Annotated in this window: 49 protein-coding genes (2 of these 49 running past the window's edge); 25 read left to right on the top strand and 24 right to left on the bottom strand. The window is 68.4% G+C overall.

Going from position 1 to position 56,819, the window contains the following annotated elements:
• Together DFO65_RS03765 and DFO65_RS03760 are read left to right on the top strand one after the other, a co-directional pair.
• Nucleotides 1-701 carry the 3' portion of an aromatic ring-hydroxylating oxygenase subunit alpha gene (locus DFO65_RS03765; RefSeq protein ID WP_245940471.1) on the top strand. It extends 613 nt beyond the left edge of the window, so 701 of the gene's 1,314 nt are visible here — the last part of the coding sequence; its start codon lies off the left edge, out of view; the stop codon is at nucleotides 699-701.
• Nucleotides 702-719: 18 nt separating this feature from the next.
• Nucleotides 720-2,138, top strand: a complete 1,419-nt coding sequence (locus DFO65_RS03760) for an FAD-binding oxidoreductase (protein WP_245940455.1) — start codon at nucleotides 720-722, stop codon at nucleotides 2,136-2,138.
• Between the two features lie 109 nt (nucleotides 2,139-2,247).
• Here the strand turns inward: DFO65_RS03760 and DFO65_RS03755 are convergent, their stop codons facing one another.
• Both DFO65_RS03755 and DFO65_RS03750 read right to left on the bottom strand, forming a co-directional pair.
• A complete protein-coding gene (locus tag DFO65_RS03755) occupies nucleotides 2,248-3,300 on the bottom strand; it encodes a proline racemase family protein (RefSeq protein WP_113903083.1) in 1,053 nt (350 codons plus the stop codon).
• Between the two features lie 57 nt (nucleotides 3,301-3,357).
• Entirely contained in the window at nucleotides 3,358-5,568 is a 2,211-nt protein-coding gene (locus DFO65_RS03750; RefSeq protein ID WP_113903204.1) for an oxidoreductase, read from the bottom strand.
• A gap of 170 nt (nucleotides 5,569-5,738) precedes the next feature.
• On the opposite strand from DFO65_RS03750, the gene DFO65_RS03745 reads away from it, so the two are divergent.
• Nucleotides 5,739-6,416 carry a GntR family transcriptional regulator gene (locus DFO65_RS03745; RefSeq protein ID WP_113903082.1) on the top strand — a complete coding sequence of 226 codons (678 nt, stop codon included), beginning with the start codon at nucleotides 5,739-5,741 and terminating at the stop codon, nucleotides 6,414-6,416.
• 18 nt (nucleotides 6,417-6,434) lie between these two features.
• Here DFO65_RS03745 and DFO65_RS03740 read toward each other — a convergent pair whose 3' ends face one another.
• The 4 genes from DFO65_RS03740 to DFO65_RS03725 form a co-directional block, all read right to left on the bottom strand.
• Nucleotides 6,435-7,967, bottom strand: a complete 1,533-nt coding sequence (locus DFO65_RS03740) for an MFS transporter (RefSeq protein ID WP_113903081.1) — start codon at nucleotides 7,965-7,967, stop codon at nucleotides 6,435-6,437.
• A gap of 135 nt (nucleotides 7,968-8,102) precedes the next feature.
• Nucleotides 8,103-9,872: a sigma factor-like helix-turn-helix DNA-binding protein gene (locus DFO65_RS03735; protein ID WP_113903080.1), complete on the bottom strand. Its 1,770-nt coding sequence runs from the start codon at nucleotides 9,870-9,872 to the stop codon at nucleotides 8,103-8,105.
• Nucleotides 9,873-10,057: 185 nt separating this feature from the next.
• Nucleotides 10,058-11,566, bottom strand: coding sequence for an MFS transporter (locus DFO65_RS03730; RefSeq protein ID WP_245940454.1), 1,509 nt, complete (start codon nucleotides 11,564-11,566; stop codon nucleotides 10,058-10,060).
• A 239-nt stretch (nucleotides 11,567-11,805) separates the two neighbouring features.
• A complete protein-coding gene (locus tag DFO65_RS03725) occupies nucleotides 11,806-13,380 on the bottom strand; it encodes an aminotransferase class I/II-fold pyridoxal phosphate-dependent enzyme (protein WP_245940453.1) in 1,575 nt (524 codons plus the stop codon).
• A 115-nt stretch (nucleotides 13,381-13,495) separates the two neighbouring features.
• Here DFO65_RS03725 and DFO65_RS03720 point away from each other — a divergent pair, with 115 nt between their 5' ends.
• Nucleotides 13,496-14,503 (top strand): LysR family transcriptional regulator, encoded by a 1,008-nt coding sequence (locus DFO65_RS03720; protein WP_113903079.1) that lies wholly within the window; start codon nucleotides 13,496-13,498, stop codon nucleotides 14,501-14,503.
• 147 nt (nucleotides 14,504-14,650) lie between these two features.
• Here the strand turns inward: DFO65_RS03720 and DFO65_RS03715 are convergent, their stop codons facing one another.
• From DFO65_RS03715 to DFO65_RS03700, 4 genes are all read right to left on the bottom strand, one after another.
• Nucleotides 14,651-15,109 (bottom strand): RrF2 family transcriptional regulator, encoded by a 459-nt coding sequence (locus DFO65_RS03715; protein WP_113903078.1) that lies wholly within the window; start codon nucleotides 15,107-15,109, stop codon nucleotides 14,651-14,653.
• 52 nt (nucleotides 15,110-15,161) lie between these two features.
• Entirely contained in the window at nucleotides 15,162-16,070 is a 909-nt protein-coding gene (locus DFO65_RS03710; protein ID WP_113903077.1) for a sulfite exporter TauE/SafE family protein, read from the bottom strand.
• Nucleotides 16,071-16,315: 245 nt separating this feature from the next.
• A complete protein-coding gene (locus DFO65_RS03705) occupies nucleotides 16,316-17,566 on the bottom strand; it encodes a pyridoxal phosphate-dependent aminotransferase (protein WP_113903076.1) in 1,251 nt (416 codons plus the stop codon).
• A 195-nt stretch (nucleotides 17,567-17,761) separates the two neighbouring features.
• A complete protein-coding gene (locus DFO65_RS03700) occupies nucleotides 17,762-18,223 on the bottom strand; it encodes a MarR family winged helix-turn-helix transcriptional regulator (protein ID WP_181778605.1) in 462 nt (153 codons plus the stop codon).
• Between the two features lie 73 nt (nucleotides 18,224-18,296).
• Here DFO65_RS03700 and DFO65_RS03695 point away from each other — a divergent pair, with 73 nt between their 5' ends.
• Together DFO65_RS03695 and DFO65_RS03690 are read left to right on the top strand one after the other, a co-directional pair.
• Nucleotides 18,297-18,887 (top strand): UbiX family flavin prenyltransferase, encoded by a 591-nt coding sequence (locus DFO65_RS03695; RefSeq protein ID WP_342766909.1) that lies wholly within the window; start codon nucleotides 18,297-18,299, stop codon nucleotides 18,885-18,887.
• Between the two features lie 17 nt (nucleotides 18,888-18,904).
• A complete protein-coding gene (locus DFO65_RS03690; RefSeq protein WP_113903073.1) occupies nucleotides 18,905-20,419 on the top strand; it encodes a UbiD family decarboxylase in 1,515 nt (504 codons plus the stop codon).
• Here the strand turns inward: DFO65_RS03690 and DFO65_RS03685 are convergent.
• Nucleotides 20,380-21,045, bottom strand: coding sequence for a GNAT family N-acetyltransferase (locus DFO65_RS03685; RefSeq protein WP_113903072.1), 666 nt, complete (start codon nucleotides 21,043-21,045; stop codon nucleotides 20,380-20,382). The two genes, DFO65_RS03690 and DFO65_RS03685, sit on opposite strands and share 40 nt — an antisense overlap.
• A 577-nt stretch (nucleotides 21,046-21,622) precedes the next feature.
• On the opposite strand from DFO65_RS03685, the gene DFO65_RS17255 reads away from it, so the two are divergent.
• On the top strand, nucleotides 21,623-23,200 hold the full coding sequence (locus DFO65_RS17255) for an HNH endonuclease signature motif containing protein (protein WP_245940451.1): 1,578 nt from the start codon (nucleotides 21,623-21,625) through the stop codon (nucleotides 23,198-23,200).
• Between the two features lie 89 nt (nucleotides 23,201-23,289).
• Here DFO65_RS17255 and DFO65_RS03675 read toward each other — a convergent pair whose 3' ends face one another.
• The 5 genes from DFO65_RS03675 to DFO65_RS03655 form a co-directional block, all read right to left on the bottom strand.
• Nucleotides 23,290-24,501, bottom strand: coding sequence for an ABC transporter permease (locus DFO65_RS03675; RefSeq protein WP_245940450.1), 1,212 nt, complete (start codon nucleotides 24,499-24,501; stop codon nucleotides 23,290-23,292).
• A 104-nt stretch (nucleotides 24,502-24,605) separates the two neighbouring features.
• Nucleotides 24,606-25,493 (bottom strand): ABC transporter ATP-binding protein, encoded by an 888-nt coding sequence (locus tag DFO65_RS03670; RefSeq protein WP_113903071.1) that lies wholly within the window; start codon nucleotides 25,491-25,493, stop codon nucleotides 24,606-24,608.
• A gap of 34 nt (nucleotides 25,494-25,527) precedes the next feature.
• Complete coding sequence (locus tag DFO65_RS03665; protein WP_113903070.1) at nucleotides 25,528-26,229, bottom strand: response regulator; 702 nt, start codon at nucleotides 26,227-26,229, stop codon at nucleotides 25,528-25,530.
• Entirely contained in the window at nucleotides 26,226-27,776 is a 1,551-nt protein-coding gene (locus DFO65_RS17250) for a sensor histidine kinase (RefSeq protein WP_245940449.1), read from the bottom strand. Before DFO65_RS17250 ends, DFO65_RS03665 begins: the two co-directional genes overlap by 4 nt.
• Nucleotides 27,777-28,075: 299 nt before the next feature.
• Nucleotides 28,076-28,525 carry a MarR family winged helix-turn-helix transcriptional regulator gene (locus DFO65_RS03655; protein ID WP_113903069.1) on the bottom strand — a complete coding sequence of 150 codons (450 nt, stop codon included), beginning with the start codon at nucleotides 28,523-28,525 and terminating at the stop codon, nucleotides 28,076-28,078.
• A 187-nt stretch (nucleotides 28,526-28,712) separates the two neighbouring features.
• Between DFO65_RS03655 and DFO65_RS03650 the strand changes: the two genes are divergently transcribed.
• The gene (locus DFO65_RS03650) at nucleotides 28,713-29,201 is read left to right on the top strand and encodes a hypothetical protein (RefSeq protein WP_113903068.1); all 489 of its coding nucleotides are present in this window, start codon (nucleotides 28,713-28,715) and stop codon (nucleotides 29,199-29,201) included.
• Nucleotides 29,201-30,799: a multicopper oxidase family protein gene (locus tag DFO65_RS03645; RefSeq protein ID WP_113903067.1), complete on the top strand. Its 1,599-nt coding sequence runs from the start codon at nucleotides 29,201-29,203 to the stop codon at nucleotides 30,797-30,799. Before DFO65_RS03650 ends, DFO65_RS03645 begins: the two co-directional genes overlap by 1 nt.
• 30 nt (nucleotides 30,800-30,829) lie before the next feature.
• On the opposite strand, the gene DFO65_RS03640 is transcribed toward DFO65_RS03645, so the two are convergent.
• Nucleotides 30,830-32,788: a glycoside hydrolase family 15 protein gene (locus DFO65_RS03640; RefSeq protein ID WP_113903066.1), complete on the bottom strand. Its 1,959-nt coding sequence runs from the start codon at nucleotides 32,786-32,788 to the stop codon at nucleotides 30,830-30,832.
• A gap of 111 nt (nucleotides 32,789-32,899) precedes the next feature.
• On the opposite strand from DFO65_RS03640, the gene DFO65_RS03635 reads away from it, so the two are divergent.
• Nucleotides 32,900-34,255 (top strand): glucose-6-phosphate dehydrogenase, encoded by a 1,356-nt coding sequence (locus tag DFO65_RS03635; RefSeq protein WP_113903065.1) that lies wholly within the window; start codon nucleotides 32,900-32,902, stop codon nucleotides 34,253-34,255.
• Nucleotides 34,256-34,344: 89 nt separating this feature from the next.
• Nucleotides 34,345-34,845 carry an OsmC family protein gene (locus tag DFO65_RS03630; RefSeq protein WP_113903064.1) on the top strand — a complete coding sequence of 167 codons (501 nt, stop codon included), beginning with the start codon at nucleotides 34,345-34,347 and terminating at the stop codon, nucleotides 34,843-34,845.
• Nucleotides 34,846-34,891: 46 nt separating this feature from the next.
• On the opposite strand, the gene DFO65_RS03625 is transcribed toward DFO65_RS03630, so the two are convergent.
• Nucleotides 34,892-35,791, bottom strand: coding sequence for an alpha/beta fold hydrolase (locus DFO65_RS03625; RefSeq protein ID WP_113903063.1), 900 nt, complete (start codon nucleotides 35,789-35,791; stop codon nucleotides 34,892-34,894).
• A gap of 59 nt (nucleotides 35,792-35,850) precedes the next feature.
• On the opposite strand from DFO65_RS03625, the gene DFO65_RS03620 reads away from it, so the two are divergent.
• The 10 genes from DFO65_RS03620 (at nucleotide 35,851) to DFO65_RS03575 (ending at nucleotide 46,349) form a co-directional block, all read left to right on the top strand.
• Complete coding sequence (locus tag DFO65_RS03620) at nucleotides 35,851-36,591, top strand: trimeric intracellular cation channel family protein (protein ID WP_245940448.1); 741 nt, start codon at nucleotides 35,851-35,853, stop codon at nucleotides 36,589-36,591.
• Nucleotides 36,592-36,779: 188 nt separating this feature from the next.
• Nucleotides 36,780-37,367 (top strand): dihydrofolate reductase family protein, encoded by a 588-nt coding sequence (locus tag DFO65_RS03615; protein ID WP_113903198.1) that lies wholly within the window; start codon nucleotides 36,780-36,782, stop codon nucleotides 37,365-37,367.
• A gap of 97 nt (nucleotides 37,368-37,464) precedes the next feature.
• Nucleotides 37,465-38,154, top strand: coding sequence for a FadR/GntR family transcriptional regulator (locus DFO65_RS03610; protein ID WP_113903062.1), 690 nt, complete (start codon nucleotides 37,465-37,467; stop codon nucleotides 38,152-38,154).
• Nucleotides 38,155-38,288: 134 nt separating this feature from the next.
• Nucleotides 38,289-39,617: an MFS transporter gene (locus DFO65_RS03605; RefSeq protein WP_113903061.1), complete on the top strand. Its 1,329-nt coding sequence runs from the start codon at nucleotides 38,289-38,291 to the stop codon at nucleotides 39,615-39,617.
• A 27-nt stretch (nucleotides 39,618-39,644) separates the two neighbouring features.
• The gene (locus DFO65_RS03600; RefSeq protein WP_113903060.1) at nucleotides 39,645-40,907 is read left to right on the top strand and encodes an alpha-hydroxy acid oxidase; all 1,263 of its coding nucleotides are present in this window, start codon (nucleotides 39,645-39,647) and stop codon (nucleotides 40,905-40,907) included.
• 180 nt (nucleotides 40,908-41,087) lie between these two features.
• Nucleotides 41,088-42,761: an ATP-binding cassette domain-containing protein gene (locus DFO65_RS03595; protein ID WP_113903059.1), complete on the top strand. Its 1,674-nt coding sequence runs from the start codon at nucleotides 41,088-41,090 to the stop codon at nucleotides 42,759-42,761.
• A 4-nt stretch (nucleotides 42,762-42,765) separates the two neighbouring features.
• Nucleotides 42,766-43,371: a TetR/AcrR family transcriptional regulator gene (locus DFO65_RS03590; RefSeq protein ID WP_113903058.1), complete on the top strand. Its 606-nt coding sequence runs from the start codon at nucleotides 42,766-42,768 to the stop codon at nucleotides 43,369-43,371.
• A 132-nt stretch (nucleotides 43,372-43,503) separates the two neighbouring features.
• Entirely contained in the window at nucleotides 43,504-45,186 is a 1,683-nt protein-coding gene (locus DFO65_RS03585; RefSeq protein WP_181778603.1) for a serine hydrolase domain-containing protein, read from the top strand.
• Between the two features lie 30 nt (nucleotides 45,187-45,216).
• Nucleotides 45,217-45,357 (top strand): chorismate mutase, encoded by a 141-nt coding sequence (locus DFO65_RS03580; protein ID WP_113903056.1) that lies wholly within the window; start codon nucleotides 45,217-45,219, stop codon nucleotides 45,355-45,357.
• Between the two features lie 98 nt (nucleotides 45,358-45,455).
• A complete protein-coding gene (locus tag DFO65_RS03575; protein ID WP_113903055.1) occupies nucleotides 45,456-46,349 on the top strand; it encodes a polyphosphate kinase 2 family protein in 894 nt (297 codons plus the stop codon).
• 57 nt (nucleotides 46,350-46,406) lie between these two features.
• Here the strand turns inward: DFO65_RS03575 and DFO65_RS03570 are convergent, their stop codons facing one another.
• Nucleotides 46,407-46,826 carry an OsmC family protein gene (locus DFO65_RS03570; RefSeq protein ID WP_113903197.1) on the bottom strand — a complete coding sequence of 140 codons (420 nt, stop codon included), beginning with the start codon at nucleotides 46,824-46,826 and terminating at the stop codon, nucleotides 46,407-46,409.
• Between the two features lie 194 nt (nucleotides 46,827-47,020).
• On the opposite strand from DFO65_RS03570, the gene DFO65_RS03565 reads away from it, so the two are divergent.
• Nucleotides 47,021-47,455, top strand: coding sequence for a VOC family protein (locus tag DFO65_RS03565; RefSeq protein WP_181778602.1), 435 nt, complete (start codon nucleotides 47,021-47,023; stop codon nucleotides 47,453-47,455).
• Nucleotides 47,456-47,479: 24 nt separating this feature from the next.
• On the opposite strand, the gene recQ is transcribed toward DFO65_RS03565, so the two are convergent.
• Entirely contained in the window at nucleotides 47,480-49,312 is a 1,833-nt protein-coding gene (gene recQ / locus DFO65_RS03560; protein ID WP_113903053.1) for a DNA helicase RecQ, read from the bottom strand.
• Between the two features lie 189 nt (nucleotides 49,313-49,501).
• Between recQ and DFO65_RS03555 the strand changes: the two genes are divergently transcribed.
• Nucleotides 49,502-49,912, top strand: coding sequence for a Rieske (2Fe-2S) protein (locus DFO65_RS03555; RefSeq protein WP_113903052.1), 411 nt, complete (start codon nucleotides 49,502-49,504; stop codon nucleotides 49,910-49,912).
• 38 nt (nucleotides 49,913-49,950) lie between these two features.
• On the opposite strand, the gene DFO65_RS03550 is transcribed toward DFO65_RS03555, so the two are convergent.
• The 3 genes from DFO65_RS03550 to DFO65_RS03540 are packed head-to-tail and all read right to left on the bottom strand — an operon-like array spanning nucleotide 49,951 to nucleotide 52,063.
• On the bottom strand, nucleotides 49,951-50,319 hold the full coding sequence (locus DFO65_RS03550) for a hypothetical protein (protein ID WP_113903051.1): 369 nt from the start codon (nucleotides 50,317-50,319) through the stop codon (nucleotides 49,951-49,953).
• A complete protein-coding gene (locus DFO65_RS03545; protein ID WP_113903050.1) occupies nucleotides 50,316-51,437 on the bottom strand; it encodes a serine hydrolase domain-containing protein in 1,122 nt (373 codons plus the stop codon). The genes DFO65_RS03550 and DFO65_RS03545 overlap by 4 nt, the downstream gene beginning before the upstream one ends.
• Nucleotides 51,437-52,063: a winged helix-turn-helix domain-containing protein gene (locus DFO65_RS03540; protein ID WP_245940447.1), complete on the bottom strand. Its 627-nt coding sequence runs from the start codon at nucleotides 52,061-52,063 to the stop codon at nucleotides 51,437-51,439. The genes DFO65_RS03545 and DFO65_RS03540 overlap by 1 nt, the downstream gene beginning before the upstream one ends.
• Nucleotides 52,064-52,236: 173 nt before the next feature.
• On the opposite strand from DFO65_RS03540, the gene DFO65_RS03535 reads away from it, so the two are divergent.
• Together DFO65_RS03535 and otsB are read left to right on the top strand one after the other, a co-directional pair.
• Nucleotides 52,237-52,941 (top strand): hypothetical protein, encoded by a 705-nt coding sequence (locus DFO65_RS03535; RefSeq protein ID WP_181778601.1) that lies wholly within the window; start codon nucleotides 52,237-52,239, stop codon nucleotides 52,939-52,941.
• A 42-nt stretch (nucleotides 52,942-52,983) separates the two neighbouring features.
• The gene (gene otsB / locus DFO65_RS03530; protein ID WP_113903049.1) at nucleotides 52,984-55,629 is read left to right on the top strand and encodes a trehalose-phosphatase; all 2,646 of its coding nucleotides are present in this window, start codon (nucleotides 52,984-52,986) and stop codon (nucleotides 55,627-55,629) included.
• A gap of 109 nt (nucleotides 55,630-55,738) precedes the next feature.
• On the opposite strand, the gene DFO65_RS03525 is transcribed toward otsB, so the two are convergent.
• A protein-coding gene (locus DFO65_RS03525; protein WP_113903048.1) for a sensor histidine kinase crosses the window boundary here: on the bottom strand, nucleotides 55,739-56,819 show its 3' portion. The gene runs 200 nt beyond the window's last position; the window shows 1,081 of its 1,281 coding nt (coding positions 201-1,281); the start codon falls outside the window, past its right edge; its stop codon occupies nucleotides 55,739-55,741.

The raw sequence follows: 56,819 nt of genomic DNA, 5'->3' as shown, positions 1-56,819 counted from the left end.
TCATGGAGAACAACCGCGAGTGCTATCACTGCGAAGCCGGCCATCCCGAGCTGACCTGCACGTTCTTCCCCACCTACGGCTACCGGCCGAATGAGATCCCGAACCGGCTGCTGCCCGCCTATCAGCGATACCTCGACGCCGAGGAGGCGCTGCACGAGAACTGTCGCCGCAACGGCCTGCCCTACGCGCTGGTCGAGGAGCTCAGCGGGCGGCCCACCGGGTTCCGCATCGAGCGGGCCGCGCTCGACGGGAAGGGGGAGTCGTACACGATGGACGGCTCGGCCGCCTCGGCGAAGCTCCTCGGTGACCTCGACACCTTCGTCCTCGGCCGGGCGTCCCTCCACGTCCAGCCGAACATGTGGTTCCACGCGATGGGCGACCACGTCGTCACCTTCAGCCTGGTGCCGTTGGGACCGGACAGGACGCTGGTGCGCACCACCTGGCTCGTCGACGCCGAGGCGGCCGAGGGCGTCGACTACGACCTCGACCATCTCACCACGGTGTGGATCAGGACGAACGAACAGGATGCCGTGTTCTGCGAGCGCGGGCAGCTGGGAGTGTCCTCGCCCGCCTATGAGCCCGGACCCTACGCCCCCACGGAGAACCACCTCGAGGAGTTCTGCACGTGGTACATCGAGCGGTTGAAAGCCCACCGCGAGAGGACCGCCTCGCAGGTACGTCCGCGGACGAGTGCGGGCTGATCGGGAGCAGGAGACGCCATGGAGTACCGTCGTTCGACCCTTCCCACCTCGGTGAAGGAGCCCGAGTCGAAGTTCACGTTCCGGGTTCCCGCCCGACGGGCGCGTGCTGCTGGGGCTCCGGCCGCGGAGGAGCTTGCCGCGGCAGCGGCCGGGGTGGAAGAGCCTTCGCCGGCGGCGGCCCGAGCGCACTCAGTGCTCGCTATGCACGGGGCGCTCGCCCCGGAGCACCTGGCATCACCGGGCGCGCGCAATTCCACGGAGCCGGAGCACCTGGCATCACCGGGCGCGCTCGCCTCCGCGGAGCCGGCGCCCGACGAGCTCACCGGAATGGTCGACGAGCTCACCGGAATGGTCGACGTCGTCGGCGTCACTCAGGTGGCTCGCGACGTGAAGTCCTTCGAGCTGCGGGCGGGGTGGATGGACGCGGTCGACTTCGAGCCGGGCCAGTACGTGACGGTGCGGGTGCCCGAGCTCGGGCTCGAGCGCTGCTACTCGATCTCCTCGGCGCCCTTCGGCACCAACACCTTCACGATCACGGTCAGACGGCGGCCCGGCGGGCCGGTGTCGACGCACCTCCACGACGATGTGGCGGTGGGCAGCCGGCTCCACGTCGACGGACCGTATGGTCTGTTCAGCACGAGCGCCCACCCGGCGTCAGCGCACCTCTTCGTCGCGGGAGGGTCGGGCATCACCCCGATCATGTCGATGGTCAGGTCCCTGCTCGCCGCCCCCGGGGAGTCTCCGCCGGACATCGTCCTCATCCACAACGCCGCCACCCCGGCCGACATCGTCTTCCGCTCCGAGCTCGAGCAGCTCGCCGAGGTGCCGGGCATCCGCGTGGTGACGATGTGCTCGCGCGACTCCGCCGCCGAGGTGTGGGCGGGCAGGAGGGGGAGGATCACAGCGGAGGTCCTCGCCGAGGTGGTCCCCGGCCTGCGCGACCGTGAGGTCTTCGTCTGCGGGCCGGAGGGCTACATGGATGCGGTGCGGGACATGCTCCACCGACTGGGCGTCGCGGCGGACCGGGTGCACGAGGAGTCGTTCCGGTTCGGGAAGACACTGGTTGACCGATTGGCCGCCGCCGAGGCCGCCGGCCGGATGGGGAGGGACGTGCGCGGCACGGCCGGGCCCGGTGCGACCCGACGGGGAGCGGGCGACGCGCTCAAGGGAGCAGGCGTCGGGTTCAGCGTCGAGTTCACGCACACCGGGGTGCGCGTCGACTGCGACGGCGATACCACCGTCCTCGACGCCGCTCTCCGCGCTGGTCTGGCGATGCCCTCCTCCTGCGCGGAAGGCGCCTGCGGCACCTGCAAGTCCGTGCTGGTCAGCGGTGAGGTGGACATGAAGCACAACGGCGGCATCCGGCCGAGGGAGATCGCGGCGGGGAAGTTCCTGCCCTGCTGCTCGACACCGAAGAGCGACCTCGTCGTGGAGTGAGGGACGGCCCTCCAGCTGACTCCTGGGGCGAGGAGCGATTCTCAGGGAGGAAAGGGTCGACCTCGATGCCAGAGATCAGCCCTTTCCTCCCCGAGAAATCCAGTGTCCATCATCGGAGCACGAAGCCGGGGACCAGGGTGTCGTCGGGGTCAAGGGTGAACGTCGACCGCGCGACCTCATGGGCGGTTCCCGTGACCACCGGGACGACGGCCGCCCGGCCGAGGGCGTGGTCCTCGGCGAGGACCCGCGCGCGGAACCGCGTGCCGACGATCGAGTCGTGGATGAGCGTCTGGCCGGCCGAGAGGTGCCCCTGGGCCCACAGCGCACCGACTCGCGCCGAGGTGCCCGAACCGCAGGGGGACCGGTCCACCTGGCCGTCGGCGAAGATCGTGACATTGCGCTGATGGAGATCGCCGAGTGCCTCGGCCCCCGCTCCCGCGTGCGAATCGAGGGACTCGTGGACGATCGTGCCGTAGACCCCGCTCAGCCGCGGGTCGCCGGGGTGCTCGGTCCGACGGTCCTCGGCGAGTGCCGCCTTGACCTCGCGACCGAGGGCGATGAAGGTCGGCAGGTTCTCCGGCGTCACGGACAGTCGTCCACCGAGGGTCGCGACGTCGAGGCAGGCGTAGATCGCCCCGCCCCATGCCAGGTCGACGGTGACCGAGCCGAGTGAGGTCTCGACGGGCACAGCCTCGGCGATGAGAGTCGAGGGCACGTTGACGAAGTCCGCCGAGGTGACCCGTCCGTCGGCGTCGGTGCGGACACGGGCGGTGACGCGACCCGAGGGGACGTCGATGATGACGTCCGTGGTCCCGGAGGGGTCGACGGCGACGATCCCCGTGCGCACGGCCCAGATCCCCAGGGCGATGGTTCCGTGGCCGCAGGCAGTGGAGAAGCCGTCCTTGTGCCAGAAGAGGACACCGAAGTGCGCACCCTCGTCATCGGGCTCGGTGATGAACCCGCCGTACATATCGGCATGACCGCGGGGCTCCCAGCACAGGAAGCGGCGCAGCCCGTCGATCTCGGCCGAGGCGATCGCGGTCATCCGCTTCTCGGCGACCGTGTCGCCGGGGATGTCGAGCGGAGGCGCGGGCACGATGCGGAAGGGCTCTCCGGCCGTGTGATAGTCGACGGTGCTCACGCCTGTCGCGGAATGATCCATGTGTGCTGGGCCTTTCGAGCGGGGAGGGTGTGCTGGACTCATTCGACCGGATCGGGCTCAGAGCCCCACGCCGATGCGCAGTCCCTCGAGCACGGCTGCGTGGATGTTGCGGGAGGAGACGGCATCGCCGATCCGGAACAGCCGGAAACCGGAGTCCCATTCGGGGTCGGCGACCGGGACCAGGGCACCCGATCCGTCATACCCGAATTCCGGAGAGCCGAACGTCTGCGCTCCGTCGCGACTGGCGGCGCGCTCGCGACCGTCGGCGCTGCCGCCCTGATGCCCCGCGCCTCCGGCGCCGATCGGCACGGGTGCGCCGACGGCAGAACGGAGCACCATCGGCTGCGGGCGTCCGTCGACCCAGGCCTTGAGGTCGGTGCGTCCATGGTTGAGGGACAGCGGCTTGAGCTCGTGGTAGAGATCGTCGTTGGGAATGGTGCCGTGGTCGATGACGAGGGCGTCGGCCTCGAACTCGGTGTCGAGGTCGGAGTACTCGTTGCGCACGGTCGCCCGCACTCGCCTGCCCTCGGCGCGGGCGACGTCGATGAGCCGCTCGCCGAGGATCACTCGCACCCCGAATTCGGAGATCATCCGGAGGTAGGCGGGGGAGTTCATCGCCCCGACGTCGATGCCGATCGTCCGCTCCGGGCTGATATAGGTGACCGACTGGCCATTCCGGGCCAATCTCTCGACCGCATCGAGCGCGGGATAGGAGCCGTGGTCGTCATAGACGATGACCTCCTTCTTCTTGCGCAGCTGGTCATTCATCACGTCCCATGTGTCGTTGATCGTCGCTCGGGTGTCGAGACCGTAATCCGTGTCCGGGGTGCCGCCGGTGGCGATGATGACGACATCGGGGTCGAGTGCGGTGACGTCGTCGACATCGGCGAGCATGTCGAAGCGGAACTCGACGCCGTGCTTCTCGCACTGCTGCTGCCGCCAGTCGACGATCCCGATGAGGTCCCGGCGCCGCTCGGACCGTGCGGCGATGCGCACCTGACCTCCGGGCTGGCAGTCGGCCTCGAAGACGGTGACCCGGTGCCCGCGCACGGCCGCCACCCGAGCCGCCTCGAGCCCGGCCGGGCCGGCGCCGACGATGACGACGTGCTTGGCGCGATCGGAGGAGTCGGGGCCGATCTCCTGCGGCAGGGTCTGCTCGCGACCCGTCGCCGGGTTGTGGATGCAGGTGGCCGAGCCCGAGGTGTAGATCGAGTCGAGGCACAGGTTCGCCCCGACGCAGGGCCGGATGTCGTCCTCACGCTTCTGCTCGATCTTGCGGACGAGGTAGGGGTCGGCGAGCTGCGCACGCGTCATCCCGACGAAGTCGACGCAGCCGTCCTCGACGGCGTAGCGAGCGGTGGGGGCGTCGGCGATGCGCGCGGCGTGCATCACCGGGATGTCGATGGCCGCACGGATCCGGCGGCAGGTCTCCAGCCAGGGCGCCGAGGGGGTTCCCATGCCGGGGATCGCCTCGGCGAGGCGCCGGTCGTTGTCGATCGTGCCGACGTTGAGGTTGAGGAAGTCGATGCCGTGATCCGTGTAGTGGCCGAGCAGTTCGATCGCGTCCGCCTCGGTGATGCCTCCCTCTCGGCGATCGTCGACGCCCATCCGGGTCCCGACGGCGAAGTCCTTGGGGACGGCGGCCCTGACGGCGTCGATGACGTCGAGGAAGAACTTCGCCCGCTCCAGGAGAGCGCCGTTGTACTCGTCCGTGCGGTGGTTGAGCCAGGGTTCGAAGAACGAGTCGAAGATGTGGCCGGTGTGGAAGATCTCGAGCCCGTCGAACCCGGCGGCGACCACCCGCTGGGCCGCGGCGGCGAAGTCGCCCGTGATCCGTTCGAAATCGAACTCCTCCATCGCCTTGGTGAAAGAGCGATGAGTGGCCTCACGGTTCCGACTCGAGGAGACCAGCGGCAGCCAGTCCCCGGCGAAGTTCGACGACCGCATGCCCAGGTGGGTGATCTGGATCATGATGGCGGCGTTCTCGGCATGGGCGTCCTCGGCGATGGCGGACAGCCAGGGGACCACCTCGTCCCGACTGAGGTCGATGTTGCCGAAGGCCGCGGGCGAATCGGCCGAGACGCAGGCCGAACCGCCGATCATCGTCAGCCCGACACCGCCGCGCACCTTCTCCTTGTGGTAGAGCCGATAGCGCTCCTTGGGCATCGCGTCCTCGGTGTAGGCCGGCTCGTGGGCCGTCGAGACGATTCGGTTCTTGAGCAGCACCGGACCCAGCTGTCCGGGGCGCAGCAGAGCATCGTTGATCATGGCCTCATCCTTCATCGCATGCGGTTTCTCGTCTCACAGTCGGGTAATCGATTACCGACTATCTCTCACCATCGTCGGCCTCGGCGGCTATGCTGTCAATAGACGGCACGAACGAATTCTCTCGACGATCCCGGGCGGGGATCAGGGCAGCGTAGAACGGCAGGGATGTGATGACGATGATGACGGCGCGTCCCCAGCAGGCGCCGAGTCTGCGGGAGCATGCCCTGAGGATCATCCGCAACGCGATCACCAACGGCGACCTCGCGGAGGACAGGATCTATTCGGCGGCCGGACTCGCGAAGCAGCTGGGCGTCTCGCTCAGCCCTGTCCGCGAGGCGATGATGGCTCTCGTCGCGGAGGGAACCGTGGAAGCGGTGCCCAACCGGGGGTTCAGGCTCGTCCCCGTGACGCTCGAGGACCTCGAGGAGATCATCCGCATCCGCTCGCTGCTCGCGGGCCCTGCCGTCGAGTCGCTGTGCGAGCGCGCTCGCGCGGGACACCCTGAGGTCCGAGAGCAGCTGGACGAGCTGAGAACCATCGCCGAGGCGGCGCTCGCGGCCGCCGAGGCGGAGGACCGGTCCGAGTACATGGCCGCCGACCGCGACTTCCACGAGCGCCTGCTCGCCTACGGGCTCGGACGGAGAGCCTCGGCGATCAGCCTGCGGCTGCGCGATCAGTCGCGGATCTTCGTCACCGGCGCGCCCGAGATCGACATCGACTTCGCTTGCCAGCTCGTCGACCTCGTCGGCGTCTTCGAGGCCGGGGACTCCGAGCGGGCGAGGGAGCTCGTCGTCGAGAACCTCCACTACTTCAAACGGGTCGAGGAGAAGCTCAGCGAGACCTCGTGAAGGGTGTCGGCCCGCGATTCAGGAGCGGGTCTCGTGGACGATCGGGATGGGCATCGATTCCGTGTCGAGGTCGGGATTGGTGTCCTGAGTGCGGACCAGTTCGACCGCCTCTTCGTACGAGGACACCGTCGGCACCGAGCCGAGCAGCGGCCTGCGCGCGGTCTCCTTCATGAAGAACACGGCGACGAAGGCGAGCACCGAGAAGAACATGATGTAGAGGGCAGGCATGTAGGTGTTCCCCGTGGCATCGATGAGGAGCTGGGAGAACACCGGGGTCGTACCGCCGAAGAGTGAGACCGCGATGTTGAATGTCAGCCCCATGCCGCCGTAGCGGGAGGCGGTGGGGAACAGCGCGGGCAGCGTCGAGGCCCCGAGCGCGATGTAGATGCCGGCGGGAATCGCGACCATGACGAGCGAGACCATGACCGCCCACTGCTCGCCGATCTGCATGATCGCGAACGCCGGGTACATGAGGGCGATCGTGAGCACGGCGGCCAGTCCGTAGAGCTTCTTCCGGCCGTACTTGTCCGACAGGGCGCCGAAGTACGGCAGGCTCAGCGACATCGCGACGAGGACGGGGATCGTCGCGACCGCGGCGTGGAGGTTCGAGACGCCGACCTCCTTCTCGAGGTACGTCGGCATGTAGCTGGTCAGCGCATAGGACACCGTCATCGACGCGGCGACGAGGGCGAATCCGATGAGGATCTCGCGCCAGAAGTGGCGGATGACGCCGAGGAGGCCGTGCCGAGCCATGGGATCGTCGGCATCGAGGTGGTGCGCTTCCTCCTCGGCGTGGACGACCTCGAAGCTCGGGGTCTCGGGAATGCGGAGCCGGAACCAGATCGCGATGACGCCCAGGGGGATGGCGATGAGGAACGGGATCCTCCAACCACCGTCGATCATCGCCGTCTCTCCCCAGATGCTCGTGGTGACGATGGTTGTGACGGCGACGGTCCCGGCTCCCGCGGCGAACCCGAGGTAGGACCCGACGTCGAGCCAAGCCGCCCAGAAGCCCCGGGACTTGTCGGGTGCGAACTCCGAGACGTAGGTCGTCGCGCCGGCGTACTCACCGCCGGTGGAGAAGCCCTGGACCATCTTGAGCAGATAGAGGGGGACGATGACCCAGAGTCCGACCTGTCCGGCCGTCGGCAGCATCCCGATTAGCGCGGTGGCTGCGGCCATCGTGGCCATGGTGAAGAACAGCACCTTCTGCCGCCCGATCCTGTCTCCGAGAGGACCGAGGATCATTCCGCCGAGGGGGCGGACGAGGAATGAGATCGCGAATCCGAAGAGGGTGACGATGAGTCCCATGGATTCGTCCATGCCCTCGGTGAAAACCGCGGTCATCGTCACCGCAAGGTACCCGTAGACTCCGAAGTCGAACCACTCCATGAAGTTGCCGACCGTCGTGCCGCCGATCGCCATGCGCATGTCGCGCTTGTGGACGACGATGCACTGATCGGCTTTGAGCCGCTTCTTCCCGAGAGACTTCCATTCCCTGCGCGACAGTCTGCGGCTGCCCGTGATGTCCTTGTGCTGCTCGTCGGTCATCGTCGGTTCCCCTGATCGATCGGGCACCGTCCGCGTGTGGGCTGCACGCCGATGGATGCCGGTCGTCGATGACCGGTGACCATCGACCACGGGAGGTGCGAGGTGCCCCGATCCTATGTGACCACGGTCACCAAGTCACGCGGAAGACGACTGCGTCCCGATCTGACTCGAACCGTCTCCGCCGGTGTCTCCGCCGGGGGATGGTGACGAGGGCGGCTCCGGGGCCGGCTCGGACGGCGGTTCCGGTGCCGGTGTCGGAGCCGAGGGTTCCTCCACCGGTGTCGACGGTGCCTCCGACCCCGTGCCGTCATCGGGTCCGGGGCCGATCGAGGGCGTCTCCTCGAGCTCGCCGGGTGAGTCGTCGCGACCGGGCTCCCTCGGCGAGGGCCTGCTGCCGGACTCTCCGTTCGGGGCCTCGGGCCCGCGTTCGTCGTCGCGGGTCTCCTCGTCGCGGTCCCGATCGGAGGCATCGTGCTCGCCCGACGAGGTGCTCGGGGAGTCCTCGTCGGTGTCGACCGTCTGCGGCGGAGCCGGGTCCTCCGGTGTCGAGGTCTCCTCCTCGGGATCGCCGGGCGAGGGTTCCGGAGTGGTCGGGGCCGCGTCGCGGGGAGCGCTCTGGGCATCCTCCTCGGAGTGGTAGCCGGCCTCCTCGGTGTCGGGTGAGGAGAAGGAGAACCCGAGCAGGGTCGCCGCCAGGGCGACGGCGGCCGCGGCCGGGATGAGGATCGCTCGCTTCGGCAGGCGCTTCCGGCGAACCGGAGCGGCAGGCGCCGAGGCTGCGGCCACCTGGACCGGCACAGGCTCAGCGGCGTCGTCCGGCACAGGCTCGGCGGTCTGGAGCGGCTCTGCCGGTCCGGAGGCCGGCCCCGCAGCCTCGGTGGGTGTCGGTTCCGCCGCTGTCTGTTCCGTCGGTGCGGCAGCGCCTCCTCCGGCGGTCGATGCCGCAGCGCCACCTGCCCCGGCGCTCGCCGAAGGCCGAGGCTGTTCGGGCGCCCGCGGTGAGGGCGCCGCCGGGGCATGCGTCTTGGTCGGTTCCGGTGATGGTGCGGGCACGATCGCGGACGGCTCGGGGTCCGCGGCGACGGCGACCACGGTGTCGGCGAGGCGTTCGATGACCGTGGGAGAGACGAGCAGCCCGGGGATGAGCACGGCGCGACAGCGGACCGAGAACTCGTGGAGCTCTGCGGCGATCGCCGAGCACTCGGCACATCCCTCGAGGTGGGAGCGCACTGCGCGCCTTCGCGCCGGGCCCATCCTCCCGGATGCGAGGTCGCCGAGGCGGTCGGCGGTCGACCGGCAGTCGGAGGTCATCGCGTCACCCGAGGCACGGAGGGCGATCCAGGCGTCCTGGAGACCGCGACGTGCGCGGACCGCCAGCTGATTGACGGCGGTGGGAGTGATGTCGAGATGATCGGCGACCGCGCGAGGGGAGAGCCGCTCGACCTCCCGCAGCCACAGGATGCGCTGCCAGTTGTCGGGCAGTGCCGAGAGTGCGGCGGCCGCGAGTGCCGGGTCAACGGCCTCGTTCAGGGCCTCGGCGGGGGCAGGCGCGGTCGCGGCACCGGGCTGCGGCACCGAAGCTGTGCGGGCGGTGATCTCCTCTCGCAGGGTCTCCATCAGCCTGGTCTCGAACTCGGCTCCCTGCTTCGGAGCATCGACCTCGGCGGCGTCGACCGTGGGGTTTTCGTGGAGGAGGGTCTTGAGGAGGGTGAGGAAGGCGTCGGCGACCGCGTCCCGAGCCGCGCCGGGGTCGAGGGATTCAGCGGCGACGCGCAGCGCCTGGTCGCGGTACCGTCGGTGGAGTTCGGCGTATGCCCCGGAGGTTCCGGCGTCGATGAGCGACAGCAGATCTTCGTCTCTGAATTCGGCGAGGTTGTCCCCCGGCTGATGAAGGTGCGCGTCCATCCGGTCCTGTTTCGATCGTCATCGGCAGTGGTGTGCGGTGGCAGGGTCACTGGCCTCGAGGCCGAGAGGGGGATCGATCCTGCCGGGACAAGTGTACTCGACCCCCGTTCTGCGCCGTTCGGCCCTCCCGCGCAGGGTGCGGGAGGGCCGATGATTCGTGGGCGGCGGACGTCGGATCCGGGCGGTCACTTCTCCGCGACCAGGGGCATTGTCGCGGTGTCGATGTCGGGGTTGTCGTCCTGGGTGCGGGCGAGTTCGGTGGCTTCCTCCTGCGAGGTCACCGTGGGGAACGAGCCGAGCAACGGCCGCTGAGCGGATTCCCTCATCAGGCACACGGCCACGAACGCGATGATGGAGAAGAACATGATGTAGAACGCCGGCATGTAGGAGTTCCCGGTGAGGTCGATGAGTGCCTGGCTGAACAGGGGCGTGGTTCCGCCGAACAGCGAGACGCCGAGGTTGAAGGTCAGCCCCATGGCTCCGTAGCGTGAGGCGGTGGGGAACAGCGCCGGCAGCGTGGAGGCGAGACAGGCGATGTAGAAGGCCGCGGGGAGAGCAACCATGGACAGCGCCACGAGGACTGCCCACATCTGCCCGATCTGCATGATCGCGAATGCCGGGACGATGAGCGCGATCGTCAGCCCCGCCGCGACGAGGAACACGAACTTGCGACCGCGCCTGTCGGAGAGACGGCCGATGAGGGGCAGGCAGGCGGACATGACGACGAGAACCGGAATGGTGGCCACGGCCGCTTCGATGTTCGAGACCTTGACGGTCTCCTCGAGATAGGTGGGCATGAAGCTGGTCAGCGCGTACCCGACCGTCTGCGATCCGGCGACGATGGCGATGCCGATGAGGATCTCCCTCCAGAAGTGGCGGACCACTCCGATGAGCCCATGGCGGGCGAAGGGATCGTCGTCATCCTTCGTGACCAGCCCGCTGGCCTGTGAGGATTCGAAGCCGGGGGTCTCGGGGATCCGCATCCGGAACCAGATGGCGACGGCTCCCAGCGGGATGGCGATGAGGAACGGCACCCTCCAGCCGCCGTCGATCATCGCGTTCTCACCCCAGACGCTCGTGGCGATCACGCTGGTGATGGCGACCGTGGCGGCGCCGAAGGCGAATCCCAGGTACGAACCGACGTCGAGCCAGGAGGACCAGTAACCGCGGTCCTTGTCGGGGGAGAACTCCGAGACGTATGTGGTGGCCCCGGCGTACTCCCCACCCGTGGAGAAGCCCTGGACCATCTTGAGCAGATAGAGCGGGATGATCACCCACAGTCCGACCTGCCCGGCGGTGGGAAGCACGCCGATGAGCGCGGTCGCGGTCGCCATCGTCGCCATCGTGAAGAAGAGGACCTTCTGTCGGCCGATCTTGTCGCCGAGGGGGCCGAGCACCATTCCGCCGAGCGGACGGACGAGGAAGGAGACCGCGAACCCGAGGAGGGTGACGAGTAGTCCCATCTGCTTGTCCATTCCTTCGGTGAACACCGTCGTCATGGTGACGGCGAGGTATCCGTAGACGCCGAAGTCGAACCATTCCATGAAATTGCCGACCGTGGTGCCGCCGATCGCGGTGCGGATGGACTTCGGCTTGACGACGATGCAGTCGTCGGCCTCGAGCCGCGTTCTCCTCCTCCTGCGGCGGGAGCGTTGGGTGGTCTCTGTCGTGCGTTCGCTGTTGCCGGATGTCACTGCTGATTCCTCACGTTGACTGCGAAACACCCGCCGCCGGATCGTCCGGGCGGCGAGACAATGCCAAATATCCTTGCGTTGATCGCAAGTCATGTCAACGATGAGTGTGAACCGGAGCACACCGGCGGCAGGTGAGCGGCCCCGATCGCGGGCCGCTCAGTCGCAACGTCGGCATGGCCGGAAGCGCATTCCGACGGCAGCTGCGACTGTGAGGCAGCTCACATGGTCGAGCTCGTTCCTCAGTCGAGGGGATCCGGGTTCTTCACGACCCGGAACTTGGTGACCTGCGGATCCGCGCTGCCGCGCACATGCCCGGAGGGGCTGGCGGCCACGGCCTGGAGGAACTCGACGGTCTCGGCGGTGATCTCCTCGCCGGGGAGGACGTTCGGGATGCCGGGGGGATAGGCGGCCAGCGAGCCGGCGCTGATCCGTCCGACCGCCTCGGCGGCGGGGACGAGCTCGGACTGGGCGAAGAACGCCTCGCGCGGGAGCATGACGAGCCTCCCCGCGGACGGGAGCGGAGGAATCGTGGCGGCCTCCGCTGCGGACCGGGCGTGCCCCGCGGACCCGGCCTCCGCCGTGGACGCTGCATCCGCCGCGGGCGCGTGGACGAGGCGCAGCTGGTCGAGGGCACCGAGCAGGCGCGAGATCTCCGGGGACTTGCCGAGTCCGATGAGGACGACGATGGTCGTGGCCGTCGCCATCTCGACGAAGATCCCGAAATTCTCGGCGAGGCGCTTGCGCACCGTGTGACCGTCGAGCCCGGTCGCGGTGATGTCGATTGGCAGGCGGAATGGGTCGATGTCGACGACGTCGGAGAAGCTCATGAAGTCGCCGGAGAGCAGGTGGTAATGCTCGCTGCCCTCGATCTGCGCCCGCAGGTGGCGGATGTTCTCGAGGGAGTCCGCGATCGCCTCTCGGGAGTCGACGAGCTCGCGCCGGGCGATGTCGATCGAGGCCATGAGGTGGGCGTTCTCGCTCGTCGAGGCCGTCATCATGAACGCCCTCTCGAGAGCCGGCTCGATTCTGTCGGCGAACTCGGTGTCGCCGAGGTGGAGAAGCGCGGACTGGGTGAAGGATCCGGCGAGCTTGTGGGTGCTCATGATGACGACGTCGGCGCCCTCGGTGACGGGGGAGGCCGGCAGGTCGGGGTGGAAGCCGAAGTGAGCGCCCCACGCGGCATCGACGATGAGGAACGCGCCCGCCTCGTGGGCCACCTCGGCGAGGCCCCGGACATCGGCGACCGCGCCGAAGTAGCTCGGGGTGACGAGGTAGACGGCGGTGATCTCCTCGGGGTGGGCCGCGATCGCCGCGCGCAGGGAGTCGGGGGTGACTCCGTGCGCGATGCCGTTGACCTCGTCGACATTGGGGGAGACGAATCCCGGGTGGAGGCCGGCGAGGACGATGCCGTCGATGAAGCTCGAGTGAGCGCTGCGCTGGGTGACGACCCCGGTGCCCAGGGTGCCGACGGCGAGTGCCGCCATCCGGTTGCCCTGGGACGAGCCGTTGGTGAGGAACCAGGTCCGCCGTGCGCCCCAGGCCTCGGCGGCCAGGTGCAGGGACTCGTCCTTCGGGGTGTCGGTGCCGAGGTCGATGCCGTCGAAGAGGGGCGGGATGTCGAGGGAGAGCATGTCGTCGCCGAAGTACTCGGCGAGGCCGGCCGAGACCCCGCTGCCGGTTCCCGCGTGTCCGGGGGTGCAGAGGAACTGCGCGTCACGGTCGGCTGCGGCGCGCAGAGCGTCGGCATAGGGCGCGCGGGAGCGGCGCGTCCCGGGGGAGACGTCGGAGGCCGAGGGATCGGACGGGGAAGGCATGGGGAGATCCTGGTGCACGGTCATGTCATCAGCGTAGGGAACGGATGCCTTGTCGCAGAACACCAAGTTTTCTACAGTGTTGAATACACGCTATTCATCCAGTGTCCGGAGGACCATGGAAGCTCTTGATACTCGGGGACTGCAGGCGCTGACGGCGATCGCGGAGTCCGGGTCGGTCGCCGGCGCGGCGCTCGCTCTCGGCTGGAGCCAGCCCACCGTCAACCATCACCTCCGGAACCTCGAGCGCCGACTCGGCGGCACGCTCGTCGAGAAGAGTCCGCGCGGATCGCAGCCGACCGCGGTCGGGAACCTCGTCGTCACCCGGGCGATCGAGATCCTCGGACTGTGCGAGCGCCTCGGTGCCGAGGTCGCGCTGTGGCGCGAGACCCAGGCGGTCCCGGTGCGGATTGGGGCCGTGCCCACGGTCGGTGCGAGGGTGATCCCGAAGCTGCATCACCAGCTGCGGAGGCGGCCGCGGTGGAGGCCGCAGGACCCGGGGACGGAGGCGGGGGATCTCGTCAGCGCTGCTCTCGATGTGACGATGGACGAGCATGCGAAGCTCGTCGCCAGGCTCGAATCCGGCGCGCTCGACCTCGCCCTGCTCGTGTCGACAGATGTCGAGCGGGCATGGATCCCCGCGTCGCTGACCGCGAGCCACCTGTACTCGGAGCAGCTCTTCCTCTGCGTGCCGCGCTCCGTGGGACCGGTGGCCGTCGGCGCTCAGGGCCTGCCGGACCTCGCCGCGCTCGTCGCGCAGACCTGGGCCTTCAGCATCGACCCCGGTGACGCCATCGACGAGGTGGTGCGGTCGTTCTGCCTGGCGGCGGGATTCGAGCCGCGCATCGGCATGCGGATGGACGACTACGCGGCGATCATCCGGATGATCGCCGCCGGCCTGGCCGTGGCGATGATCCCGGAGTCGTCGCTGCCCGACGACCCGTCGATCGCCGTCATCCCCATGCCCCTGAGCGCCTGCCGCCGCGACGTGCTCCTCGTCTCCCGCGCCGAGGGTGCGCGCCCCACGCAGGCCCAGCGGCGCCGTGATCCGATCGCCGCGGCCCATGATGCCGCCATCGCCGAGGTGGTCGCCGACATCGGCACCGTCACCGCGCAGTGGCGATGACGCTCAGGCAGCGTCTGTGCAAGCGAGGCCGGCGACAGTGCAGTGATCCGCCGCGGGGGCACTTCGCGAGGCGCAATCTCGAGTGAACGGTGCGCTCTCGAGTGATCGGTGCACGTTCGTGGGATGAGGGCACTCTCGGCGGGCTGGTCAGTGCGGGTTCCAGGCGTCTTCGATGGCGACCTTCTCGGAGATCTCGTGGGGCAGGGTCTTCGCTGCCAGGTCCTTGATCGTCACATGCTCGAGGACCTCGCGCAGGGCGTACCTCGCGGCGATCCACACCTGTTGCAGCGACTCGGCCGAGGCATCGTATTCGACGGATTCGGGTCGCTGACCGTAGATGGAGACGAGAGGCCCGTCGACCGCGCGGATGACATCGGCGACGGAGACCTCGTGGGCCGGTCGGTTGAGCTTCCAGCCGCCGGCATTCCCGCGCACGGAGGCGAGGACACCGGCCCGGCGGAGGTCGGCGAGGATCGATTGGAGGAACCCTTTGGGAATGTCCTGTCGCCGTCCGAGCTCCTCGGCGCTGATGGGTCCCTCGTCGAGCACATTGGCGATTTCGATGAGCGCGCGCAATGCGTAGTCGGATTTCGTGGTGACCCGCATTCCGCCATGGTAACAGCGCACGTGCCGGGCGGAGGGGGGCTCGAGCGTTCCCTCAGCTCCCGGTGACGGCTTCGGCCGCGGGTTCCTCTGCCTGCTGGTCACGACGCGTCGCGCGCTCGATCCTCACGGCGTGGACGAGGAAGCCGATCCACACGAGCGCCAGACCGATGAGGGTGGATGACAGGGCCTCGGTCGATGCGCCGAGGGTGAGGACGATCGTCCGGGTGTTGGAGAGGATGATGATTCCTCCCGCCGCGATCGCGAGCACCCGGGCGGGCAGGATCCGCACGAGCCAGGCGGCGAAGGGCGCGGCGACGACGCCGCCGGCGAGCAGCGCACCGGCTATCGACCATTCGATTCCCTGTGAGCCGAGCGCGAAGAGGAAGCCGAGAGAGCCGCCCACGGCGACGACGAACTCACTCGTGTCGATCGAGCCGATGACCTTGCGCGGCTCGAGTCGACCGGAGCTGAGCAGGGAGGTCGTGCCGACCGGTCCCCATCCGCCTCCGCCGATGGAGTCCAATGCTCCGCCCACCAGGCCGACCGGCACGAGGAAGGCCGCGCCCGGACGGGACTTGAAGGTGGGGCGCTCACCGCCGAGGGCGAGGAACCTCCAGATGACATAGACGCCGAGGGCGAGCAGGATCCCCGAGACCCAGGGAGTGGCCGCGTCGCCGCTGAGGCTTGCGAGGAAGGTCGCTCCCGCGAAGGCGCCGATGAAGCCGGGAACGGCGAGGATCGACACGGTCTTCCAGTCGACGTTGCCGAACTTGTGGTGCGAGATGCCGGAGACGAGCGAGGTGCCGATCTCCGAGAAGTGCACGGCCGCCGAGGCGGTGGCGGGTGCGATTCCGGCGGCCAGGAGGAGTGTCGTCGAGGTGACTCCGTAGGCCATGCCGAGTGAGCCGTCGATGAGCTGGGCGAGGAGTCCGACGAGGCCGAGGACGATGAGCTGTCGCATGGAGGCGCCTTTCACGAGAAGGTGGTGTCCATACAATAGTCATTAAGTTAAGTGAATTACTAGACTATGAAGCTCTGTGACGTTCCCGGGAGCCGCGTCGAGTGACGTGGAGGGTCTCGGGCGGAGGCGCGCTCAGTCCGCGCGGCCGGGATCCCGAGATGGCGGAGCCAACCGAATCGCCCGATCGAGGGAACCGCTGTCGTGTCGTCGGCCGCTGGACGCGGCCGCGCGAGCCGCCGGGGCGTCTAACCGGCCGCGGCGGTGATCGCGCAGGAGCTCTTCGCCTGCTGGCGGTAGCCGGAGAGGAACTCGCCGAGGCGGTCGATCGCCTCGGCGAGCACCTCGGTGGACGGCAGGGTGACGAGGCGGAAGTGATCGGGACGGGACCAGTTGAAGGCGGTGCCGTGGGAGATGAGGATCTTCTGCTCGCGGAGCAGGTCGAGGGCGAACTGCTCGTCGTCGACGATCCCGAACCTCTCGATGTCGAGCTTGGCGAAGAGGTACAGGGCTCCGTCGGCGCGCTGCGCCGAGACCCCGTCGATGGCATTGAGGCCGGCATGGGCGAGTTCCATCTGGGCGCCCAGCCTTCCCTGCGGCAGGACGAGATCCTCGATCGACTGCTTCCCCCCGAGTGCGGCCTGGATGGCGTGCTGGGCCGGGACGTTCGCGCACATGCGCATGTTGGCGAGCAGGGTGATGCCCTCGATGTAGTTGCGGGCGGCGGACAGCGGGCCGGTGATCGCCAGCCAGCCCGAGCGGTAGCCGGCGATCCGATAGGCCTTCGACAGGCCCGAGAACGTCAGGCACAGGACCTCGTCGCCGGTGATGGTCGCCATGTTGACCATCTCCACGCCGTTGTAGGTGATCTTCTCGTAGATCTCGTCGGCGAAGACCATGAGGCCGTGGCGCGCGGCGATGTCGGCGATCGCCGTGAGGGTCTCGCGCGGGTACACGGCGCCGGTGGGGTTGTTCGGGTTGATGACGACGATCCCGCGGGTGCGGTCGGTGATCCGCGCCTCCAGGTCCTCGAGGTCCGGCAGCCAGCCGTTCTCGTCGTCGCAGCGGTAGTGGACCGGTGTGCCCCCGGACAGTGCCACTGAGGCGGTCCACAGGGGGTAGTCGGGGGTGGGGACGAGGATCTCGTCGCCGGGATTGCACAGGGCCTGGAGGGAGAGGGTGATGAGTTCGCTGACGCCGTTGCCGAGGAACACCTCCTGCGGGTCGAGGTTCGTGATCCCGCGCGTCTCGTAGTACTGGACGACGGCTCGCCTGGCGGAGAGGATCCCGCGGGAGTCCGAGTAGCCCTGGGCGACGGGAAGCTGCCTGACCATGTCGACGACGATCGCCTCGGGGGCCTCGAACCCGAAGGGGGCGGGATTGCCGATGTTGAGCTTGAGGATGGAATGGCCCGCGGCCTCCATGGCCTCCGCCTCTTCGAGGACGGGTCCTCGGATGTCGTAGAGGACGTTGGCCAGCTTGGAGGACTGCCTGAACATGGGGAACCCGGAACCTTTCGTGGAAGTCGTGTCCACCCCTACGCTATGTCGCGCGCCGAGGCGGACCCAAGCGCGCAGAGGCACGTTTCGGAGACCTTTCCACCGTCTCCCTCTGCCCTTTCACGGTTCCCCCGGCGCGTGCTCGGACAGCCCCCTGTCGCTGCTCGACGTCGTCGCCCTGCCAGGGCCGGTTCCCTAGTCATGGTCGATGGTGTTGTCGCCCTGTCCGTTCGCGGCGCCGTCGACGGCCTTGCGCAGCAGACGGAGCAGGTCATCCTGCTCCTTCGTCGTCAGCGCGCCGAGGAGGTCGCGGCCGACCTCCGCGGCGGCGGGGGAGAGCTCGTCGACCAGCGTGGCCCCCGCGTCCGTGATCGAGACGATCCTCCGCCGACGGTCGTGCGCGTCCGGTGAGATCGCGATGAGCCCCCGCTGCTCGAGCCGGGCCAGGAGAGGGGTGAGCGTCGACTTGTCGAGGTGGGTCAGCGAACTGAGTCGTGTGTGATCGGCGTCGGTGCGATCGAGGAGGACCGCGAGCACGCTGTACTGGGGTCCTGTCAGCTGATCGTCGACCCGAGCCGCCCACAGCCGGTTGTGGTCGTGGTGGAGCCGCCGGGCGAGCGGCCCGGCGCCCCCGAGCACTTCCGCGGGCAGTGACATCGCATCGCTCCTCGACCATTGGGATTTGACGGTTCGATTGTACGCGTGCAAACTGAAATAGTTTGTACACGGAATGATTGGACGGCGGATGCGACTGGTTGTGGGCATGACCGGGGCCACAGGGGCACCGCTGACGGTGCGGCTCCTCGGGCTGCTGGGGGAGCTGGGCGTCGAGACCCACCTCATCGTCAGCAGATGGGGACGCAGCACCCTGCGCCAGGAGACGGAGCTGAGAGTCGCAGACCTCCAGGCGCTCGCCCACACCTGCTACAAGCCGGAGGACCAGGCCGCGGCGATCTCCAGCGGATCGTTCCGCACCGATGGGATGATCGTCGTGCCCTGCAGCATGAAGACCCTGGCCGGGATCCGGATCGGGTTCGGCGAGTCTCTTATCGGACGCGCGGCCGATGTCACTCTCAAGGAGCGTCGACGGCTCGTTCTCGTCACCCGCGAGACGCCGCTGTCGACGATCCACCTCGAGAACATGCTCGAGCTCAGCCGGATGGGAGCGACGATCTTCCCTCCCACTCCGGCGTTCTACAACGATCCCCACACGATCGACGACCTCGTCGATCACCTCGCGGTGCGCATCCTCGACCAGTTCGATCTCGATGCGCCGACCGCCAGACGATGGTCGGGCCTGCGCCCGCAGGTCGACAGATGAGCCAGGAAGGGCGAGAGATGCAGCACTCAAGCGCATTGAGTTTCAGGGACTTCGTCGACGGACTCCGGGCGAGCGGAGATGCCGTCTTCATCGAGCGGGAAGTGGACTCGCACCTCGAGGCGGCGGCGATCGCTCGGCTCGCCGGTGAGCGGAGGGCCCCGGCGCCGGTGTTCGAGAACGTCAGAGGGGCCGCCGAGGGGTTCCGGCTCATGGGCGTGCCGGCGGGGATGAGCTCCCAGGGAAACGGGTTCTCCCGCATCGCCGCTCACTTCGGCCTCCATGAGGCGAGCGGTCCGTACGAGATCGTCGAACACCTCGTCGCGGCGATGCATGCGACGCCGAAGCCTCCGGTGACCGTCGAGACCGGTCCGGTGAAGGAGAACATCATCCGCGGGGACGAGGTCGACCTCGACGTCTTCGGCTCGCCGCTGCTCCATGCCCAGGACGGAGGGCGCTACTTCGGGACCTACGGCATGCACATCGTGGCCACGCCCGATGGCAAGTGGACGAGCTGGTCGATCAGCCGGCTCATGGTCAACGACTCGACGTCACTCGTGGGTCCCGCTATGCCGATGCAGCACCTCGGGATGATCCATGAGCAGTGGAAGGCGCTCGGCAAGCGCACCCCGTGGGCGTTCGTGCTCGGTGCCCCGCCCGCCGCGATCGCGGCCGCCGGGATGCCGCTGCCGGCCGAGGTCAACGAGGACGGCTACATCGGCGCGCTCACCGGAGAGGCCGTCGAGGTGGTGCGCACCGAGATGCACGACCTCTCCGTCCCCGCCAATGCCGAGATCGTCGTCGAGGGGTGGATCGATCCCGAGCGCACGGCGATCGAGGGACCGATGGGCGAGTACCACGGCTACCAGTTCGCCGAGGGCTCCCCGAAGCCGGTGTTCGAGGTCGAGGTCATCACGCACCGGGATGATCCCATCCTCCCGTTCTGCGTCGCCGGGATGCCGCCGGAGGAGAACCACACGATCTGGGGGACGATGATCTCCGCCTCGGCGCTCGACCTTCTCCGCTCAGCAGATCTGCCGGTGTCGTTCGCCTGGTGCAGCTACGAGGCGGCGACCTGCTGGATCGCGGTGTCGATCGATCTCGACGAGCTCGCGCGAAGCCCCTGGGACGAGGGGGATCTCGTGCGGAAGGTCGCCGACGTCCTCTTCACCTCGCACGTCGGCTGGCTCGTGCCCAAGGTCCTCCTGGTCGGATCCGACGTCGACATCACCGACATCGACCGCCTCGTCTGGGCGCTCGCGACCCGGTACCGGCCGGGCACCGAGTACGTGTTCAGCGATGCCCCCGGCATCCCCCTGGTGCCCTATCTCAGTGCCGAGGACAGGAAGGCCGGTCGTGGTGGGAAGTCGATCATGAGCCTGCTGCAGCCCGAGCAGCTCGCCACCGGGCGGACGGCGGGGATCGCCGCCGAGTTCACGACCTCGTTCCCCGCGGAGCTGCAGAAGAGCGTGCTCGAGAACTGGGAGGACTACGGCTACCCGGCCGCGCGCGGATCGGAGTCGAGCATCCCGTAGACGACGGTGTCGGTCCACTCGCCCTTCGACCACCAATCCTGGCGCAGGTGGGCCTCCCGCGTCATGCCGATCCGCTCCGCCAACCTCGCCGAGGCGGTGTTGCGGGCGTCCATCTGCGCGACGACCCGACGCAGGCGGTAGTGGTCGAAGGCGACGCGGAGCATCGCGGTTGCCGCTTCGGTGGCATAGCCGTGCCCGCCGTGGTCGGGATGGAAGACCCAGCCGATCTCCGCCTTCGTCGGGTCGGCCCCCTCGGTCCACAGCGCGACGTCCCCGACGACTTCGGACGCGGTGGCGGACGACGCGGGCGAGGTGGGAGCGGGCGCCTCGGCGGTGACCTTCAGGGCGATGACCCCGACGGCCTGCGCCGCGGCCTCCGGCGCCGGCATGCCGGTCCCGCTCGTCTCGACCACCAGGGCGAGGGCGCGCGCGTCGGTCTCGAGCCCGACTCGGGGTCTGCGTCTGGCGATCTCGGTGCGGGCCACCTCGGCGGTCCAGGGATCGGAGAGCAGGTACCGGGAGACGTCCTCGCGCGAATACATGGGCAGGAGCGCCTCGACGTCGCTGTCGCGGTAGGGGCGCAGCCGCAGACGTTCGGTGAGCAGGGGCAGGGGGATGCTGTCCATGGGTCCACGCAATCACATCGCGGGGCCGGGGCAAAGCCTCACGCGCTCGTGGTCAGGGTCTTCGGGCTCACCGGGCCGCGTCCGCATGTTCGCTCACCGCCGCCCGGTCGCACCTGGGTCAACGCTTCTCAGCTCTGCCTGCCCGCGCGGCGGGCCCGCAGGCCACGGTCGCGCGTGTGAAGGCACGACTGCCGCGCCTTCCACGCGTGCGCCCCTCGAGCAGCTCGCCAGCTGATAGAACTGATATAGAAACAATCGGCATTGAAATCGACTCTGAATCGATCAAAAATCTCAAGAGGTGAATAATTCGCGTATTTGCTATTGACGTCTGTGTCCTGCGTCACTAGAATGGGGGTCAAGCAGGACACGCTTCACTGAGGACGGATCGCAGGCGATGACGCTCACCCCGGACAGGAACTGGCTCTCCGAGGGATCCCGCGCGGATTCCCCGGACGCCGGTGCGGGGGCGGAGGGAAGCTCGTCCGGTGGGGGCGCGACTGCGCCGCGGTCCGCGCCGTCCTCGGAATTGTCCACCGCTCCCTCCGATGGCGGAGAACGGGACTCCGCACTCCCGTCCATGTTCACGGAGGCCACCTGGAACGATCTGTCGGCCCTGGCCCCCGAGGTCTGTGAGAGCCTGACATCTCTCGGTGCGCTGGCCGAGCAGCTGCGGACGTTCCACCGTCCGATGGGACCCGACGAGGCGCTGGTCCTCATGGACGGGCTCGAAGCCCTCGATCGCGCGGTCGAATCACTCTCGGTCATTGCCCTGTCGGTCTTCGAACGTGTGGGCACGCCTGCGGAATGCGGAGCCAAGACGACGGCAGCCCTCGTGGCGGACAGGCTGCAGACCTCCGAGCGGGAAGCCAATCGTCGAGTGGCTCTGGCCCGTGACCTCGGGGCCCGGGTCGAGATGACCGGTCAACCCGTGGAGCCGAGATATCCTCTCGTCGCAGGGGCGCTCCACGACGGTCGCCTGTCCGCGGTCCAGGCGACCGTGATCTCCGCTCAGCTCACGAGCATGCCCTCCAGGGTGGGGGAGGACGCCCGGTTGAAGGCCGAGGAGATCCTCGTCGAGAACGCGCCGAACGTACGCGTCCGAGACCTCGGCACCCTCTTCCGCACGATCATGGCCTGGGCCGACCCTGACGGAGCCGAACCGACCGACTCGAACGACCGCAACCGCAACTTCATCACTATGCGCGCTCGCCGAGGTGGTGACTGGGACCTCAAGGGCCTCCTCGACGCCGTCACGGGAGGAATCCTCCATGGCCTCCTGACGTCGCGCCTCACCGCCGACGGACCGAAGGCCGAGGGATCCACCACCGTCGATGCCGCGGGAACCACGACCACCGCGGAAACCCGCGACGACTCGGCGATCGGTGACGGATCCTCGACGAGCGTCGGCGGTCAGATCGACGAGTCGAGCGCCGTCCGGGTGTTCGACGAGGTGCTCAGTGGTCAGTGCAGCGACGCACCGGCGACAGCCGCCGAACCCGCACCGGTCGACCCCCGCGGGGTCCGCGAAGACGGCAGCCAGGTGGACGTGGGCAACCTGCCGAGTGTCAGACAGCAGATCTACGAGCGCTTCTCCTCGGTGATCTCACACGTGGAGATGGGCCGGATCCTCGCCGGAGCGCCGTTCGCCCTCGTGGTCACCGCCAAAGCCGAGGATCTCACCTCCGAAGCGGCCGGCGCGGGGGCCATGGTGGCCGAAACGGACGCCGAGAACCCGATTCCCCTCTCGACGGCACGGGACGAGGGCCTCAACGGCACGGTCTTCTTCCACCTGATGAGCGAGAAGGCGAAGATGGTGGAAGTGAGGACCGAGAGACGATTCGCGAACTCGAAGCAGTTGGCGATCCTCTCCTCCCGGGACCAGGGCTGCACTTTTCCCGGCTGCGACTCTCCGCCCGGCTGGTGCGACGCCCACCATATCGTCCCGTGGTCCCAACAGGGCAGGACCGATGTCTCGAACCTCACGCTCGCCTGCGGCTATCACCACAGGCTCATCGACAGATCGGACTGGGACACGGTGATGCTCAAGGACGGACGACCGGCGTGGGTGCCGCCCGCCTCGATCGATCCCGCGAGGAGACCGGTCGTCCACGCGAGATTCATCGCCCGCGAGATCGCCGAGACGCTCTTCGACTGAAACGCATGCGGCCTCCGGAGGTGCGGGCACGGATGCCCTCCGGGCCTCGGACACGAACTCCGGGCACGGACGCGCCGCACCTCAGGTCATCACTGCGATCGGAGGGCGCGCGTCCACGACAGGCGAGGACCCGAGCGCAGGATCGAGCGCTCGAAGATCCGGGTCGCGAGGAGCAGCGCTCCGAGCGTGGTGACGACGAGGATGAGCAGCGACACGAGGGGCTCCCACCACTCGATCGTGCCGAGGAATACGCGCATCGGTACGGCGACCGCCGCCGAGAACGGGATGAAGGACATCACCTCCATCACCGCCTCGTTGTCGGCGAAGATGACGACGGCCATGTAGGGCACGAGGATGATCATCATGATCGGGGTGCTCGTCGACCCCAGATCCTCGGTTCGGGAGACCATAGAGGCGGCGGCCGCATAGAGAGCGGCGACCATGACGAATCCGATGACGAAGAGCGGGATGAACCACGCGATGGGCGCCGTGATCTTGCCCAGCACCAGGTCGTTCCCGCTGATCGCCGCCCCGAAGAGGATGGCGACCGCGGTGAGGGCGATCTGTCCGAATGCGAGGATCGTGCACGCGATGACCTTGCCGAACATCAGCGCCCGTGCCGAGGTGGAGGCGAGCAGGATCTCGACGATCCTCGACTGCTTCTCCTCCACCACCGAGGAGGCGATCGTCGACCCGAACGTCACCGCGGACATGAAGAACACGAGCCCGAGACCCAGTCCCATGAGCGACGTCAGGGCGGGATCGGGAGCGTCGGGATCGAGGAGTTCGACCGTCGGCAATCGGCTGAGGGAGCTGACGAGGGACTCAGGTGCCGAGCGCTGTGCGATGACCGACAGGCCGACGGGCGACTCCTCGTCCTCGACGACAGCGGCATCGGCCCGGCCGCTTCTCACCAGGTCCTTCGCCTCCTCGGCATCGGTGACATCGATGAGCTCGATGTCGCCGGCTCCTCCGAGTGCTTCGGTCTCCGCCGGCGCTCCGGCCGCGGGCGTTCCGGTCCCCGCGGACGCTTCGGCACCCGCCGACGTGTCGTCGCCCGTGAGACCGTCGGCATCCGCGATCGCCTCGGCGCCCGCAGGGGTCACCGCCACGCGGTCGGTCGAGTCCAGCAGCGAGGGAAGCGAGCCCGAGACCGCGACGAGAGCCCCGAGGAGGACGATGCCGAGCAGGGTCGAGACCATGAACGCCTTCGACTTCAGGCGCACCATGACCTCGCGTTCGATGACGAGGCCCATCGCCGTCGTGAAGCTCGCGCGCGCCGCGGTCATCGCGGGGGACATGGACGAGTCCGCCGCCGGGGGGAGAGACGAGGACGCAGGCGGACGGGCCGATGCTGTCATCGTCGCGTTCCGCCGTGTGGTCATGGCGGGATCGGGATCGGTGCTCATGACTGCGTGACCTCCTGGAAGAGCCGGTTGAGGGGGAGTCGATGGGGGGCGAAGGAGGCGCCGGAACCGCGCTCGAGCGCTCGGCGCAGAACCGCCTCGGCGCTCCCGGAGTCCGCAGCTGCGAAGCGCACCCAGCTGCCGTCGAGCTCGATGACGTCGACATCGGGAAGCTCGCGGATCCAGGCCAGGTCGGCAGTGCTCTCGAGCGTCCACTCGGGCCGGCTGCGCAGTCGTCGGAGTTCGTCCGTCGTCCCGGTGGCGACGAGCCGACCCTGGTTGATGATGACGAGATCGTCGACGAGGCGTTCGACGAGGTCGAGCTGATGACTCGAGAAGAGGACCGGGGCTCCCGTGGACGCGAAGCCCTTGAGGACGTCGAGGGTGCGCTCGACGGCGGCGGGGTCGAGCCCGGAGAACGGTTCGTCGAGGACGAGGGCCTGCGGTCCGTGGATGAGCGCGGCCGCGATCTGGACCTTCTGCTGGTTGCCCAGGCTGACTGACTCGAGAGTGTCGCTCGGCTTGCCGCGCAGATCGAGCTGCTCGAGCAGCTCCAGTCCCCGCCGGCGTGCGTCGGCCCGGCTCAGCCCGTGGAACCGGGCGAGATAGATGAGCTGATCGATGATCGGCATCTTGGGGTAGAGCCCGCGCTCCTCGGGCATGTACCCGATCGCGCTGCGGTGAGCAGGGGTGATGTCCTCACCGTCCACCGTGATGCGGCCGGAATCGGCGGCGAGCACGCCGAGGATGATCCGCATCGCCGTCGTCTTTCCCGACCCGTTGGAGCCGACGAAACCGGTGATCCTTCCCGCCCCGATCGTGAAGCCGAGGTCGTGGAGGACCGTTGTCGAGCCGAAGCTGCGCGAGATGCCGTCCAAGGTGATCATGCATCCACGCTAGGCGCGTCGCCCGCCGGCTGCCTCAGCCCCTGGGCTGATTCGCTCTCCCCATCGCGGACGAGGCCTCCTGGGACTGCGGCTTCACCACCCCGTTCTCATAGGCCCAGATGACGGCGTGGGTGCGATCGCGGATCCCGAGCTTCGCGAGCAGGTTCGACACGTGCGTCTTCACCGTCGCCTCGCCGAGGAAGAGCTCCCCCGCGATCTCCGCGTTGCTCAGCCCCGATGCGACGAGGTGGAGGACCTCGACCTCGCGGTCGGTGAGCAGCTCGAACTTTGGGTCCCGCGGAGTCTCGGCCTCGGGCGTGCGCACTGACCGCTCGATGACCCGTCGCGTGACCTCGGGTGACAGCAGACCGTCGCCCCTGGCCAGCGCCGTGACCGCTGCGATGAGCTGCTCGGCCTCGGCGGTCTTGAGGAGGAATCCGCCGGCACCCGCGGACAGGGCCCGGAACAGGAAGTCATCGCGATCGAAGGTCGTGAGCATGAGCACGGCGCCGGCGGCGCCGCGGCGGACGATCTCGGCAGTGGCGATGAGTCCGTCCATGACGGGCATCTGGACGTCCATGCAGATGACATCGGGGGAGAGGGCGAGGGCCTGGTCGATGGCCTGCCTGCCGTTCTCGGCCTCTCCGACGACGGCGATGCCGTCCTCGCTCTCGAGAATGGTGCGGAAGCCCGTGCGGACCATCGACTGGTCGTCGACGAGGAGGACTCGGATCATGGCAAACGTCCTTGAGAGTTCGAGGGGCTGGCGTCGTGAGGGGATGCGGGCGGCGGAACGTGTTCCCGTGATGCGGACTCGGAATCCGGAGAGACGTGTCCCCTGGTCTGGGAATCCGCTGAGGCGCTCGGCGGTGATCCGAGTTCCGCAGCCGTGGAGCCCGTGCGCGGATAGGGGATGCTCGCGCTGACGAGCCATCCGCCCCGCGACTTCGGCCCGACCCGCAGGGTGCCGTCGAGGGCGGTGATGCGCTCGCGCATCCCGATGATGCCCATCCCGGTGCCTTTCGACTGCTGAGTGCATCCCGCCGAGGCGGAATCGCTGATCTCGACCTCGACGGCATGGTCGCCATAGCGTAGACGGACCTCCACCTCGGCGTCCGGGGCCGCATATCGCTGGCTGTTCGTCAGCGATTCCTGGACTATGCGGTAGATCGCGGTCTCCGTGATCGGCGACAGGCAGCGGGGTTCTCCGATCGTCATCAGCTCGACGCTCCGTCCCGTCGCGCGCGTGGCCGCGATGAGTTCGGGGAGGTCGCCGAGGCAGGGCACCCGATGCTCGTCACCGCCGTCCCCGGTGCCTGCGGTCGCACCCGGAGATGACGCGCCCCGGACTCCCGACTCCGTCGCGCTCGGCGTTCCCGGAGCAGTCGCTCCGGGGCTGACCGGCGCACTCGCATCCGAGGAACCGGCCCTGGCATCCGAGCCCCCCGACGCCCCCGCACCCGCGTCGTCCGTGCCCGTCTCGCGCAGCGTGTAGACGAGGGACCGGAGCTCGTCGACGGTCTGCCGAGTGGAATCCTCGATGACCTTGAGGGACTCGCGGGCCTTCTCGGGATTCCTCTCCAGGCTCCGCCGCGCCGCGGCCGCATGGATCCCGACGCCCGCGATGTGGTGGGCGACTCCGTCGTGGAGTTCGCGGGCGATGCGCACCCGCTCGAGATCGAGGGCCTGCTGGGCGAGCTGCCGCTCCTGCGCGTGGACCTCCTCGTTGGCGCGCTTGAGATCGTCGACGAGCCGGCGCTGATTCCATGCCCGGTCGCCGAAGACCCAGGCGCCGCCGAAGAAGGCGATATTGACGAGGAACGCGACGCCGATGCTGGCGGCGTACTGGAGGACCGTCATCGTGTCCGTGTCGGTGAACTCGGTGACCATGACGACGACGAACAGGGCGAACATCGCGATGCAGAGGAAGACGCGCGAGATGAAGGCCGTGCGCCGGTCGATCTGCCAGGCGCCGATCGAGTAGATGCCCATGAAGACGATGATCTGCGAGATGCCGGGCTCCATCGCTCCGAAGATCATCGCGATCCCGTAGACGACCGACTGCGCCCAGGCCACCCGGCTGGGCCAGCGGCGCCGGAAGAGCAGCGGCACGGAGATGAGGACGGAGGTCAGGCAGGCGACCCACAGCGGGGCTTCGAACGGCCAGTTGCCGGCGGTGAAGTAGAGCACCGCGAAGACCACCGAGGACACCGCGAGGCCGAAGGTGAGGTACCAGTCGCTGCGCTGGATCCGCCGTTCGCTCTCGGTGGGGACGGTCGGCACCTGCGACGATGCCGGGCCTGGTCGAGATGCCGAACTCGGCCGGGTCCCTGATGCGAGCTGGGTCTCCGACCCGGCCTGAGCCTCGGCTCCGGGCGAGGCGTCCGTTCCGGGCCCTGCCTCCGCTCGGGTTCGAGCCCCCGACGTCGCGCGGCGGGAGCGTGCCGTGGTCTCTGTCATCCCTTCAGCTTAGACACCGAGGCTTCGCGCTCACATCCACCTGCGGGTGGAAGTGCGCCGCTGGGCCGACGGCGATCGAGCGCGTCGGAGCCGGCCGGTCCTGCCCGTCGCACGATTCGTGCTCAGTCCTCATCGAGAGCGGACAGGCTCGCCGAGGTGGCCCGAGCCATCCAGCCGAAGACGGCAGCACGTTCGGCGGGAGTGAGCGAGTACATCACCGCCATGTTCGCTTCGCGATGGGGTCGTGCGGCGTCCTCCGCAGTCTCGACCCAGTCGGGCGAGATCGAGATGATCGTCCGTCGCCGATCGTCGGGATCCGTCTCGCGGACGACGAATCCGCGGTCGGAAAGACGGGTGATCATCCGCGAGACTGCCGCCGGGCTCAGGCGGGTCGTCTCGGCGAGCTCGGCCGGAGTGGCGGTTCCGGCCAGTTGGAGCACCATGAGCGTCGCATACTCGCTGATGCTCAGGCCATGGACGGAGGCGACGTGGACGCCCCAGAGGATCTGGGACGCGAGGTAGGCCCGGACCGTCGTCGAGGGGTCCTGGAGTGGTGGGTCGCTGTCCGTCACCGGGCCAATATCTCACACGCGGACGCGCCATGGCGGGACCGCGGCCGCCCGCCTCGGCGGATGCGCGTCCGCAGACGCGCCACGGCCGGTTCCGCGGCCGGCCGCATCAGCGGGTGCCGGGGAACCCCGAGCCCGTCCGGAGGAAAACCCCAATGCCATTGGTTGCGCAGGCGCAAACAATTGAGGGATGAACCTCCACCCGACTCCCCGGCACAGATCCACCTGGCTGTGGTATGCGCTGCGGATCATCATGACCCTGTGGTTCCTCCAGGTGCTGCTCCAGACCGTGTTCGCCGCCGGCTTCGTGTCGGGGAGCACCTCCTGGTTCTCGATGCACAGCCTCAATGCCGCCGTCATCCTGGTCCTCCCACTGTTCCTCGCCGTCCCCGTGGCGATCCTCAACGCCGTCGTCGCCCGCGGCGCCCGTTGGCCCCTTGCGGTCATCCCGCTTCTCGTCGTCCTCACGATGGCGCAGGCAATCCTCGGCTACACCCGCACCGTCGGGCCCCACATCGTCGGGGGAGTGCTCATCGTCGCGCTGTCCCTGCTCACCTGCGTCGCACTCTGGCGATGCCGGCACGCGCCGCGGACCCGGCGCCGCAGGAGAGGCGTGCCCGCTTCGGCATCATTCGGCGACCTTCCCTCGTCGCAGCGCAGGAATGGGGGTGCGCGGTGATGACCTGCGATCGACGGACGATCCTCCGCACGGGTCTGCTCGCCGGGGGAGCGATCGGAGCCGGACTGGGCCTCGGCGGATGCGATTCGGGCCTCCTGCGCGTCCCTTCCGACGCTCCCCGCCTGGTTCCGCTCCGCAGCCGCTGCCCGCTTCCGGCTCCGTACTCGAGAGAGCTCCCCGTCGTCCCCGTCCGGCGCCCCGACGCAGGCGGCCGCCTGACCCTGACCCAGCGGACCGCCTCGGCGGAGATCCTGCCCGGGATGTCCACCGAGATCTACGGCTACGACGGGATCTTCCCCGGCCCGACGATCGAGGCGAGGCGGGGATCCCCGGTGCACCTCGCCGTGAGGAACGATCTCGCGGTTCCGACCTCGACGCACCTGCACGGCGGCGTCACCCCACCGGACTCCGACGGGGGTCCCCTCGATCTCATCGTCCCGCCGGGGTTCGACGCCGCGGTGCTCGACGAGGCGATGTCCGCCGGACACTCGGCGATGGGCTCCCACCACCACGGCCGCCACGGGGTGCCGTGGAGGCTGCACGAGAGTTCACGGACCTACCGCTATCCGATGGTCCAGGACTCGGCCCTGCTGTGGTACCACGACCATCGCATGGACTTCACAGGCCCACAGGTGTGGCGTGGGCTGGCCGGGATGTTCCTCATCCGCGACGACACGGAGGACGGGCTGGAGCTCCCCCGCGACGACCGGGAACTCCTCCTGTGCTTGACCGACCGGGCCTTCGACGAGGACGGTCAGCTGCTCTACCCGGCCCGCGACCCCGAACTCCTCCGCACCCCCGGCGTCGAGGACACCTTCATGAACGGCGTGATCGGAGACGTCATGCTCGTCAACGGCGCCCCCTGCCCGCGGACGACGGTTGCGCGCGGACGCTACCGCCTGCGCCTGCTCAACGCCTGCAACGCCCGGCAGCTGAGCTTGCGGCTGAACCCGGGCGCCGGTCCCGATCTGCCGCTGACCCTCATCGGTTCGGACCTCGGGCTGCTGCGGGCACCTGTCGAGGTCGAGACCATCGACCTGGCCCCTGCCGAAAGGGTCGACCTCCTCGTCGACTTCTCCGTCCTGCCCGCCGGCACCCGGGTGGAGATGCGCAACGCGGACCCCGGGGGGCTCGAGAGGATCCTCGCTTTCGATGTCGCCGGCGGTGTGGAGACCGTCCCACCGGCGCCCGCGGTGCTCAAGGAGGACTTCGTCACCCTCGACCCCGCCGAGGCGGTCGCCGAGCGGACCTTCGACTTCCGCCTCGCCGGCGACCACCTGTGGACGATCAACGGCGAGCCCTACGATCCCTGGGGATCGTCGGCGTCGCCGCGCTCGGGCACGGTCGAGCGGTGGACTTTCACTTCCGACTTCGACCATCCCGTCCACGTCCACCTCGGGCATTTCCAGGTAGTCTTCGATCGGAACGGGGAGACGGGTCCGTCGAAGCGGGGGTGGAAGGACACCGTGCGTGTCACTCCCTACGGCGTCGTCGAGGTGCTGGTGACGTTCCCGCGGTTCCGCGGGCTCTACATGCTCCACTGCCACAACCTCGAGCACGAGGACATGGCGATGATGGCGAATTTCACCGTGGTGTGAGCACCCGGACGGGCTCAGTCCGTCGCGGGCTCAGTCCGTCGCGGTGCGCGGCGACCGGTCGACTCCGGTCACGGCGTCGACGGCGCGGATGAGTCCGAGGTGGCTGAAGGCCTGCGGGAAGTTCCCGGCCAGACGCCCGCCGGCCTCGTCGTACTCCTCGGCGAGCAGACCGAGGTCGGTGGCGAAGCCCACGGTGCGCTCGAGCAGCTCTTCTGCCTCGGCGCGACGACCGGACAGGGCATACTGCTCGATGAGCCAGAAGGTGCACATGAGGAACGAGTACTCGCCGCCCGGCAGCCCGTCGACTCCCGACTCGGTGCGGTACCTGCGGACCATCCCGCCGCTGTCGATGAGGTCCTCCTCGATCCGCGCGACGGTGCCGAGCATCGCGGGATCGTCGGGGGCGACCAGCCCGGTGAAGGGCAGCTGCAGGAGGGAGGCGTCGACCTCGGTGTTCGAGTAGGTCTGGGTGAAGGAGCCGCTCTGCGCGTCGAAGCCGCGGTCGAATATCTCCTCCCGCAGCCGCGAGCGCAGGTCGCGCCACCTCCGCGTCGGCCCCGGCAGCCCGTGCTCCTCGACCGCGCGGACGCCCTGGTCGAACGCGGCGAACATCATCGCGCGCCCGTGCGTGAAGTAGTCGGGGGTGCCGCGCATCTCCCAGATCCCATGGCCCTTCCGGTCGAAGTTGTGCTCGAGGAACCGCAGGAGGTTCTTCTGCAGACCCCACGAGAACTCGTCCTCGGACTTGCCCGCGTCACGCAGCGCCGCCAGCGCGAGCATCACCTCCCCGACGACGTCCGCCTGGTACTGCAGGGAGGCGCCGTTGCCGATCCGCACAGGACGGGAACCGGCGTACCCGGCGAGGTGGGGGAGTTCGAACTCGGTGAGGTTGCGCTCGCCGGCCACCCCGTACATGATCTGCACGTCGTCGGGGTCCCCGGCCACCGCCCGCAGCAGCCAGTCGCGCCAGTGCAGGGCGCCCTCGGTGAAGCCGTGGGAGATGAGCGTGCCGATCGTCAGCGAGGCGTCGCGCAGCCAGGTGAAGCGGTAGTCCCAGTTGCGCTCGCCGCCGAAGTACTCCGGCAGCGAGGTCGTCGGTGCGGCCACGATCCCGCCGGTGGCCCTGTCGGTCAGGGCGCGCAGGACCAGCAGGGAGCGGAGCACCAGCTCGTCATGCCTGCTGCGGACCTCGACGTGCTTCGACCAGCCGCGCCAGTAGGCGATCACCTCGTCGCGGGCCTGGTGGGGATCGGCAGGTGCCGGTGACTCGTGATAGGACGGATGCCAGGTGAGCACCCAGTCGAGGGATTCCCCGGCCGAGATCCCGAACTCGCCGGTGAGGCGGTCGGGGACCGCGCCCTGGTAGTCGTCGGGCCTGCCCTCCACGTCGTCGTCGGTCTCGAAGCTGCCGTCGTCCTCGGGGCCGGCATCTCCCGCGCAGTCGGCGTCCGACGGGTCCGCGCAGCTGTGGCGCTCCTGCCAGGCGCGATCCGGGTGGAGTTCGGGTCCGGTGAGGAGGAGGGCGTTGGGCCCGGAGACCGAGAGGAGCCCACCGGCCCCCGAGCCGTCGAGGGCGATCTTGCGGGTCCACGGCTTGGCGCGGTTGTAGTCGAAGCGGATCCGCAGATCGTGCTCGATGGTCACGGTGCCCTCGGTGCACTCGACGCTGCGGATGAGGTCGGCGTTGTCGCCGCACAGGGGCATGAAGTCGAGGACACGGGCTCGACCGGTCGGGGACTGCCAGACGGTCTCGACGACGAACGTGCGGGGCAGATACCGCCGTGAGACGACTGCCCCGTCGACGACGCGCAGCAGCCACCGGCCGTCGTCGGGTTCCCCGAGCAGGGCCGAGAACACGGCCGGCGAATCGAATCTCGGCAGGCACAGCCAGTCGATGCTTCCCTCCCGGGAGAGCAGGGGACCGGTGCGCAGATCGGAGAGCAGGGCGTAGTCCTCGAGCGGGGTGCAGTCGGCGTGTTCGTCTCCCATCCATTCAACCTAACCTCAAGTCGACCGGAGCGGAAGAGAGCCTCGCGGACCTGGATCTGAGGCACCCCGGACACCCTCGATATCTCACGTCACCCCTAGTAGGGTGACGACATGTCAGCCATCACGAACCTCGTCATCCTCGGCGCGACCGGAGACCTGACCTCACGACTGCTGCTGCCCGGGCTCGGAACGCTGCTGGCGCAGCGCACCGACAGGCGGGTGACGCTCATCGGTTCCTCGCAGACCGCCGACGACTCCTGGTCCTCGACCGTCGCAGAGGCGTTCGACTCGGTCGGCGCGGACGGTCCCGCCGTCGACCACGTCCTCGAGACGACCACCTACGTGCAGTGCGATGTGACGAAGAAGGACGACATGGCCGAGCTCCTCGGCTCCCTCGACGGCGCGACCTGTCTCTACTTCGCCCTCCCTCCGTCGGTGACGATGAAGTCCTTGGACGTGCTCGCCGAGCTCGACCTTCCGCAGGACCTGCTCCTCGCGCTCGAGAAGCCGATCGGCACCGACTTCGAGTCCGCTCAGGAGCTCAACCTCCTGGCCTCCCGTCTCGTCTCCGAGCAGCACATCTTCCGCGTCGACCACTTCCTCGGCATGCCCGCCGTGCTCAACTTCCTCGGGATGCGGTTCGCCAACCGGATCCTCGAGCCCCTGCTCAACAGGGACAACGTCGAGTCGATCGAGATCGTCTTCGACGAGACCCTGGGCCTCGAGGGACGGGCCGGCTTCTACGATCCCACCGGCGCGACCCGGGACATGATCCAATCCCATCTGCTTCAGGTGATGGGCCTGATGATGATGGATCCCCCCGCCCGCTTCGACCACGTCGAGCTGCCCGCCCTGACCGCGCACATCCTGCGGGCGACGCGGATCTGGGGCGACGACCCCGGACGGTCGATCGTCCGCGGTCGCTACACCGCGGGAACAGTCGGCGGAGTGGATCTGCCCGACTACACCGCCGAGGAGGGAGTGGACCCCGACAACGGGACCGAGACGTTCGTGCAGGTGACGCTCGAGGTCGACACGTGGCGGTGGAGCGGTGTGCCCGTGACCCTGCGCTCGGGCAAGGCGATCGGCAATCCGCGGCAGGAGATCGTGGTGCGCTTCCGGCAGCCCCCGCACATCTATCCGCAGTTCCCCAACGACGGGAACGTGCCCGAGAACGTGCTCCGGCTCGAGTTCGAACAGGATCAGGTCCTGCTCGAGCTCAACATGGGCGGACCGTTCGACTCCCGGGGAATGACGCGGGTGACCGCGCAGACCGACACCGCCGCGCCCGAGCTGTCCGCCTACGGCAGCGTCCTGCGCGGCATCCTCGACGGGGACCCGACGATGAGCGTGCGCGGCGACGCCGCCGAGGAGGGGTGGAGGATCACCGGGGAGATCCTCGATGCGTTCGCCGACGGCTCGGTGCCCCTGCGCGAGTACGAGGCCGGCAGCTCCGGTCCCGTGTGAACCGAGGCCTGCGGCTGCGGACCGAATCGAAACCCTCGATTCATCAAACATTCAGCAAATCGGGCTGTGCCCTGACGTAGCATGGATCAATGACGACGAACCCCGGATACGCCGAGCCCCAGGTGCGCAGCCGAGACTCGGACGAACCACGCAGCGCCAGTGCCCCCCTCTACACCGCGTGCGTCGAGAACATCGGCGGAACCTCGGGAGAGGTGCGGGTGAGTGACGGTCAGAAACTCGCGACCGCACCCACCTCGCACACCGAGGCCGGCAACAATCCCGAGCAGTTCCTCGCAATGGCCTGGAGCACGTGCCTCGGCGAGACCCTCAAGGTGGTGCTCGCCGTCGCCGAGGTCGATGCCCTCTCGCGCGTGCGCGTCGAGGTCGAGCTCCACAAGGAGAAGTCGGGCGGGTTCTACTTCGTTCCGCGCGCCTTCATCTCCATCGACGGCCTGGGAAAGGAGGAGATGGAGAAGTTCGCCGGCCGTGCGCACGCCCGCTGCCCGATCTCCAAACTCCTCAAAGGCCAGGGCACCCCGATCGTCGAGGTCGAGGAGTACAAGAACCCCGACACCTTCGAACTCAGCTGACGGACTCGCTCACCCCTCGGGTTCAGGACCCGCACACCGGTCGGGCTCAGCATCCGCGCACCTCGGGCCGCTCGCGCACCTCGGCGGCGATCGAGGCGAGCAGGTCGGCCGCGGCCGCCGGTCGCGCCAGCCAGCCCCAGTGCGATGAGTCGAGCGTGCGGACGCGGTAGGGGTTGCCGGGGACGAGTTCATCGCCCTCGCGGATGAGCCGGTCCTGCATCGCCGGCGGAATGCTGCGATCCTCGCCGAGGCGGACGAACGTGCGCGGGATCGTGCCCCACGTGCCCGGCTGGGCCCGGTCGGCGGCGGTTCCCGCGTCGAGGTTCTCATCGGGCTGGAGGGTGTTGAGGAACGCCCGGAACTCGTCGGGCTCCGCCTCGGCGAAGAAGAGCGCGCGGAACCCCTCGAGCAGATCGACGTCATTCGAGCGGAAGTTGCAGCGGAGCAGACCGAGCTCACGCGGGTCGGCGGCCAGCGCCGCAGCGATCGCCGACCCGTCGACCCCCGCCATCTCGGGCTCGGCGTTGTAGGCGGCGGCATCGAGCGTCACCGGTGCCCAGGCCGAGACATAGACCATGTGATCGATGAGGTCGGGATGCGCGTTCGCCGTCGCCGTCAGCGTGATCCCGCCCCGGCTGTGGGCCAGCGCGATGACGGGGCCGTTCTCCTTCGCCCGCGCCAGCGTCCGGGCCAGCTGGGAGACGTTGTCGGCCAAGGTCACGGTGCGCAGCGTTCCGGGAGCGCGGGCGAGATCCGCCAGGTCCTGCGGCGCCTGGTAGGCGGTCGGGAACGTCGCCGCGAAACCGTGCCCCGGGAGGTCGACGGCCGCGGAGAGGATCCCGCGCAGCGCCAGTTCCGCCTGGAGCGGTGCGAAGGAGAAGGAGCTCGCGAAGGCCCCGTGGACGAGCACGATCGTCGGAGCGGGATGATTCGTCGTCGATGTCATGGACTCACCGTAACCGTCGACGCCGGCCGTAGAGTGGAGGTCGAGATGCCGAATCCGTCGTGCCCGGCCGCTTTGCCCACCACGGGCATCCGGGCACCGAGAGCTGGGGAGCCGTCGTGACGTTCCAGGAGACCGTGGTGCTCGTCCTCGACCTCACGGGCACCTTCGTCTTCGCGATCTCGGGCGTCCTCCTCGCGGCGCGGCGCAACTTCGACATCACCGGCGGTCTCGTCCTCGGCCTCCTGGCCGGCACAGGCGGCGGACTCGTCCGCGACGTCCTCCTCGACCGGGTGCCCAACGCTCTGGCCCACCCGATCTACCTCGTTCCACCGCTGGTCGCGACGCTCCTCGTCTACCTCGTCGGCCGCCACACCGTGCGCGCCCGCATCTGGATCGTCACCTTCGACGCGATGGGACTTGGCCTCTTCAGCCTCACCGGCACCGCGATCGCCCTCGACGCGGGCGCGAACCACCCGGCAGCGCTGCTCATGGGAGCCCTGACGGCATGCGGTGGGGGACTGCTTCGCGACGTCGTCGCCAATGAGGATCCGGCCGTCTTCCGCGGCACCGACCTCTACCTCATCCCGGCCCTGTTCGGGTCGGGACTGACGATCATCGCCGAGGCGGTCGGCTGGTTCAACGTCGTCACCGCGGTGATCATCGCGCTGCTGGCCTTCGGGTTCCGGATGCTCGCCTGGACCAAGCAGTGGCGGGTGCCGCAGCCGATGCGCCAGTGGTCGTTCCGCGGTCGCGACGGGAGGTCGCGCATCCGGTCCTCGGTGTTCCGCAGGCCGGACTGACAGCCGGACGGGACGCTGGGGGCGGCCGTCGGCCGCCATGAGACGCCGACGGCCGCCACAAGCCGACGGCAACGAACCGGCCGGGGCTTCCCTGCTGCTGTCAGGGCGATCCCAGCGATGAGGAGTAGTGTGCGGCGCACCGTCCGCGGATGTGCCGGACGCCCATCTCGACGAAGAGAGTGATGACCATGACCACGACATACACGTTCGACGTCTTCTCCAGCCTCGACGGATTCGGCGCGGGAACAGACGAGTGGTCCGGCTACTGGGGCAAGCAGGGGCCCGAACTGCTCGACCATCGTGCCCGCATCTTCGCCGAGGATCAGCTCATGGTGTTCGGCCCCGACACCTATCGCATGATGTCCCGGATCACCACTACCGAACCCGAGGCGATGGACCTGTGGGTGCGGAGGATGAGCGCGGCGCCCAAGATCGTCGTCTCCACCACCATGGGAGCGGACGAACCGCTCGACTGGGGCGAGACGACCCTGCGCCGGGGCAGCGCCGTCGATGTCGTCGCCGAGCTCAAGGAGACCTCCTCGCTTCCCCTGCGCTCGCACGGCAGTCTGCGGCTGAACTGGTCGCTCATGGCGGCCGGGCTCGTCGACCGGCTGCAGGTGACGATCTTCCCGGTCATCACCGGACTGACGGGAGTCGAACCGGTCCTCGGCGGTGCCGCCGACTTCGATCTCGAACTCGTGGAATCGACCCGCCTCGACGGGGACATCCAGGAACTCGTCTACGTGCCGCGAGTGCACCAGCCCCGTCCTCGTTGAGGGCGGTGGGCGTGAGGGGCACCGGGTCCGGGCATCCCTGCCGCTGGGAACGGGCACCGGCACCGAACGTCCGCGTCGACTGGGATAATCGGTGCCCATGAAGGCGCACGAGAAGGTCATGGACTGGGTGACGGAAGAGCTGAGGAGCGGTCGACTGCGGATCGGTGACCATCTGCCGGGGGAGAGGGCGCTCGCCGAGGAGCTGCAGGTCTCCCGAGGATCGATTCGTGAGGCACTGCGCGTCCTCGAGGCGCTCGGGACGATCGGCACCGCCACCGGATCCGGTCCGCGATCGGGCACGATCGTCACCGCGGCTCCCGAACAGGCGCTGACACTGGCGCTGAACATGCAGCTGGCCACGAGCCATGTCGAGGCCTCCCACGTCTACGAGATGCGACAACTCCTCGAGACCTGGGCCGCCGAGCACGCGACCGCCGAGGCGCCGTGGGATGACGCGGAGCGACTGCTCGACCTCATGGACGACCCCGAGCTGCCGCTCGAGGAGTTCCTCCCGCTCGACGCCGAGTTCCACGTCACCCTGTCCCGGGCCGCCGATAACCCTCTGATCAGCACGCTCATGGACGCGCTGCGCACGTCGATCGCCGACCACACGCTCGCCCGCGCCCGAGCCCTGCCCGACTGGAAGCGCACCGCCGCCCGTCTGCGCTCCGAGCACCGGGCGATCTACACCGCGTTGAGGGACGGTGAGCCCGGGACGGCGGCACGGCTGCTCCACGACCACATCGAGGGCTACTACCTCGAGACCTCGCCCGAGTCCTCGGACTGACACCGACCGAGCGCCCCACAGATGTTGACGCACACAAACGGCCCGCTTACACTCTTCTGTGGTCGGACCATATGGTCCGACCACAACTCCGCAGGAGCGGACCCCACCCGGACACCTTCTCAAGGGAGAGAACTTTGACCTCCACCTCGGACCCGCAGAAGCTCAACTATCGCGTGCTGCTGGGCAGCCTCAGCGGCAGCGTCATCGAATGGTTCGACTTCCTCATCTACGGCACCGTCGCCGCTCTCGTCTTCAACAAGCTCTTCTTCCCCAGCGACAGCGAGTTCATCTCGACGATGCTCGCCTTCGTCTCGTTCTCGCTGACCTTCTTCTTCCGTCCCCTCGGCGGCATCATCTTCTCCCACATCGGCGACCGCATCGGCCGCAAGAGGACGCTCTTCCTCACCCTCATGCTCATGGGCGGAGGAACGGTGGCGATCGGTCTGCTGCCCGACTACGCGGCCATCGGCATCGCCGCCCCGATCCTGCTCATCTGCTTCCGCATCCTCCAGGGACTGGGCATCGGAGGCGAATGGGGCGGTGCCCTGCTGCTCGCCTACGAGTACGCGCCGAAGAACCGGCGCGGGCTCTACGGGGCAGTGCCGCAGATGGGCATCAGCCTCGGGATGCTCCTGGCCGCCGCGGTCGTCGCACTGCTCACCCAGCTGCCCGACGATCAGTTCATGACCTGGGGTTGGAGGGTTCCGTTCGTCGGCAGCATCGTACTCGTGTTCGTCGGACTGTGGATTCGCAACGGTCTCGACGAGACCCCTGAGTTCAAGCGGATCCGTGAGACCGGCGCCCAGCTCAAGCTGCCGCTCAAGGAGGTCGTGACGAAGCACTGGGGCGCCGTGCTCGTCTCGATCGGCTCGAAGGCCGCGGAGACCGGCCCGTTCTACATCTTCGGCACCTACGTCGTCGCCTATGCGACCGATGTCCTCGGGGCCCGTGACAACGTCGTCCTGCTGGCCGTCGCGGCAGCGGCACTCGTCGCCACGATCTGGATGCCGATCTTCGGCGCCATCTCCGACCGGATCTCGCGTGCCTTGCTCTACCGGTGGTCGGCCGCCGCGACGATCGTGCTCGTCGTGCCCTACTACCTCATCCTCAACCTCGGCGAGGTGTGGTCGCTGTTCGTCGCGACGATCCTTGGCTTCGGTCTCCTGTGGGGCAGCGTCAACGCGATCCTCGGCACCGTCATCGCGGAGAACTTCGCCCCCGAGGTGCGCTACACGGGTGCCTCCCTGGGCTACCAGCTCGGCGCGGCGGTCTTCGGCGGGACCGCGCCACTCATCGGGGCCTGGCTGCTCGAGATCAGCGGCGGACAGTGGTGGCCGATCGCGGTCTACGTCGCCGTGTGCGCCGCGATCTCCATCGTCGCCTCCCTGTTCATCAAGCGCGTGGCGCACCGCGAAGCCCCGGAGGCGACCCCGGAACTCGCCGTCTCGCGTTCATTAGACTGATCCCATCTCGGCACAGTTAGGAACACCATGGTCCAGCGACAGTTGCCCCGTCCCTCCGAGCTCTTCGAGCTCATGCAGTTCAAGAAGCCGCAGCTCAACGGGAAGAAGCGGCGTCTGGAGTCGGCGCTCACCATCGCCGATCTGCGCACAGTTGCCAAGCGGCGCACGCCGGCGGCGGCCTTCGACTACACAGACGGGGCCGCTGACGCCGAGCTGTCGATGAATCGCGCGCGGCAGGCGTTCGAGGACATCGAGTTCCACCCCGACATCCTGAAGCCGGCCGAGCACGTCGACACGAGCCTGGAGATCCTCGGCGGGCGGTCCGCTCTGCCGTTCGGCATCGCCCCGACCGGCTTCACCCGGCTCATGCAGACCGAGGGCGAGGTCGCCGGTGCGGGCGCGGCCGGCGCGGCCGGCATCCCCTTCACCCTCTCGACCCTGGGCACGACCTCGATCGAGGACGTCAAGGCCGCCAATCCGCACGGGCGCAACTGGTTCCAGCTCTACGTCATGCGTGATCGGGAGATCTCCTACGGACTCGTCGAGCGTGCTGCCGCAGCGGGCTTCGACACCCTGATGTTCACCGTCGACACTCCGATCGCCGGAGCCCGGCTGCGCGACACCCGCAACGGCTTCTCGATCCCTCCGCAGCTGTCGCTGAAGACCGTTGCGAATGCGATCCCCCGCCCCTGGTGGTGGTATGACTTCCTCACCACGCCGAAGCTCGAGTTCGCCTCGCTGTCCTCGACAGGCGGCACGGTCGGGGATCTGCTCAACGCGGCGATGGACCCGACGATCTCGTACGAGGACCTCACGGTCATCCGCGAGATGTGGCCGGGCAAGCTCGTCATCAAGGGCGTGCAGAACGTGCCCGATGCGGTGAAGCTCATCGACGCGGGTGTCGACGGGATCATCCTGTCCAATCACGGCGGTCGGCAGCTCGACCGGGCACCGGTGCCGTTCCATCTCCTGCCACAGGTCGTGCGCGAGGTCGGCCGCGACGCCACGGTCATCGTCGACACCGGCATCATGAATGGTGCCGACATCGTCGCCTCGGTGGCCCTGGGTGCGAAGTTCACGCTGGTGGGCCGGGCGTACCTCTACGGGCTCATGGCCGGTGGTCGTGAGGGCGTCGACCGGATGATCGAGATCCTCAGCGGGGAGATCCGCCGCACGATGACCCTCCTCGGCGTGTCCTCGCTCGAGGAGCTCGAGCCCCGCCACGTCACCCAGCTGCGCCGGCTGATCCCGACGGCGGGTGATCAGGCGAACTTCCCCGAGTTCAGCTAGGGCGAGCAGCCATTCCATGCGAGCCGCCTGCAGACGCACTCCGGCTGCAGGCGGCTCGCGTCGCCGAGGCGGCCGACGCCGCTCGGGAAGTGAGCAGTCGGCGAGGTGCCGGCCGGTGCCTCGGTCGGCGCCGGAGCAGGTCTCCGATCTATTTATCACGCATGTGATACAGTCGCGGGCATGGCTCACCTCGACGTCTCCTCTGTCTCGTTCTCGCTCGCCGATGGTCGTCAACTGCTGCGCGATGTCTCCTTCCGGGTAGGTGAGGGCGAGCGAGTCGCACTGATCGGGGCGAACGGGGCCGGGAAGAGCACGCTGCTGCGCATCGTGACTGGAGAACTCGCTCCCGACTCCGGAGGGGCGTCCACAGTGGGAAGCCTCGGAGTGATACGCCAGTTCATCACCGACGGCACGGTCCACGAGCTGCTGCTGTCGGTCGCGCCGCCGGCGATTCGTCACGCGGCATCGCATCTCGCCCGGGCCGAGGCTGCAATGGAAGACCGCGGAACGGTGGAATCGCAGGTGGCCTTCGCCTCGGCGGTCGTGGCGTGGGGAGACGTCGGAGGCTACGACGCCGAGGTGCTGTGGGATGCCTGCACGACCGCGGCATTGGGAGTGGCATTCGAAAGATGCCGCGAGCGGCCATTGTCAACGCTGTCAGGAGGGGAGCAGAAGCGCCTCGCCCTCGAGTCCCTGCTCAATGGTCCCGATGACCTGCTGCTGCTCGACGAGCCGGACAACTCGCTCGATGTGCCGGGTAAACACTGGTTGGAAACACAGTTGAGACAGACAGGCAAGGGTGTGCTGTACGTCAGCCATGACCGGGAACTGCTCGCCCGCACGGCGACGTCGATCGTGCCTCTCGAGCTCGGTGCTGCCGGCAACACAGCATGGTCGCATCCGGGCGATTTCGGTTCGTACCACGATGCGCGGGAGCGGCGCTTCGAGAGGTTGGACGAGATGCGCCGCCGGTGGGACGAAGAGCGGGAGAAGCTTCGATCGCAGATGCTGATGTACAAGCAGAAAGCCGCCTACAACTCCGATATGACCTCTCGGTACCGAGCTGCGCAGACCAGGCTCACCAGGTTCGAGGAAGCCGGGCCGCCCGAGGAGCAGCCGCGCGAACAGCAAATCGATATGCGGCTGCGCGGAGGGCGCACGGGCAAGCGCGTGCTCACCTGCGAATCGCTCGAGCTCAGCGGATTGATGCGCCCATTCGACTTCGAAGCGTGGTACGGAGATCGCATCGCCGTGCTCGGTTCCAACGGCTCCGGCAAATCGCATTTCCTGCGGCTGCTCGCCGCAGGTGGTACTGACCCGACGCCCGACCAGGAGCCCGTCACTGATGTCGTCATCGACCCCGCGGCGCATACCGGAACCACGCTCCTGGGCGCACGAGTGCGTCCGGGGTGGTTTGCACAGAACCGAAGCCGACCCGACCTCACCGGCCGCACTTTGCTCGAGATCCTGCATCGGGGCGATGAGCACCGCGGAGGTCTGCCCCGTGAGGACGCATCTCGGGCGCTCGCCCGCTATGAGCTGGCGAGGTCGGCAGAGCAGCGATTCGAGTCGTTGTCGGGAGGCCAGCAAGCCAGGTTCCAAGTGCTTCTGTTGGAACTCGGCGGGGCGACGATGTTGCTGCTGGACGAACCGACCGACAACCTCGACCTCGTCTCCGCTGAAGCCCTGCAGCAGGCGCTGCGCGGATTCGACGGCACGGTTCTCGCCGTGACACACGACCGCTGGTTCGCCCGCGACTTCGAGCGGTACCTGATCTTCGGGGCAGACGGCAGTGTCCGCGAGAGTGACGAACCTGTGTGGGAAGAGGCCGGGGCCGCTGGAAGGAGGAGCTGAGCCGATGCCCGCACGGATCGATCCCAAACAGCGTCGAAGGCAGGTCATCGAGGCTGCATTCCGCCTCGTCGTCGCCGAGGGGGTGGCCGGTATGTCGTTGCGGAAAGTCGCCGAGGAATCCGGACTGAACATCGGCTCGGTGAGACATTACTTCGACGGTCATGAGGACCTGCTTGCTGCCGCTGCTGAGGAAGCTGGGGAGCGGATGGGGCGTCGGCTCGCCGCCCAGCCCGCCGAGGCGCTGCGGGGTCTGCGCGGCGACGCCGCCCTCGATGCTGTGCAGTCGATGGTCGAAGCGGTACTGCCCGTCGATGATGAGCGACGCGATGAGGCGACTGTCGTACTCGAGCTGATCATGGCCTCACGGACCATGCCGGTGTTCCAATCGATCTCCCAGCGGATGGGCGCCGACCTCGCCGCTGTGCTGAGCGAAGCGTTCGAGGAGTTGGAGGTAGCCGAAGCCGATATCGCGGCGGCGCAGGTCGCTGCCACGATCGGTGGCCTGACGATCGACGCGCTTACGCCGCACGGAAGTCTCAGTGCTCACCGGATCCGGGCGGTGCTGAGGGCGCAATTGCGGATGGTTCTCGCTGAGCAGGGCGGAAACTAATGGCCATGGTCATGGCCGTTGGAGTTGATGGGCTGCCGCGCCTTTGGACGGCTTCGAGGTTCAGAGGCGAATCCACGACTGCACGGGACCACCGACTACGAATCCAAAACTTTGAACAGTAGACTCCCGCTCATGGAGTTCAGACACGAGTCTGCGATCGATTCACTCTTTGCCGATGTCGCCGTGGATGAGCCGGGTGCTGCGGTGGGTATCTATCACCGAGGCGAACTGATGTTTGCCAAAGGGTATGGTCTCGCAGATCTGGAAGGCTTTCGACCGATCACTGCTCGGACGCCTTTCCATGTCGCCAGTGTCTCCAAGCAGTTCACCGCGTTCTCGATTGCGTTGCTGGCGGGGGAAGGACGCGTGGACCTGAACGCTGATGTCCGTGAATACCTGCCGTATGTGCCCGCCTTCGGCGAAACGATCACGGTACGCCACCTCATTCTTCACACCAGTGGTTTGCGCAACCACATTACGTTATCACTGCTGAGTGGGCACGGTGATGAGGTCAGGATGACTCAGCAGCAGGTCCTCAACCTCGTCGTTCGTCAGAATTCCCTCAACTTCAGACCGGGGACCGACTACGCCTACAGCAACACTGGATACGTCCTTTTGGCGGAAATCGTCTTCGCCGCGACCGGCCGGACCTTAAGAGAATTCTGTGCCGAACAGATTTTCGCCCCGCTCGGCATGAAATCCACGTTTTTTGTCGACGACATCACCGAGGTTGGGCCGTTCCGTGCCAGTTCCTACACCCGACGTCGCGACGAATATGGGCACGACACTGGAGAATGGGCGCGGGCGCTTCTCAACTTCGACAATGTCGGTTCCTCTGGTCTCCTGACCACCGTCGAGGACCTGGCGCTCTGGTCCCGAAACCTCGTCAACCCAGTGGTGGGTGACAAAGATTGTATCGAACAACTCTGTGGTGGCGGAACGCTAGATGACGGCACTCCGATCAATTACGGATTCGGTCTCGAACGCGGCGCAATCGCAGGACGCGAGGCGTTCAGTCACACTGGCTCCGATGCTGCTTTCCGGTCAGTATTCACGCACTTCCCGGACCATGAATTCACGGTGGCGATTCTCGCCAACACCGAGCTCGGTCTGTTGAGCAAAGTCAGTGCGATCGCCGACCTGTACCTGCCGGAGGCCGAGCCAGAGGTTCAGGAGCCACCAATCGAGGACACGGAAGCCGACCTTTCAGGCTGGGTAGGCGTTTATGCGCCCCCGCATGACATCTCACGTAGACTTGAACTCCGCGACGGGTCGCTGTTTCATCGATTGGGCAGCCGTGAGCCTCAAAGGCTGACCGCCAGGGCCGACGGAACTCTTGACTTCGGTTCACCTCGCCTGCAGTCGCTTGTTCCGATTCTCGACGCGGACGGACGGGTGATTGGAATCGAGATTCCTCAGCCCGGATCCGGAGCTTCGCAGGTACTGCCACGGGTATCGGTTCCAGACCACCTGAATGTCGATCTCGCCGAGTACGTCGGTGACTTTCGCAGCCCTGAACTCGACATCACGTACAACATCGGCATCGAGGATGGCGGACTCGTGACGTGCCACCTGTGGTCGAATCGACTATCGGGGAAGCTGTCACCGGTACTGCCGGACCGTTTCGAGTACCCCGGGGACCGGTTGAGGCGACAGCTGAAGATGATCGTCGAGTTCCTGCGCGATGACTCGGGCCGGATCGACAGCCTGATTCTGAATGCCGGCGGGGAACGGGATATTCGGTTCAAGCGGGTGGACAGCACCAGTCCCCTTCTTCCTCAGGCAAGCATCCGCGCACGGGGAACCTGGCTCTAGGACAGCGCTCTCCGAGTAGACTTCACAGGCATGACCACCGACGCGGACATCACACTCGACGACGTGCGGAAGAACATCGACGAACTCGATCATCGCATCATCTCCCTTCTGGCCGAACGGCAGCGATGCGTGCTGGCTGCAGGCAGCCTCAAGAAGGACGTCCAGAGCTGAGCCGACGGACCCGGGCTGGTGCAGCCTCGGCGCCCGCCCTCGGTTTTCACTGGTCGAAGGTTCTGGACGAGCTGGTGGGTGACTGCGAGGATGAGCCCATGGCAGAGACGATCGCAGACGCGAGGACCGGACAGGCAGTGAGCGGCGGTCGGTGGACCGAGAACCCGGCAGATCCGCTCCGAGTGAGCACCGGATTCCGCCTCGACTTCGTCGACACCCGGGCGACTCCGGGATACGAGGGCGACAAGAAGACGGCGAAGCACGACCTCGCCGCCTGCGGTCGCGAGCTCGGCGACCTCCAGGAGCGTCTCTATGCCGCCCATCACGAGTCGGAGTCGGGCCCGTCCGTGCTCCTCGTCCTCCAGGCCATGGACACGGCGGGCAAGGGCGGGATCATCCGCCACGTCGTCGGTGCCGTCGACCCGCAGGGGATCGAACTCGCGGCATTCAAGAAGCCGACCGAGGAGGAACTCGCCCACGATTTCCTGTGGCGGGTTCGCCGACGCATCCCCGACCCCGGGATGATCGGCGTCTTCGACCGCTCCCACTACGAGGACGTGCTCATCGGTCGGGTCCGTGGGCTCGCGGACGCCGAGGAGATCGAGCGGCGCTACCAGGCCATCAACGACTTCGAGTCGGAACTGACCGAAGCGGGAACGCGGATCATCAAGGTCATGCTCCACATCTCTCCGGACGAGCAGCGCGAGCGGCTGCTCAAGAGGCTCGACCGTCCCGACAAGCACTGGAAGTACAACCCCGGCGATGTCGACGAGCGTGCCCTGTGGCCCGACTACATGGCCGCGTATCAGGCAGTGTTCGACCGCACGTCCACCGAGTCCGCACCCTGGTTTGTCGTTCCCGCCGACCGGAAATGGTACTCGCGGCTGGCGGTCCAGCGACTGCTGCAGAATGCGCTGGAGCAGATCGATCCGCAGTGGCCGACGGCTGATTTCGACGTCGAGGCGGAGAAGAGGCGCCTCCTCGCCACCTGAGGCTCAGCGAGTACTGAGAGGCGGACGGGGTCTGCGGCTCAGCTCGCCACGTGAGGCTCAGCGACGGATGCTGAAGTCGACCGTCGTCTCGTGCTCGACCGTCCGCGAGACCGTGCAGTACTTGTCGTGGGAGAGGCCGACCAGCCTCTCCACCCGGGAATCGGCACGGCGTCCCGCCTCGTCGTCGGGGAACTCGAGGGAGAACTCGAGATGGACGTTGTCCAACCGTGAGGCGCCGTCCTCATCGAGCTTGTCGGCCGTCGCGGAGACGTCGAAGCGCAGCGGTTCGGTGTGCCTGCTGGTCACGGTGTCGACATCGATCGATGAGCACCCGGCGACGGCGGCGAGCAGCAGCTCGACCGGGGTCATCAGCCCCTCACCCCGGCCGAACTCGATGGATGCCCCGCTCGGTGCGGTCGCCCGGTAGTGGTTCTCGGCGACTCTGGTCAGTTCGATGCTGCGCTTCTCTTCGCTCATGAGCACATGGTGTCAGGAATCGCGGGCCCAGTGAAGTCCGCCGAGGCGACGAGGGACCTGAGCCTTGACAAGAGACAGGGCGAGGGTGAAGGTAGTGGCATGGGTCACGCCGGGCTCGCAGTCGCGACCGGTCGCACCTCAGCACTCATTTCCTCCCATCCCCGCGCACGAGCGCACTTGACCGAAGGACCATCATGACCGAGATCTTCGTCAATCTGCCGACCACCGACCTCGAGAGGGCCAAGTCCTTCTACTCCGCCCTGGGCACCGAGATCGTCCCCGAATTCACCGATGACAATGCCGCCTGCGTGAAGTGGGACGACAACATCTTCTTCATGATCCTCACGAAGGAGTACCTCGGCACGTTCACGGACAAGCCCATCGCCGACCCGCAGACGACCGCGCAGGTGCTCACCGCACTCAGCCGGCAGTCGCGCGAGGACGTCGACGCCATGCGCCAGACGATCCTCGACTCGGGTGGGGGAGAGAACAAGGAGCCGCAGGACCACGGCTTCATGTACTCGATCAGCATGACCGACCCCGACGGCAACATCCTCGAGTTCATGTGGATGGATCCCGTCGCGGCCGAGAAGGGCCCGGAGGCATTCATGGCCGAGCAGGAGGGCTGACCCGGGCTCACCGCCGACCCTCGCTCACCGCCGCGCGCCGATGAGCTCGAGGACGGCGGGACCGTAACGGTCGAGCTTCTTCAGCCCGACGCCGCTGACACCGCCGAGTTCGGCGATCGTCGACGGTCGAGCCTCGACGATGCCGTAGAGGGTCGCGTCGGGGAAGATGACGTAGGCGGGCACACCCTGCTCCTTCGCCTGCTCGGCCCGCCAGGCCCGCAGCGATTCGAACAGCGCGGAATCCGCCGCATCGAGCGTGGCCGCGGGGTCGCCTCGGCGTGAGGAGGAGGCCTTCTTCGCGCCGGCCCGCTTCACGGGGTCGACGCGGAGGAACACCTCCGCCTCACCGCGGAGGACGGGTCCCGTGTCCTCCCCGAGGACGAGCACTCCGTAGTCGCCGTGGGAGGCGAGGAGGCCACGGGCGAGGACCTGCCTGATCACGGTCTTCCACTGGCTCTCGCTGAGATCGGCGCCGATGCCCCACACGCTCAAACTCTGGTGCGCGCTCGCGCGGGAGCGCTCGTTGTCGGTGCCGCGCAGGACGTCGATGATCTGCCCGGCGCCGAAGCGCTGCCCGCGCTCGCGATCGAGGCGGATGACGGCGGAGAGCAGCTTCTGCACGGCGATCGTCGCGTCCCAGGTCGCCGGCGGGGTGGCACACGTGTCACAGTTGCCGCACGGGCCCGACTCCTCGTCGAAGTAGCGCAGCAGCTGCACACGCCGGCAGTCGACGGTCTCGCAGAGAGCGAGCATCGAGTCGAGATGGGACATGGCCCGGCGCTTGAACACCTCATCGCCTTCGCCGGATTCGATGAGCCGGCGCTGGGACACGACATCGCCGAGGCCGTAGACCATCCACGCATCCGCGGGCAGACCGTCGCGTCCGGCGCGACCGGTCTCCTGGTAGTAGCCCTCGACGCTGCGCGGCAGGTCGAGGTGGGCGACGAAGCGGACGTCGGGCTTGTCGATGCCCATGCCGAAGGCGATCGTCGCGACCATGACCAGCCCGTCCTCGCGGAGGAACCGGGCCTGATGGTCGGCGCGCACCTCGGCGGGCAGACCCGCATGATAGGGCAGCGCGGGGATCCCCCGGGCCACGAGGGCCTCGGCGAGCTGGTCGACGCCGCGGCGGGACAGGCAGTAGACGATCCCGGAGTCCCCGAGGTGCTCGGTCGTGATGAAGCTGATGAGCTGTGACCGCGCGGAGCTCTTCGGCTCGATCCGGTAGGTGATGTTCGGCCGGTCGAAGCTCGCGACGAAGTGCTCGGCGTCCTCGAGGTGCAGGCGGGAGGTGAGCTCGGCGTGGGTCGCGGGAGTGGCCGTGGCGGTCAGGGCGATCCGCGGCACGGAGGGGAAGCGCTCGGCGAGCACCCCGAGCCCGAGGTAGTCGCTGCGGAAGTCGTGGCCCCATTGGGAGACGCAGTGCGCCTCGTCGATGGCGAACAGCGCGACCTCCGCGCGCTCGAGCAGGGCCATCGTGCGCGGCAGGACGAGTCGTTCGGGCGCCAGATAGAGCAGGTCGAGCTCACCGGCGAGCAGCCGCGACTCGACGTCCTGGGCCTGATAGGGGTCGAGGGTCGAGTTGAGGTAGGCCGCCCGCACGCCGAGGTTCTCCAGCGCGGCCACCTGATCGGCCATGAGCGCGATGAGCGGGGAGATGACGATACCCGTGCCGGATCGCACGAGGCTCGGGATCTGATAGCACAGGGACTTCCCGCCGCCCGTGGGCATGAGGACGACGGCATCCCCTCCTCCCACGAGGTGGTCGACGACGGCCGCCTGCTGACCGCGGAACTCCTCGTACCCGAAGACATCGCGGAGCACGTCGAGCGGGGAGGTCGTGGGAGCGGAGGTCATGCCTCCACCCTAGTGGGCGCGGCTGACACGGCCGAAGCGCCCAGGTGGGCGCCGGCGGCGGTTCTCCTCGGCCGGTGTCCGCCGGGAGGCGTACCCTGAGGTGGAGGGACCGCGCGAGTGGACGCCTGGAGCGGAGCGGCGTGGTCGCCGCAGCCGGGCAGAGGCAGACAGACACCGTCAGGAGCGGACATGGAAGCGAACCGACGCACCATCATCAAGTCAGCGGGAGCCGCCGGGGTCATCGGCGGTTCGGCGGCGTTCGCCTCGGCGTGCGGGGCCGACGACGCCGAGCAGGGATCGGGTGGATCCGGGTCGGGGGCCACGGTTCCGGCCGACGACGTTCCGGTCGGCTCGGGCATCGTCGTCGACGAGACGTACGTCGTCACCCAGCCCACCGCCGGGGACTTCCACGCGTTCACCTCGGTGTGCACCCATCAGGGCTGCCAGGTGCGGACCGTGACCGCCGAGCAGATCGTATGCCCGTGCCACTCCTCCGAATTCTCGCCGACGACCGGCGAGGTGATCGCGGGGCCAGCGACAGAACCCCTGCAGAAGTTCACCGTCGAGGAGGCCGGCGGGACCCTGACGATCACCGAATAGCCGCCGATGCGGAGCGTCCCTCGGGCGCATGCGCACGATCAGCCGTGGACGATGCCCAGGGCCACGGCGACCGCGGCGAGGACGAGGATGAAGGCGGCGGCGATCGCGTTCGTCAGCACCTCGCTTCGCCGGGCCTTCGGATCGTCGGCCCGCGCGGGCCGATCCGGCCACCGCAGTGTCGCGCGGGCGGCCCCGCCGGCCACCAGTGCGATCCCGGCCAGCCACACGTAGAGAAACCAGCCAACCCACCCGCCGAAGTCGACGATGAGCCGGACGAAGAGGAGCATGACCAGTGCGGAGAGCAGCCCGCCGAGGAGCTGCGCCCGGGTGGCCTCGGGGCCGATGCGCAGGGCACCGACGCCGGCGACGACGGTGACGATGGCGCAGGCGATCTGGGTGACGATCATCGGGATGCCCCCTCGTCTCGCGCGGATGCCCGGCCGGCCACGCCGGCCGAGGTCGGATCGCCGGCAGGAGCCGCCCCCTCGTCGAGCAGGGTGAGTGCCGCATCGACGCTGGTCGCGGTGTCGACGAGGACGATGATGCCCTCGCCGGAGTCGGAATCGAGTCCGAGGACCGACCTGTATCCGCCGGTGCCTCCGTTGTGCCAGGTCACCGCATCCGTCCCGGCCTTCCTGGTGAACCAGGCCCAGCCGATCTCATCGTCCTCGTCGAAGTCCTCCCGTGGTGCGGCTGCCCGGGCGCCGGGTGCGGTGCCGGCGGCCGTGGCGCGCAGCCAGATGCTGAGGTCGTGCACGGTGGACCGGATGCCGCCCGCCGGCGCCGCCCCGTCGAGCGCCCAGGGCGTCGCGGGCAGCCCCGAGGCGGTGTACCCGTGGGACAGTCCCTCGCCGGAGGCCGGGACCGACGTCTCTTCCATGCCCAGCGGTTCGGTGATCCTCTCCCGCACGAGGGCCGCGTAGCTGCGGCCGGTCACCTCGGCCAGCGCCTGACCGAGGATCGAGTACCCGAAGTTCGAGTACTCTGGCGTCCTCTTCCCGATCTCGACGTCGTGGAGGGAGTCGACGAGCTCCCTCGCCGAGGCGCGGTAGGGGTTGGTGTGGAGGTATCCGGCGGCGATCGCGGCGATGCCGTCGACGACGCTCGGCGCCGGTTCCGTCCTCGGCAGGCCCGAACGATGCGTGGCGATCGACTCGAGGGTCACCTCGGCGACGTCCCCGTCGAGTTCGGGCCAGACGTCGCCGAGGCGGGTCGAGGCGGTGATCTCACCGCGCTCGAGTGCGTCGGCGTAGAGGGCGGCGGTGAAGGTCTTCGAGATCGAGCCGATCTCGACAACCGTGTGCTCGTCGGCGCCGACGCCGGCCCAGCGGACCTCCTCGCCGCTGATGCGGGCGGCGGCGAGGTGATGCCAATGGCCGGAGCCGAGCACGCCCGTGACCTCGGTGCGCAGGCGGGCATCACCCGTGGGGTCGCCCTGGAATCCGCGGGGGAACGGTGTGATGAGCAGGAGGAGGGCGGCGACGAGCGCGGCCGCGACGGCTGCTGCGGTCGTTCGGCGGGACATCAGCGGGCTCCGATGAGGATGAGGGTGAGCAGGGGGACGATCCGCTGCGCCGGGATCCTCCAGTGGCCGCGCTTCGAGTTCTCCAGCCAGCCGGCTCCGGCGAGGGCGTTGAGGTGGTGGTAGATCTGTCCGGTGGTGCCGAAGCGGTCGTCGGCGCTGAGCTCGGCGGCCGTGGACGTCCCCTCGTAGACGGCCTGCAGCAGCTCGAGCCGGACCCGGCTGCCGAGCGCGGCGAGCGACCCGGCCGCCTCGGCGAAGCTGATCTCCTCGAGGGCCGCGGTCGGCAGTCCCATCTGCCAGGAGACCGAGGCCTCGGCGCCCGGGGGAGTGAGGTGGCCGGTGTAGACGACCCCGCCGGCGGGGCCCGCACGCTCGATGAGGCCGTTGAGCGCCCAGAACACCTCTCCGTTGACGGGGGTGGAACCGGTGGGGGCGGAGCCGGCGCGTTCGGTCGCGGCATCCTCGCTCGCCCTGTGCGCCGCGGAGCCCCCGGTGGCGGGAGAGGGGGCGATCCTGCTGTCCTCGCCAGCGGGCGGCGAAGCGACCCTGGCCTCCAGGGCGGCGACCCGCTCCTCGAGCGCACGCATCCTCTCGGCCGTCGGATCGGGCGTCTGCTCGGTGTCCATGCGATGATCATACAGTAATTACGTAATTACGTAAATAACGAAAAGAGCGCCGGCTCGGCTCCCGTCCCCCGAGACGGCCCGGCACGACCCGCTGCGGCTCGCCGTGAAATTCGCAACTCCGCGCCTCCGCGGTTCGGACACCGGCGTGGCGATGTCATTAGACTGAAGCCGTGATGAGTACCGACGAACCGCGCACCGCGCTCAGCCGGCCCCTCGCCGAGGCGAAGGCACTGGGATCGCCCATGATCGTCCGGGGGATCCTCGGAGTCGTCTTCGGCCTCGCGACGGTCTTCTGGCCGCGGGACTCGGCCAATCCCACTCATCTCACCGTGGGAGTCGACGTCGTCGACCTGCTGAGCATCGGCTACCTCGTGCTCTTCGCGCTCGCCCTCGTCTACCAGGCGCTTCGCGCCCCCCTGACCGTGCGCACGGCCATGCTCGGACAGGCTGTCATCACGATCCCGGCGATCGTGTTCCTGTTCCTCGCCGACCAGCCCGCCGAGGCGCGGGCGGCCCTGAGCATCTGGGCGCTGCTCCACGGCGTCCTCGAGTACCTCAACTACCGCGGGCTGAAGTCCCAGCCGATGGCCTCGGACTTCCTCATCTCGGCCGGCTGCCACGGACTGCTCGGAGTCATCCTCATCGCCGGGGACGACTTCGAGGCGCTGGCGATCCTCGGCTTCGCGGGAGCCGCCGCGCTCATCGCCGGGGTCATCTTCATCATCGGCGGCTATTCGCGGCTGAGCCGCGCGAAGCAGGTCACCGCCGTCGGTGGCGACACCGACGGCGGTGCCACGACCGACAGCGCCGCCGACGGCGGCCCCACTCCCGACACACCGGACACGCACCGGGCGCCACGCCCGGAGGAAGACGACTGAACCGCCGGAAGAAGACTTCTCAACCAGGAAGCGCGAGGTGACATGAGCACTGTCGAGAACGCCTACAACCAGGCCTCCCCGTTGATCCCGGTCGCCGCTTCGGTCCCCGCCTCGGGCCTCCTCGGCGATCTCGCCGAGGCCAGCCGCGAGCTCCCGCCCGAGCTGTTCCGGAGGCTCTTCGAGGTCTCCCGGTCGCCCTCGCTCCTCGTCGCCACGGACTACGACGGGACGATCGCCCCGATCGTCGACCACCCGAGCCTCGCCTACCCGCTCGACTCCTCGGTCGACTCGATGCGCGCGCTCGCCTCCCTGCCGTCCACCTCGGCGGGGGTGATCTCCGGGCGCAGCCTCCGCGACCTCGCGGCGATGTCACGGCTGCCGCGGGAGGTCCACCTGTTCGGATCCCACGGCGGGGAGACGGACACGGCGGCCCTCGACGCGCTCAGTCCCGAGCAGCTCGTGATCCTCACCGACTTCCGCAAGGACCTCGTCGAGGCACTGCCCCTGGGCGTCATCGAGCACAAGACGACCGGTGCGGCGGTGCACCTGCGCGGCCTCCGCGAGGAGGAGAAGGCCCGGATCGAGGACATCGTCGAGGGACTCATCGCCGGGCACGAGGTCTATGCGACCCGGGGGAAGCAGGTCATCGACCTCGCCGTCGTGCCGGCCTCGAAGGCCGATGCCCTGCAGCGGCTGCGCGACCAGGTGGGCGCCGAGGTGGTCGTGTTCATCGGCGACGACATCGCCGACGAGCTCGCCCTGGAGACGCTCGGCGACCTCGACCTCGGGCTCAAGGTCGGCGCGGAGCCGCCCGAGACCCACGCGCAGTTCCGGCTCAAGGACCCTGCCGAGGTCTCCATCGTCCTCTCCGCGATCTTCGAGATGCGCAAGTCGTGGCTGTTCGGCCGGCAGTCGACGCCGATCCACCGCCACAGCCTGCTCGGCAACGGGCAGTCGACCGCGCTCGTCGACCCGGCCGGGCGCATCTGCTGGATGCCGCACCCCCTGCCGCACTCGGCATCGATGTTCTCCGAGATCCTCGGCTCCGAGGCGGCCGGCTACTTCGCCGTCGAGGCGGCCTCCGGGGCAGCTCCGCTGACCCAGCGCTACCTCACGCATTCGACGCTGCTCGAGACCAGGTGGGCGGGACTGAGCTGCGTCGACTACCTCGCCCCGGTCGAGACGAACAGCGACGACACGATCATCGTCCGGGTGCTCACCGGCGACGCCCCGGCCCGGATCCGGTTCGCCCCCCGCCTCGACTACGGCACCGTGTCGACCCGGATGGTCGCCACCCCCGACGGCGTCAGCGTCCTCGGCACCTCGGAGCCGATCCAGCTCTACGCCCCCGGAGTGGACTTCGACATCCAGGAGGCGGGGGAGTCCCACACCGCCGAGGCGGTCCTCGTCCCGTCCGAGCAGCCCGGCGGATCGGTGGTGCTCGTGCTCGCGTGCGGCAGCGCCTCCGGCGACGCCCAGTTCATGGCGACCGGCGGCGAGCACCATGTGCGCGACCGGGCGCTGAACTTCTGGCGGAACTGGGTCGAGACCCTCTCGATCCCCAGCCACCACCGCGAAGAGGTGATCCGCTCGGCGATCACCCTGCGCGCCCTGTGCCACGAGCCGACCGGCGGGATCCTCGCCGCCCCCACGACCTCCCTGCCCGAGGGCATCGGCGGCGTGCGCAACTGGGACTACCGCTACACCTGGCTGCGCGACGGCTCGATGACCGCCCGCGCGCTGCTCTCCCTGGGATCGACCGCCGAGGCGGAGGGCTTCCTCTCATGGCTGACCGGGATCCTCGCCCACACCGCCGCCCCCGAGCAGCTCCATCCCCTCTACGCCGTCGACGGTTCGGCCCTGACCACCGAGGCGGTGCTCGCCCACCTGCCCGGATACGCCGGTTCGCGTCCGGTGCGGGTGGGCAACGCCGCCGAGCACCAGGTCCAGCTCGACGTCTTCGGACCGATCACCGAGCTCCTCGACGAGCTCACCGAGCACCTCGGCGACCTTCCCGAGGCCTACTGGACCCTGACCTGTCAGATGGTCGAGGCCGTGAGCCGGCGGTGGCTCGAGGCCGACCACGGCATCTGGGAGGCCAGGCGCCCGCCGAAGCACAACGTCTACACCCGGGTGATGTGCTGGGTCACCGTCGACCGGGCCCTGCGGATCGCCGAGCGCTTCGACCGGGAGCCGAACGGCGCATGGCGGCAGCTGCGCGAGGAGATCGCCCAGGACATCCTCACCAACGGCTTCGACGAGCAGGTGGGCGCCTTCACCGTCGCCTACGGGGAGAAGGACCTCGACGCGGCGTGTCTCTTCGTGGGCTTGAGCGGCCTGCTCGACGCCGACGACTCCCGCTTCATCTCGACCGTCGACGCGATCGAGAGGGACCTGCGCGTGGGCCCGACCGTGTTCCGCTACCGCTACGATGACGGGCTGCCCGGGCTCGAGGGCGGATTCCACATCTGCACGACGTGGCTCATCGAGGCCTTCGTCAAGGTGGGCCGGATCGAGGACGCCTGGGACCTGTTCCGGCAGCTCGACAACCTGCTCGGACCCACCGGACTGCTCGCCGAGGAGTACGACCCGGTCGCGGAGATGCACCTGGGCAACCACCCGCAGGCGTACTCGCATCTCGGCTACATCCGCGTCGCGCAGCTCCTCGACGCCCACCGCCCCTCCTGAGGGGTCCCGTCCCGAGGGGCGGGTTTCTCCGCCTGAGGTCCGGAAGCGAGTGAGTATCCCGTCCCGAGGCGAGTGAGTGCCCCGTCCCGAGGGGTCGGGTCGCTCCGCCTCAGGCGGATTCGAGGTACTCGCGGAGCATCCGGTCCTGCGCCTCGGCCTCGGGGAAGAGCACCTCGGTGCGCGCGCCCCCGGTGTCGGGGTCATTGGCGAACACGAGCCGGATCCCGAGCAGCCGCGCCTGGCCCTGTGCGATGACGAGGCCCAGTCCCATCCCGCCGCCGCCGGCGGAGACGAAGCGGGTGGGCCCGGCGGCGACGATGTCCGGAGGATAGCCCGGTCCGGAGTCGGTGACGACGAGGCCGCGGCCGGTGGTCTCGAGGCGGATGGGATCGGCGCCGTGCTTGATCGCGTTGACGAGCAGATTCGACACGATGCGCTCGAAGCGACGGGCATCGGTGACGAGCGTCGCCCCGTCGGCGCCCAAGTCGGTGTCGATCTCGTGCCCGGCCAGGGCCCCCGAGGCGGTCATCGTGCCGAGCAGGGAGCGGATCGACTGGTCGATGTCGACCCGGGTGAACTCGGGGTTCGCCCGGCCCGCGTCGAGCCGGGAGACCTCGAGGAGGTCCTCGACGAGGACCTGCATCCGCCGCACCCGATCCTTGACGAGCTCGGCCGGGCGCGAGTCCTCCTGAAGCAGGTTGGCGGCGTTGACGAGCCCGGTCAGCGGAGTGCGCATCTCATGCGCGAGGTCCGCGGTGAAGCGCTGCTCGGAGTCGATGCGCTCGGTCAGCCGGCTCACGGCGGTGTCGACCGCCGAGGCGAATGCCGCGACCTCCTGGTCCGATTCGTCGACGACGTCGGCGATCCGGATCGACGTGTCGCCGGCCGCGATCTTCCGCGCCGCCTGCGCGCCGAGCGTGAGCCGCCGCGAGATCCGCCCGGCCACGAGCGAGCCGACCCCGCCGACGACGAGGGCCGAGCCGATCATCCCCACGAGCAGCGCCTGGTCGATCCTGCCGATGAGCTCCTGGCTGTCGGCGGTCGACGCGCGCACGGAGATCACCTCGGTGTAGGTGCCGACCTCGATCGGGGCCGCCGCCCACACGATCTCCTCGCCGTCGACCTCGGAGCGGATCGTCACGCTCTGCCCCTTGAGCGCCGAGGCGCGCGCCTCGGCGGGCAGCTCGGGA

Source organism: Brevibacterium sanguinis, from assembly GCF_003315415.1.
Lineage (GTDB): Bacteria > Actinomycetota > Actinomycetes > Actinomycetales > Brevibacteriaceae > Brevibacterium > Brevibacterium celere_A.
This window is presented reverse-complemented; position numbering and strand designations above follow the sequence as displayed.

Bases quoted from the DNA above. Each gene is read 5' to 3' on its own strand.
- DFO65_RS03760 (WP_245940455.1), top strand. From the start codon at position 720: ATGGAGTACCGTCGTTCGACCCTTCCCACCTCGGTGAAGGAGCCCGAG.
- DFO65_RS03755 (WP_113903083.1), bottom strand. From the start codon at position 3,300: ATGGATCATTCCGCGACAGGCGTGAGCACCGTCGACTATCACACGGCC.
- DFO65_RS03750 (WP_113903204.1), bottom strand. From the start codon at position 5,568: ATGATCAACGATGCTCTGCTGCGCCCCGGACAGCTGGGTCCGGTGCTG.
- DFO65_RS03745 (WP_113903082.1), top strand. From the start codon at position 5,739: ATGACGATGATGACGGCGCGTCCCCAGCAGGCGCCGAGTCTGCGGGAG.
- DFO65_RS03740 (WP_113903081.1), bottom strand. From the start codon at position 7,967: ATGACCGACGAGCAGCACAAGGACATCACGGGCAGCCGCAGACTGTCG.
- DFO65_RS03735 (WP_113903080.1), bottom strand. From the start codon at position 9,872: ATGGACGCGCACCTTCATCAGCCGGGGGACAACCTCGCCGAATTCAGA.
- DFO65_RS03725 (WP_245940453.1), bottom strand. From the start codon at position 13,380: ATGCCTTCCCCGTCCGATCCCTCGGCCTCCGACGTCTCCCCCGGGACG.
- DFO65_RS03720 (WP_113903079.1), top strand. From the start codon at position 13,496: ATGGAAGCTCTTGATACTCGGGGACTGCAGGCGCTGACGGCGATCGCG.
- DFO65_RS03715 (WP_113903078.1), bottom strand. From the start codon at position 15,109: ATGCGGGTCACCACGAAATCCGACTACGCATTGCGCGCGCTCATCGAA.
- DFO65_RS03710 (WP_113903077.1), bottom strand. From the start codon at position 16,070: ATGCGACAGCTCATCGTCCTCGGCCTCGTCGGACTCCTCGCCCAGCTC.
- DFO65_RS03705 (WP_113903076.1), bottom strand. From the start codon at position 17,566: ATGTTCAGGCAGTCCTCCAAGCTGGCCAACGTCCTCTACGACATCCGA.
- DFO65_RS03700 (WP_181778605.1), bottom strand. From the start codon at position 18,223: ATGTCACTGCCCGCGGAAGTGCTCGGGGGCGCCGGGCCGCTCGCCCGG.
- DFO65_RS03695 (WP_342766909.1), top strand. From the start codon at position 18,297: ATGATTGGACGGCGGATGCGACTGGTTGTGGGCATGACCGGGGCCACA.
- DFO65_RS03690 (WP_113903073.1), top strand. From the start codon at position 18,905: ATGCAGCACTCAAGCGCATTGAGTTTCAGGGACTTCGTCGACGGACTC.
- DFO65_RS03685 (WP_113903072.1), bottom strand. From the start codon at position 21,045: ATGGACAGCATCCCCCTGCCCCTGCTCACCGAACGTCTGCGGCTGCGC.
- DFO65_RS17255 (WP_245940451.1), top strand. From the start codon at position 21,623: ATGTTCACGGAGGCCACCTGGAACGATCTGTCGGCCCTGGCCCCCGAG.
- DFO65_RS03675 (WP_245940450.1), bottom strand. From the start codon at position 24,501: ATGTCCCCCGCGATGACCGCGGCGCGCGCGAGCTTCACGACGGCGATG.
- DFO65_RS03670 (WP_113903071.1), bottom strand. From the start codon at position 25,493: ATGATCACCTTGGACGGCATCTCGCGCAGCTTCGGCTCGACAACGGTC.
- DFO65_RS03665 (WP_113903070.1), bottom strand. From the start codon at position 26,229: ATGATCCGAGTCCTCCTCGTCGACGACCAGTCGATGGTCCGCACGGGC.
- DFO65_RS03650 (WP_113903068.1), top strand. From the start codon at position 28,713: ATGAACCTCCACCCGACTCCCCGGCACAGATCCACCTGGCTGTGGTAT.
- DFO65_RS03645 (WP_113903067.1), top strand. From the start codon at position 29,201: ATGACCTGCGATCGACGGACGATCCTCCGCACGGGTCTGCTCGCCGGG.
- DFO65_RS03640 (WP_113903066.1), bottom strand. From the start codon at position 32,788: ATGGGAGACGAACACGCCGACTGCACCCCGCTCGAGGACTACGCCCTG.
- DFO65_RS03635 (WP_113903065.1), top strand. From the start codon at position 32,900: ATGTCAGCCATCACGAACCTCGTCATCCTCGGCGCGACCGGAGACCTG.
- DFO65_RS03630 (WP_113903064.1), top strand. From the start codon at position 34,345: ATGACGACGAACCCCGGATACGCCGAGCCCCAGGTGCGCAGCCGAGAC.
- DFO65_RS03625 (WP_113903063.1), bottom strand. From the start codon at position 35,791: ATGACATCGACGACGAATCATCCCGCTCCGACGATCGTGCTCGTCCAC.
- DFO65_RS03615 (WP_113903198.1), top strand. From the start codon at position 36,780: ATGACCACGACATACACGTTCGACGTCTTCTCCAGCCTCGACGGATTC.
- DFO65_RS03610 (WP_113903062.1), top strand. From the start codon at position 37,465: ATGAAGGCGCACGAGAAGGTCATGGACTGGGTGACGGAAGAGCTGAGG.
- DFO65_RS03600 (WP_113903060.1), top strand. From the start codon at position 39,645: ATGGTCCAGCGACAGTTGCCCCGTCCCTCCGAGCTCTTCGAGCTCATG.
- DFO65_RS03595 (WP_113903059.1), top strand. From the start codon at position 41,088: ATGGCTCACCTCGACGTCTCCTCTGTCTCGTTCTCGCTCGCCGATGGT.
- DFO65_RS03590 (WP_113903058.1), top strand. From the start codon at position 42,766: ATGCCCGCACGGATCGATCCCAAACAGCGTCGAAGGCAGGTCATCGAG.
- DFO65_RS03585 (WP_181778603.1), top strand. From the start codon at position 43,504: ATGGAGTTCAGACACGAGTCTGCGATCGATTCACTCTTTGCCGATGTC.
- DFO65_RS03580 (WP_113903056.1), top strand. From the start codon at position 45,217: ATGACCACCGACGCGGACATCACACTCGACGACGTGCGGAAGAACATC.
- DFO65_RS03575 (WP_113903055.1), top strand. From the start codon at position 45,456: ATGGCAGAGACGATCGCAGACGCGAGGACCGGACAGGCAGTGAGCGGC.
- DFO65_RS03570 (WP_113903197.1), bottom strand. From the start codon at position 46,826: ATGAGCGAAGAGAAGCGCAGCATCGAACTGACCAGAGTCGCCGAGAAC.
- DFO65_RS03565 (WP_181778602.1), top strand. From the start codon at position 47,021: ATGACCGAGATCTTCGTCAATCTGCCGACCACCGACCTCGAGAGGGCC.
- recQ (WP_113903053.1), bottom strand. From the start codon at position 49,312: ATGACCTCCGCTCCCACGACCTCCCCGCTCGACGTGCTCCGCGATGTC.
- DFO65_RS03555 (WP_113903052.1), top strand. From the start codon at position 49,502: ATGGAAGCGAACCGACGCACCATCATCAAGTCAGCGGGAGCCGCCGGG.
- DFO65_RS03550 (WP_113903051.1), bottom strand. From the start codon at position 50,319: ATGATCGTCACCCAGATCGCCTGCGCCATCGTCACCGTCGTCGCCGGC.
- DFO65_RS03545 (WP_113903050.1), bottom strand. From the start codon at position 51,437: ATGTCCCGCCGAACGACCGCAGCAGCCGTCGCGGCCGCGCTCGTCGCC.
- DFO65_RS03540 (WP_245940447.1), bottom strand. From the start codon at position 52,063: ATGGACACCGAGCAGACGCCCGATCCGACGGCCGAGAGGATGCGTGCG.
- DFO65_RS03535 (WP_181778601.1), top strand. From the start codon at position 52,237: ATGAGTACCGACGAACCGCGCACCGCGCTCAGCCGGCCCCTCGCCGAG.
- otsB (WP_113903049.1), top strand. From the start codon at position 52,984: ATGAGCACTGTCGAGAACGCCTACAACCAGGCCTCCCCGTTGATCCCG.